The sequence below is a fragment of the Gilliamella sp. Choc4-2 genome, from assembly GCF_001690355.1.
Taxonomy (GTDB): domain Bacteria; phylum Pseudomonadota; class Gammaproteobacteria; order Enterobacterales; family Orbaceae; genus Gilliamella; species Gilliamella apicola_A.
This window is the reverse complement of record NZ_LZHG01000059.1, coordinates 1-57,491: the sequence shown is the minus strand read 5'-3', so window position 1 is coordinate 57,491 and position 57,491 is coordinate 1. Positions and strand designations below refer to the sequence as shown.

56 protein-coding genes, 1 pseudogene and 1 CRISPR repeat array are annotated in these 57,491 nt (G+C 33.9%); of the genes and pseudogenes, 29 read left to right on the top strand and 28 right to left on the bottom strand.

All coding sequences use genetic code 11. The annotated features are described in order from the left end of the window. From A9G34_RS10805 to A9G34_RS07670, 6 genes are all read left to right on the top strand, one after another. A partial coding sequence (locus A9G34_RS10805; RefSeq protein ID WP_176701469.1) for a hypothetical protein occupies positions 1-405 on the top strand: 405 nt, incomplete at its 5' end. A gap of 747 nt (positions 406-1,152) precedes the next feature. After that, complete coding sequence (gene prfA / locus A9G34_RS07690) at positions 1,153-2,238, top strand: peptide chain release factor 1 (RefSeq protein ID WP_065569369.1); 1,086 nt, start codon at positions 1,153-1,155, stop codon at positions 2,236-2,238. Continuing rightward, positions 2,235-3,071 (top strand): peptide chain release factor N(5)-glutamine methyltransferase, encoded by an 837-nt coding sequence (gene prmC / locus A9G34_RS07685; RefSeq protein WP_065569368.1) that lies wholly within the window; start codon positions 2,235-2,237, stop codon positions 3,069-3,071. Before prfA ends, prmC begins: the two co-directional genes overlap by 4 nt. Before the next feature lie 16 nt (positions 3,072-3,087). Further along, entirely contained in the window at positions 3,088-3,942 is an 855-nt protein-coding gene (gene kdsA, locus A9G34_RS07680) for a 3-deoxy-8-phosphooctulonate synthase (RefSeq protein WP_034946047.1), read from the top strand. A 418-nt stretch (positions 3,943-4,360) separates the two neighbouring features. Then, positions 4,361-5,776, top strand: a complete 1,416-nt coding sequence (locus A9G34_RS07675; protein ID WP_218055702.1) for an OprD family outer membrane porin — start codon at positions 4,361-4,363, stop codon at positions 5,774-5,776. Between the two features lie 11 nt (positions 5,777-5,787). Next, positions 5,788-8,460: a beta-N-acetylhexosaminidase gene (locus A9G34_RS07670; protein ID WP_065569367.1), complete on the top strand. Its 2,673-nt coding sequence runs from the start codon at positions 5,788-5,790 to the stop codon at positions 8,458-8,460. Between the two features lie 83 nt (positions 8,461-8,543). Here the strand turns inward: A9G34_RS07670 and rraB are convergent, their stop codons facing one another. Continuing rightward, positions 8,544-8,942, bottom strand: coding sequence for a ribonuclease E inhibitor RraB (rraB, locus tag A9G34_RS07665; RefSeq protein WP_034944952.1), 399 nt, complete (start codon positions 8,940-8,942; stop codon positions 8,544-8,546). A 70-nt stretch (positions 8,943-9,012) separates the two neighbouring features. Between rraB and rnm the strand changes: the two genes are divergently transcribed. The 3 genes from rnm to rluB all read left to right on the top strand — a co-directional run bounded on the left by rnm (position 9,013) and on the right by rluB (position 11,565). Beyond that, the gene (gene rnm / locus A9G34_RS07660) at positions 9,013-9,849 is read left to right on the top strand and encodes an RNase RNM (protein ID WP_218055701.1); all 837 of its coding nucleotides are present in this window, start codon (positions 9,013-9,015) and stop codon (positions 9,847-9,849) included. A 104-nt stretch (positions 9,850-9,953) separates the two neighbouring features. After that, positions 9,954-10,574 (top strand): L-threonylcarbamoyladenylate synthase, encoded by a 621-nt coding sequence (locus tag A9G34_RS07655; RefSeq protein ID WP_065569366.1) that lies wholly within the window; start codon positions 9,954-9,956, stop codon positions 10,572-10,574. Between the two features lie 115 nt (positions 10,575-10,689). Further along, the gene (gene rluB / locus A9G34_RS07650) at positions 10,690-11,565 is read left to right on the top strand and encodes a 23S rRNA pseudouridine(2605) synthase RluB (RefSeq protein WP_065569365.1); all 876 of its coding nucleotides are present in this window, start codon (positions 10,690-10,692) and stop codon (positions 11,563-11,565) included. A 956-nt stretch (positions 11,566-12,521) separates the two neighbouring features. Here the strand turns inward: rluB and pgm are convergent. From pgm to A9G34_RS10800, 3 genes are all read right to left on the bottom strand, one after another. Beyond that, on the bottom strand, positions 12,522-14,159 hold the full coding sequence (gene pgm, locus A9G34_RS07645) for a phosphoglucomutase (alpha-D-glucose-1,6-bisphosphate-dependent) (RefSeq protein WP_065569364.1): 1,638 nt from the start codon (positions 14,157-14,159) through the stop codon (positions 12,522-12,524). Between the two features lie 84 nt (positions 14,160-14,243). Continuing rightward, positions 14,244-14,756 (bottom strand): hypothetical protein, encoded by a 513-nt coding sequence (locus tag A9G34_RS07640; protein ID WP_034944961.1) that lies wholly within the window; start codon positions 14,754-14,756, stop codon positions 14,244-14,246. Positions 14,757-14,778: 22 nt separating this feature from the next. Further along, positions 14,779-14,931, bottom strand: coding sequence for a hypothetical protein (locus A9G34_RS10800; RefSeq protein WP_176701018.1), 153 nt, complete (start codon positions 14,929-14,931; stop codon positions 14,779-14,781). A 208-nt stretch (positions 14,932-15,139) separates the two neighbouring features. Here A9G34_RS10800 and A9G34_RS07630 point away from each other — a divergent pair, with 208 nt between their 5' ends. Further along, a complete protein-coding gene (locus A9G34_RS07630) occupies positions 15,140-15,637 on the top strand; it encodes a glycine zipper 2TM domain-containing protein (RefSeq protein ID WP_065569363.1) in 498 nt (165 codons plus the stop codon). 222 nt (positions 15,638-15,859) lie between these two features. Beyond that, a complete protein-coding gene (gloA, locus tag A9G34_RS07625) occupies positions 15,860-16,267 on the top strand; it encodes a lactoylglutathione lyase (RefSeq protein WP_034944973.1) in 408 nt (135 codons plus the stop codon). Positions 16,268-16,374: 107 nt separating this feature from the next. Here the strand turns inward: gloA and gmk are convergent, their stop codons facing one another. Beyond that, a complete protein-coding gene (gene gmk / locus A9G34_RS07620; RefSeq protein WP_034944976.1) occupies positions 16,375-17,007 on the bottom strand; it encodes a guanylate kinase in 633 nt (210 codons plus the stop codon). A 221-nt stretch (positions 17,008-17,228) separates the two neighbouring features. Here gmk and A9G34_RS07615 point away from each other — a divergent pair, with 221 nt between their 5' ends. Together A9G34_RS07615 and A9G34_RS07610 are read left to right on the top strand one after the other, a co-directional pair. Further along, positions 17,229-17,924 (top strand): AzlC family ABC transporter permease, encoded by a 696-nt coding sequence (locus A9G34_RS07615; protein ID WP_034944979.1) that lies wholly within the window; start codon positions 17,229-17,231, stop codon positions 17,922-17,924. Beyond that, complete coding sequence (locus A9G34_RS07610) at positions 17,921-18,250, top strand: AzlD domain-containing protein (protein WP_034944982.1); 330 nt, start codon at positions 17,921-17,923, stop codon at positions 18,248-18,250. Before A9G34_RS07615 ends, A9G34_RS07610 begins: the two co-directional genes overlap by 4 nt. Before the next feature lie 48 nt (positions 18,251-18,298). Here the strand turns inward: A9G34_RS07610 and A9G34_RS07605 are convergent, their stop codons facing one another. The 8 genes from A9G34_RS07605 to A9G34_RS07570 form a co-directional block, all read right to left on the bottom strand. Beyond that, complete coding sequence (locus A9G34_RS07605) at positions 18,299-19,177, bottom strand: heme biosynthesis HemY N-terminal domain-containing protein (protein WP_065569362.1); 879 nt, start codon at positions 19,175-19,177, stop codon at positions 18,299-18,301. Positions 19,178-19,187: 10 nt separating this feature from the next. Continuing rightward, on the bottom strand, positions 19,188-20,639 hold the full coding sequence (locus tag A9G34_RS07600; protein WP_065569361.1) for a uroporphyrinogen-III C-methyltransferase: 1,452 nt from the start codon (positions 20,637-20,639) through the stop codon (positions 19,188-19,190). Between the two features lie 11 nt (positions 20,640-20,650). Beyond that, entirely contained in the window at positions 20,651-21,397 is a 747-nt protein-coding gene (locus A9G34_RS07595; RefSeq protein ID WP_034944987.1) for a uroporphyrinogen-III synthase, read from the bottom strand. Then, positions 21,394-22,314 (bottom strand): hydroxymethylbilane synthase, encoded by a 921-nt coding sequence (hemC, locus tag A9G34_RS07590; RefSeq protein ID WP_065569360.1) that lies wholly within the window; start codon positions 22,312-22,314, stop codon positions 21,394-21,396. Before hemC ends, A9G34_RS07595 begins: the two co-directional genes overlap by 4 nt. A gap of 81 nt (positions 22,315-22,395) precedes the next feature. After that, positions 22,396-23,763 carry an adenylosuccinate lyase gene (gene purB, locus A9G34_RS07585; RefSeq protein WP_065569359.1) on the bottom strand — a complete coding sequence of 456 codons (1,368 nt, stop codon included), beginning with the start codon at positions 23,761-23,763 and terminating at the stop codon, positions 22,396-22,398. Between the two features lie 49 nt (positions 23,764-23,812). Beyond that, positions 23,813-24,460, bottom strand: a complete 648-nt coding sequence (hflD, locus tag A9G34_RS07580) for a high frequency lysogenization protein HflD (RefSeq protein WP_065569358.1) — start codon at positions 24,458-24,460, stop codon at positions 23,813-23,815. Further along, positions 24,453-25,580, bottom strand: a complete 1,128-nt coding sequence (gene mnmA, locus A9G34_RS07575; RefSeq protein ID WP_034944999.1) for a tRNA 2-thiouridine(34) synthase MnmA — start codon at positions 25,578-25,580, stop codon at positions 24,453-24,455. The genes hflD and mnmA overlap by 8 nt, the downstream gene beginning before the upstream one ends. 291 nt (positions 25,581-25,871) lie before the next feature. Next, positions 25,872-26,561 carry a LexA family transcriptional regulator gene (locus A9G34_RS07570; RefSeq protein ID WP_065569357.1) on the bottom strand — a complete coding sequence of 230 codons (690 nt, stop codon included), beginning with the start codon at positions 26,559-26,561 and terminating at the stop codon, positions 25,872-25,874. 149 nt (positions 26,562-26,710) lie between these two features. On the opposite strand from A9G34_RS07570, the gene A9G34_RS07565 reads away from it, so the two are divergent. Beyond that, positions 26,711-26,947: a helix-turn-helix domain-containing protein gene (locus A9G34_RS07565; protein WP_034945004.1), complete on the top strand. Its 237-nt coding sequence runs from the start codon at positions 26,711-26,713 to the stop codon at positions 26,945-26,947. Between the two features lie 63 nt (positions 26,948-27,010). On the opposite strand, the gene tpiA is transcribed toward A9G34_RS07565, so the two are convergent. Next, positions 27,011-27,778 carry a triose-phosphate isomerase gene (gene tpiA, locus A9G34_RS07560; RefSeq protein ID WP_065569356.1) on the bottom strand — a complete coding sequence of 256 codons (768 nt, stop codon included), beginning with the start codon at positions 27,776-27,778 and terminating at the stop codon, positions 27,011-27,013. A 100-nt stretch (positions 27,779-27,878) separates the two neighbouring features. Between tpiA and zapB the strand changes: the two genes are divergently transcribed. The 4 genes from zapB (at position 27,879) to A9G34_RS07540 (ending at position 31,351) form a co-directional block, all read left to right on the top strand. Beyond that, entirely contained in the window at positions 27,879-28,124 is a 246-nt protein-coding gene (zapB, locus tag A9G34_RS07555) for a cell division protein ZapB (protein WP_034945009.1), read from the top strand. A gap of 80 nt (positions 28,125-28,204) precedes the next feature. Next, complete coding sequence (locus A9G34_RS07550; RefSeq protein ID WP_141670379.1) at positions 28,205-29,506, top strand: DUF2868 domain-containing protein; 1,302 nt, start codon at positions 28,205-28,207, stop codon at positions 29,504-29,506. Between the two features lie 5 nt (positions 29,507-29,511). Further along, on the top strand, positions 29,512-30,870 hold the full coding sequence (locus A9G34_RS07545; protein ID WP_065569354.1) for a GTPase/DUF3482 domain-containing protein: 1,359 nt from the start codon (positions 29,512-29,514) through the stop codon (positions 30,868-30,870). Beyond that, positions 30,818-31,351: a C40 family peptidase gene (locus A9G34_RS07540; protein ID WP_051825136.1), complete on the top strand. Its 534-nt coding sequence runs from the start codon at positions 30,818-30,820 to the stop codon at positions 31,349-31,351. The genes A9G34_RS07545 and A9G34_RS07540 overlap by 53 nt, the downstream gene beginning before the upstream one ends. Before the next feature lie 83 nt (positions 31,352-31,434). Here the strand turns inward: A9G34_RS07540 and A9G34_RS07535 are convergent, their stop codons facing one another. The 3 genes and pseudogenes from A9G34_RS07535 to A9G34_RS07525 all read right to left on the bottom strand — a co-directional run bounded on the left by A9G34_RS07535 (position 31,435) and on the right by A9G34_RS07525 (position 37,665). Continuing rightward, entirely contained in the window at positions 31,435-32,616 is a 1,182-nt protein-coding gene (locus A9G34_RS07535) for a pyridoxal phosphate-dependent aminotransferase (protein ID WP_081295300.1), read from the bottom strand. A gap of 279 nt (positions 32,617-32,895) precedes the next feature. Then, positions 32,896-36,438: a pyruvate:ferredoxin (flavodoxin) oxidoreductase gene (nifJ, locus tag A9G34_RS07530; RefSeq protein ID WP_065569353.1), complete on the bottom strand. Its 3,543-nt coding sequence runs from the start codon at positions 36,436-36,438 to the stop codon at positions 32,896-32,898. 244 nt (positions 36,439-36,682) lie between these two features. Continuing rightward, positions 36,683-37,665, bottom strand: a pseudogene (locus tag A9G34_RS07525) (integrase core domain-containing protein). Positions 37,666-37,835: 170 nt separating this feature from the next. Between A9G34_RS07525 and A9G34_RS10995 the strand changes: the two are divergent. Continuing rightward, entirely contained in the window at positions 37,836-37,967 is a 132-nt protein-coding gene (locus A9G34_RS10995) for a hypothetical protein (protein ID WP_255305672.1), read from the top strand. A 217-nt stretch (positions 37,968-38,184) separates the two neighbouring features. Here A9G34_RS10995 and A9G34_RS07515 read toward each other — a convergent pair whose 3' ends face one another. From A9G34_RS07515 to rsmE, 7 genes are all read right to left on the bottom strand, one after another. Further along, complete coding sequence (locus A9G34_RS07515; protein WP_034945021.1) at positions 38,185-39,486, bottom strand: tetratricopeptide repeat protein; 1,302 nt, start codon at positions 39,484-39,486, stop codon at positions 38,185-38,187. A gap of 430 nt (positions 39,487-39,916) precedes the next feature. Continuing rightward, complete coding sequence (gene purM / locus A9G34_RS07510; RefSeq protein ID WP_065569351.1) at positions 39,917-40,954, bottom strand: phosphoribosylformylglycinamidine cyclo-ligase; 1,038 nt, start codon at positions 40,952-40,954, stop codon at positions 39,917-39,919. Between the two features lie 95 nt (positions 40,955-41,049). Continuing rightward, positions 41,050-41,460 carry a Holliday junction resolvase RuvX gene (gene ruvX, locus A9G34_RS07505; protein ID WP_065569350.1) on the bottom strand — a complete coding sequence of 137 codons (411 nt, stop codon included), beginning with the start codon at positions 41,458-41,460 and terminating at the stop codon, positions 41,050-41,052. Between the two features lie 3 nt (positions 41,461-41,463). Beyond that, a complete protein-coding gene (locus A9G34_RS07500; protein WP_034945031.1) occupies positions 41,464-42,021 on the bottom strand; it encodes a YqgE/AlgH family protein in 558 nt (185 codons plus the stop codon). Positions 42,022-42,042: 21 nt separating this feature from the next. Beyond that, positions 42,043-42,495, bottom strand: a complete 453-nt coding sequence (locus tag A9G34_RS07495; protein ID WP_065569349.1) for a GNAT family N-acetyltransferase — start codon at positions 42,493-42,495, stop codon at positions 42,043-42,045. Position 42,496: 1 nt separating this feature from the next. Next, entirely contained in the window at positions 42,497-43,453 is a 957-nt protein-coding gene (gene gshB, locus A9G34_RS07490; protein ID WP_034945037.1) for a glutathione synthase, read from the bottom strand. 194 nt (positions 43,454-43,647) lie between these two features. Then, positions 43,648-44,373 carry a 16S rRNA (uracil(1498)-N(3))-methyltransferase gene (gene rsmE, locus A9G34_RS07485; protein WP_065569348.1) on the bottom strand — a complete coding sequence of 242 codons (726 nt, stop codon included), beginning with the start codon at positions 44,371-44,373 and terminating at the stop codon, positions 43,648-43,650. A 103-nt stretch (positions 44,374-44,476) separates the two neighbouring features. On the opposite strand from rsmE, the gene folB reads away from it, so the two are divergent. From folB to A9G34_RS07470, 3 genes are all read left to right on the top strand, one after another. Beyond that, positions 44,477-44,842, top strand: coding sequence for a dihydroneopterin aldolase (folB, locus tag A9G34_RS07480; protein ID WP_034945043.1), 366 nt, complete (start codon positions 44,477-44,479; stop codon positions 44,840-44,842). Positions 44,843-45,101: 259 nt separating this feature from the next. Next, positions 45,102-45,305, top strand: coding sequence for a hypothetical protein (locus A9G34_RS07475; protein ID WP_034945046.1), 204 nt, complete (start codon positions 45,102-45,104; stop codon positions 45,303-45,305). A gap of 1 nt (position 45,306) precedes the next feature. Continuing rightward, complete coding sequence (locus A9G34_RS07470; RefSeq protein WP_034945049.1) at positions 45,307-45,735, top strand: EamA family transporter; 429 nt, start codon at positions 45,307-45,309, stop codon at positions 45,733-45,735. Here A9G34_RS07470 and moeA read toward each other — a convergent pair. The 3 genes from moeA to rsmI form a co-directional block, all read right to left on the bottom strand. After that, a complete protein-coding gene (moeA, locus tag A9G34_RS07465) occupies positions 45,727-46,953 on the bottom strand; it encodes a molybdopterin molybdotransferase MoeA (RefSeq protein ID WP_065569347.1) in 1,227 nt (408 codons plus the stop codon). The two genes, A9G34_RS07470 and moeA, sit on opposite strands and share 9 nt — an antisense overlap. 155 nt (positions 46,954-47,108) lie before the next feature. Further along, a complete protein-coding gene (gene ychF / locus A9G34_RS07460; protein WP_034945056.1) occupies positions 47,109-48,200 on the bottom strand; it encodes a redox-regulated ATPase YchF in 1,092 nt (363 codons plus the stop codon). 188 nt (positions 48,201-48,388) lie between these two features. After that, the gene (gene rsmI, locus A9G34_RS07455; protein ID WP_034945059.1) at positions 48,389-49,216 is read right to left on the bottom strand and encodes a 16S rRNA (cytidine(1402)-2'-O)-methyltransferase; all 828 of its coding nucleotides are present in this window, start codon (positions 49,214-49,216) and stop codon (positions 48,389-48,391) included. Between the two features lie 362 nt (positions 49,217-49,578). On the opposite strand from rsmI, the gene nlpD reads away from it, so the two are divergent. The 6 genes from nlpD (at position 49,579) to A9G34_RS07425 (ending at position 55,213) form a co-directional block, all read left to right on the top strand. Then, positions 49,579-50,643 (top strand): murein hydrolase activator NlpD, encoded by a 1,065-nt coding sequence (gene nlpD / locus A9G34_RS07450; protein WP_065569346.1) that lies wholly within the window; start codon positions 49,579-49,581, stop codon positions 50,641-50,643. 117 nt (positions 50,644-50,760) lie between these two features. Next, positions 50,761-51,513 carry a 2,3-diphosphoglycerate-dependent phosphoglycerate mutase gene (gpmA, locus tag A9G34_RS07445; RefSeq protein ID WP_034945065.1) on the top strand — a complete coding sequence of 251 codons (753 nt, stop codon included), beginning with the start codon at positions 50,761-50,763 and terminating at the stop codon, positions 51,511-51,513. A 113-nt stretch (positions 51,514-51,626) separates the two neighbouring features. After that, positions 51,627-52,205, top strand: coding sequence for a thymidine kinase (locus A9G34_RS07440; RefSeq protein ID WP_034945068.1), 579 nt, complete (start codon positions 51,627-51,629; stop codon positions 52,203-52,205). Positions 52,206-52,388: 183 nt separating this feature from the next. Continuing rightward, positions 52,389-53,597 carry an aldose 1-epimerase family protein gene (locus A9G34_RS07435; RefSeq protein ID WP_034945071.1) on the top strand — a complete coding sequence of 403 codons (1,209 nt, stop codon included), beginning with the start codon at positions 52,389-52,391 and terminating at the stop codon, positions 53,595-53,597. 558 nt (positions 53,598-54,155) lie between these two features. Then, positions 54,156-54,749 carry a UbiX family flavin prenyltransferase gene (locus A9G34_RS07430; RefSeq protein ID WP_065569345.1) on the top strand — a complete coding sequence of 198 codons (594 nt, stop codon included), beginning with the start codon at positions 54,156-54,158 and terminating at the stop codon, positions 54,747-54,749. Positions 54,750-54,772: 23 nt separating this feature from the next. Beyond that, positions 54,773-55,213, top strand: a complete 441-nt coding sequence (locus tag A9G34_RS07425) for a hypothetical protein (RefSeq protein WP_034945078.1) — start codon at positions 54,773-54,775, stop codon at positions 55,211-55,213. Between the two features lie 260 nt (positions 55,214-55,473). On the opposite strand, the gene A9G34_RS07415 is transcribed toward A9G34_RS07425, so the two are convergent. Beyond that, positions 55,474-55,752, bottom strand: a complete 279-nt coding sequence (locus A9G34_RS07415; RefSeq protein ID WP_065569343.1) for a hypothetical protein — start codon at positions 55,750-55,752, stop codon at positions 55,474-55,476. A gap of 739 nt (positions 55,753-56,491) precedes the next feature. Next, positions 56,492-56,765: direct repeats of the CRISPR family, unit length 29 nt; unit sequence GTGTTCCCTGTATACACAGGGATAAACCG. Positions 56,766-57,032: 267 nt separating this feature from the next. Between A9G34_RS07415 and A9G34_RS07410 the strand changes: the two genes are divergently transcribed. Beyond that, the coding region (locus A9G34_RS07410; RefSeq protein ID WP_176701487.1) for a contractile injection system protein, VgrG/Pvc8 family at positions 57,033-57,491 on the top strand (459 nt) is incomplete at its 3' end.

The window sequence follows — 57,491 nt, the reverse complement described above, 5'->3', positions numbered from 1 at the left end:
GGCACACTAATATATTCAACCCAACGAAAAAAAGACCTACCGCCACCGACTTTTACGGATAGGGATTTAAAGGAAGGATTACGCAGAAGTTGGACAGCGGAGCAGATAGGGCATTTACTGGTGAAATATGAAAGTGAATGGTATGCTGATGAAGGGTTAAGCAAATGGAACGAAGTTGATGAGCTATTTGAAGAAGAAAAGCAACAACAAAAAGCGCTTATTGAAGCGGGATTAGATAAACTTGGCATCACCGAGCCTTATCAGCGAGATTTTGCCATGAAAAAAGTGGACGAAGCGCACGAACATGTCAAAAGCAACTGGCAACTAGAAAAAGAAGAGCGCATTAACCCGTTATTCTGTATTAAACAATCGATAATAATTCAGAGGATAATAAACCTTGTATGATCGTAATTGTGTAAAAAACACACCATAAATAAGTAGGGCAAAGCTCACGCTAATACGAAAGTAAAAGACAATATTTTTTGTTTAGGTACATTCGAATATTTATATCTTTTTGAATTTAAATTAAAAATTGGTGTTTCTTGGTGGAACGATAGAAATTGGAAAAAGCCTACTTACGACTTATTAAAAATCAATAAGTTAAAAATCTTTAAAAATTTAAAAAATCTGGTAGAATTTGTTGGTCGCTATAACTGTAAATAAAACAGATAGCTACAATTAGAGTGTTCCCTGTATACACAGGGATAAACCGGGCTTCTGGCAACTCTTTGCTAGCATCACGCCGTGTTCCCTGTATACACAGGGATAAACCGCGAATCATTTAAAAATGCTAACATGAACGCGTGTGTTCCCTGTATACACAGCGATAAACTGAATATGTAACTTGTTCTCCTAAACTAACATTGCTAAAAAAATAGGCATTGATTCTACAGTCAAAAAACTTCGCCATAAATATGGAATCGGTACCTCAATTTTTCTATAAATGGCGAGAAAATACAGTGAAATGAAAACATCAGAAATCAAACTTTTAAAAGAGTAAGAAACAAAATCGAAAGTTTAATATGTTTATATTTTTCAGCTGATTATTGATATGTAAACTATTGACATAGTGACGAAACTGTATTTCCAAGGCAATTAAGTATATAATACCTTGCAAATTCAATTAATGATTATTACTAAACTTATACTTTTATGAAATCTTCAATTATCAGTAAGTTAGAAGCTCTACAAGAGCGTTATGAAGAGGTTCAAGCATTATTGTCTGACGCATCAGTTATCGCCGATCAAAATCGTTTTCGTTCTCTTTCTAAAGAATATTCACAATTAACCGATGTCGTTAAATGTTTTACTGACTGGAAACGGACGCAAGAAGATATTGAAACAGCTAAAATGATGCTGTCGGATCCTGAAATGAGTGATATGGCTCAAGAGGAATTAAACGAAGCCTTAAACCGCGTTGAAAGTTTAGAAAAACAACTTCAAGTTTTATTATTACCTAAAGATCCTAATGATGACTATAATTGCTTTGTTGAAGTTAGAGCTGGAACAGGAGGTGATGAAGCCGCTATTTTTGCAGGTGACTTAGCCAGAATGTATACTCGCTACGCTGAATCACGCAATTGGCGCGTTGAGATCATGAGTTCAAATGATGGTGAACATGGGGGATACAAAGAAGTCATTATGCTGGTTAGCGGTGACGGTGTTTATGGTAATTTAAAATTTGAGTCAGGTGGGCATCGAGTGCAGCGTGTGCCAGAAACTGAATCACAAGGTCGTATCCATACTTCTGCTTGTACTGTGGCTGTTTTACCCGAGATCCCTGAAGCAGAAATGCCAGAAATTAATCCAGCCGATTTAAAAATTGATACTTATCGCTCCTCGGGCGCAGGTGGTCAACATGTTAATACTACTGATTCAGCAATTCGTATTACTCATATTCCAACTGGAATTGTGGTTGAATGTCAAGATGAGCGTTCGCAACATAAAAATAAAGCTAAAGCGATGTCAGTTTTAGCTGCGCGTATTCAAGATGCTGAAATGCGAAAACGTCAACAAGAAGAAGCTTCAACAAGGCGTAATTTATTAGGTACAGGCGATCGTTCAGATCGAATTAGGACGTATAATTACCCACAAGGGCGAGTTACCGATCATCGTATTAATTTAACTATTTATCGTTTAGATGAAGTCATGGAAGGTAAGTTGGATATGTTGGTTGAGCCGATTATTCAAGAATATCAAGCAGATCAACTTGCTGCTTTATCGGAACAAGATGAATGAACTACCTAGAATGGCTTAAATATGCTTCTCAAACACTAATTGAAAGTGAAAGCCCAAAGCGTGATGCTGAAATTCTATTGAGTTTTGTTACTCATAAAACGCGAACATTTTTAATGGCTTTTAGTGAAACATTACTAACAAGTGATGAATTAACCGCTTTAGAAGCAAATTTAAGACGCCGCCAAAAAGGTGAACCTATTGCCTATATTACTGGTGAAAAAGAGTTTTGGTCTTTAAAATTTAAGGTTTCTAACTCAACGTTGATTCCAAGACCAGATACCGAAAAGTTGGTTGAATTAGGGTTAGAATTCTTGCCTAAAGTGCCTTGTGAAGTATTAGATTTAGGTACAGGAACTGGTGCTATTGCGATTGCTATGGCAACAGAGCGACCAGACAGCTTATTTACGGCAGTAGAAAAAAATCGAGATGCGTTAATACTTGCACAACAAAATGCAACCCAAATTGGGGTTGATAATGTTTATTTTTTGCAAGGTGATTGGTATAAACCGATTAAAAGCCGTAAATTCTCGATGATTATCAGCAATCCACCTTATATCGAACCTTCAGATATACATTTATCTCAAGGTGATGTACGTTTTGAGCCAAAAAGTGCTTTGGTTTCAGAAGATAAAGGATTGGCTGATATTAGATTAATCGTACAAGGTGCAACCAGACATTTAACTCAATATGGTTGGTTACTGATTGAACATGGTTGGAAACAAGGTGAAGATGTTCAAACGATTTTTAAACAACACGGATTTCAGTTAGTTGAAACCTTTCAAGACTATAGTGGTAATGATAGAGTAACCCTTGGTCGTTGGTTTAAACCTTAATTAGGAAAATTTTATGATGCAGCAAAAAAGAGTAAAAGTAGGTGATATCACTGTAGCTAATGATTTACCATTTGTTTTATTTGGTGGCATGAACGTGCTTGAGTCGCGCGATTTAGCGATGAAAATATGTGAACATTATGTCACAGTGACTAATAAACTTAATGTTCCTTATATTTTTAAAGCTTCTTTTGATAAAGCTAATCGTTCATCAGTACATTCTTATCGAGGTCCTGGTTTAGAAGAAGGAATGAAAATTTTCCAAGAACTTAAGCAACAATTTGGTGTTAAAATCATTACCGATGTCCATACTGAGCAGCAGTGTAAGCCTGTAGCTGAAATTGTTGATGTTATTCAACTCCCTGCTTTTTTAGCAAGACAAACCGACTTAGTTGTTGCTATGGCAAAAACTGGTGCCGTGATTAATGTCAAAAAGCCACAATTTGTTAGTCCTGGGCAAATGGGGAATATTGTCGAAAAGTTTGAAGAAGCAGGTAATGATAAAGTGATCCTTTGCGATAGAGGTAGTTGCTTTGGATATGATAACTTAGTTGTTGATATGCTTGGTTTCAATATTATGAAAAAAGCTAGTCATGGCTCGCCTGTCATTTTTGATGTAACACATGCGCTTCAGTGCCGTGATCCTATGGGTGTTTCTTCGGGGGGGCGTAGAGGTCAAGTTACTGAGCTTGCTCGTGCCGGTATGGCTGTTGGTATTGCTGGACTATTTTTAGAATCACACCCAGATCCAAACAATGCAAAATGTGATGGTCCATCGGCCTTACCATTAGCTAAACTTGAACCTTTCTTAAAACAGGTGAAAGCGATTGACGAATTAGTTAAAAGTTTTGAAGAACTTGATACTGAAAAATAGTTTGAATGAGTATGTTTTCCTAGTTAAAAGAAATATCAATTTTAAGGTAGTTTAAAAGTATATTTATTAAAGTTTTAAAAGAGAAGTTTAAGAAATTTCTCTTTTAAATTTCTATTTATCCCCTATTATACTCTTCATTTTTACAACATCTTATTATTTTTTATAATTTAATTGGTTATATAAAAATTTACACAATATTATTATTAAAACTTAATACTATACTTTTTAAAAGTAAAAGAAGTTGTGATATTTATCGAAAAAATCACACAAAAAAATACTATTTTGGTGATTAGGATCACGATTATAGGTTATCTAATTTGATAATCTAAATATATATAGTTATTCTAACTAATTAAGATAAGTTAGATGCTGACTTATCTTACTGTAGATTAAACAAAGTTGTTTTAAGGAAGCAGATATGAATTTATGTAATGCATTAATAGTGCCTCAGTCATTAAATCATTTAACCAAATTGATTTTATTTTTATCGCTGCTAACAAGTATTGTACCTGTCCATGCTATTTATTACAGTAATTTTGTTAAAGATTCTGAATTGACAGGAAATGTATTTTTCTGGAATCGTGATAGAGAAAGAAAAAATGTTGAAGAACATAAGTATGAAAAAAATCTTAGACATACGTCATTTAATACCAATTTGGATTTTAAATCAGGGTATATTGCCAATATGTTTGCTATTAACCTAGGAGGTTATGGCGCTTGGGAAGTTAGTAATGGTGGTAATGGGCATCCGAATGAAATAGGATTTAGTGGGGCAAATACTCGTTGGAAAGAAGATTACAAAAAAGACGTGAGTGGGCTTAGTTTTTATAAAGCTCAGGTCAATTTTAAAATTGGTGAAGCTTTTTGGATGAATATAGGTTATATACAACCTTCAGGTCAAACCTTATTAGCTACGCATTTGAGTTTTTTACCTGGTACTTATCGTGGATTAGAATTGGGTACCACATTGAGTTTTGAAGATGCTGGTGAATTGTCAATGTCCTATATGTGGGCGGATCGATATAAAGCACCATGGTATAAGAGACTTTATGAATTTCGTGAGTGGGGTGCAGGAAAGGAGATTAGCTACTTGCATTCAGTTGGTTTTAAGTATGATTTTAAAAATAGTTTAGTTCTAGAAGGTGCTTTTGGTCAATCTCATAATTATATGAATCAATACTTTGGTAAGGTTTCTTATGAAACCAAATTGTTTGATAACCCTTTGGCGATGAGTTATCAGTTCTATGGTGCAAAGGATCAGTCACATGTTGGAATGAATGTGTATGACGGTTTAGCTTGGTTACAGTCTGTGACTCTAGGTTATCAAATCGGAGCAGTAGGTTTAAGGCTTGAGGGTGTAGCCGTAAAAGCTAGAGGAGAGCAGGGCTTTTTTTTACAACGTATGACGCCTGATTATGCATCTTCAAATGGTCGTTTGGATGTTTGGTGGAATTCTCGTTCTGATTTTAATGCCAATGGTGAAAAAGCCGTATTTGCTGAAGCAACTTATGATTTTAGCTATCTATCACATTATCTTACTGGTTGGAAAACTGGAATATCTTATGCTTATGGTTGGAATGCAAAGCCAAGCACTAATCCTGATTTTAACCAAAAGCAACGCTTAATAGAATCAGCATATAATTTTGATCTGGGTTATACAGTTCCAAATGGATGGGTTAAGAATACTTCCTTCCAATTACATTATACCAAATATAACAATCATACTAATATACCAAGTTGGGATGGTGGATATGGCAATATTTTTCAAGATGAACACGATATAAAGTTCATCATAACTATTCCATTTACCGTTTTTAATGCTAAACAGAAATAGGTAATCACATTATGAAAAAGTTCAAAATTGCAGTTCTTGCAACATCGATTGCATCTTTATTAAGTATCGGGATGATACAAACTGCTTTTGCATCTCAACCGATTGTGGACTCAATCAGTTCCCAACTTAGTGTAAAATACACTGTTAACGATAATCAAGCAGGTGAACATGGTATTAATTGTGCTGCTTTAGGAGCTGATTGGGCGGCTTGTAATAGGGCGACGATTTCCCTAACTAATCAAGGTGCTGCAATTAATGATAACAACTGGGCTATTTATTTCAGTAGTATCCGTATGATTTTATCTGTCAATAACGATCAGTTTAAAATCACGCACATTACTGGTGATTTACACAAAATTCAACCAACAGAAAAATTTACGGGTTTTCCAGCAAAATCAACGATTGATATTCCAATTGTTGGTGAATATTGGCAATTAAGTGAAACTGATGTTATTCCTCGTTGGTATGTAACATCAACGGACGCTAAACCGAAAGTCATAAAGAATACTGATACCGAAATGTTAGCTAATTTTGTGTCACCAATTGGTGACAATTGGAAGCGTACACCAAATGATCATAATATTTTAATGACGCCAATAACAAGGTTTGAGCGCAATACAGATGTGCAAATGCTTAATGCGGAAGCTTTGCGGGGGCAAATCCTTCCAACACCAACTAAATTGACTGTGGGTAAATCGGATATTACACTCGACAAAAAAGGTGTTAATCTACAATTGCAAGGGCTTAATCGAGCAAGCTTTTCAGTATTAAGTCAACAATTTAAACGGCTAGGTATACCATTAACCCTTCAGGGGTTTAAAATTGAAGCCAATATTGATTCTTCAAAGTTTAAAAATGCTTTACCTGGAGCTTATCAACTTAATATTATAGACAAAAAAGCGACCATTACAGCTGTTGATGAAAGTGGCATTTTTTATGCGGTACAATCAATTCTTTCATTGATTCCAGTAAACAATAAACCAACTATAGCTAGTATTAATGTTGAAGATTCACCACGTTTCGAATATCGGGGTATTATGCTTGATGCCGGGCGTAACTTTAAAAGTAAAGATGTGATTCTACGCTTGCTTGATCAAATGGCTACATACAAATTGAATAAATTCCATTTTCATTTAAGTGATGATGAAGGCTGGCGAATAGAAATTCCTGGCTTACCAGAATTGACAGATGTAGGTAGCCAACGATGCCATGACCTAAGTGAACAAAAATGTCTATTACCACAATTAGGTTCAGGTCCTAATAATGATAATTCAGGAAGTGGCTATTTTAGTCGAGAAGATTATATTGAGATTGTTAAATATGCTAAAGCTCGTTTTATTGAGGTGATACCAGAAATTGATATGCCTGCCCATGCCAGAGCGGCAATTGTTTCTATGGAAGCGCGGTACAGCCGATTAATGTCAGAGGGCAAAGAACAGCAAGCGAACGAGTTTCGTTTAGTTGATCCAACCGACAAATCTAACACCACAACCGTTCAATTTTATGATCGCAAAAGTTATCTTAATCCATGTTTGGATTCGTCTAAACGCTTTGTCGATAAAGTGATTACTGAAATTGCGAAAATGCATAATGAAGCAGGTCAGCCTATTTCAGTTTGGCATTTTGGTGGTGATGAAGCCAAAAATATTCGTTTGGGGGCCGGATATCAAGATATTAATGTATCACCTAAAGTAGATGGTAAAGGATTGATTGATCAGAGCATTGAGGATCACCCTTGGGCTAAATCACAAGCATGCCAAACCTTGATTAAAAAAGGAGCGATTAAAGATATTGAGCATCTACCAAGTTATTTTGCAATTGAAGTGAGTAAAATTATCAAAAATCACGGTATTAATCATATGCAAGCATGGCAAGACGGCGTGAAATATGCAAAAAATGCTAAGGCGTTTGCCGTTGATAAAGTTACCGTTAACTTTTGGGATGCACTCTATTGGGGCGGTTATGACTCAGCAAGCGAATGGATCAATAAAGGTTATCAAATGGTTATCTCTAATCCAGATTATGTATATCTCGATTTTCCATATGAAGTAAATCCTAAAGAGAGTGGTTATTATTGGGGAACTCGATTTAATGATGAACGTAAAATTTTTAGTTTTGCGCCTAATAATTTACCGCAGAATGCTGAAACTTCAACTGATCGCGACGGGAATGCATTTAGTGCCAAAGGTACCATGAATTGGTTTGACAGTTATGGTTTGTCGGCTCAATTATGGAGCGAAATTGTTCGTACCGATGTTCAAATGGAATACATGATGTACCCAAGATTATTGGCAGTAGCAGAAAGAGCATGGCATCAAGCTGATTGGGAAAAACCTTACTTTAAAGATCGTGAATATAAACAAGGTGAAACACATTATGTAAATCAGAAATTGTTATTAAAAGATTGGACACGGTTTGCTAATTTGGTTGGACAACGTGAATTAGCGAAATTAGATTTAGCTGGGGTTGATTATCGATTACCTATTCCTGGAGCTAAAATTGAAAACAATAAACTTATTGCCAATATTATATTTCCTAGTTTAATTATTGAATATTCCGTCGATAATGGTAAAAATTGGCATCGCTATACTGATCCGGTTGCAATCTCAAAAGGGGATGTAGTATTTGTACGAAGTACTTTTGCTGATCATAAAAAAATAAGTCGAGTTGAACAAGTAAAATAATTATAAAGTATTAGTAATGGCATTTACCATTTTTATCTGTTAACGGAATAAAATGGTAAATATTTTTAAAATTTATTATAAAATTAATGCAGTGTTTCGTTTTCGACATCACTTTCATCAAGCATATCATCACTGCCGTCTTCGAAGTAAGTACCCCATCCATCATAATTTACACCAAATTTTTGGGTTAATGTTATAATTTGAGCTATCTGAGCATTAATTAATTCTGCATTAAGAGGGGTTTCGGCGATAATGTCAAAACCAATAACAAGATTACCAAAATCATCTACATCTTCATCTGGATCGGTTGCTTCATAACCCAATTTATAGGCTTCGATGGCAACTTTTTCAAGCTTATCAAAGTTCTCGGATGAAATATGATGCTCAATTAAATAAAGTGCATGGGGATCACTGCCATCTTCTAAAAGTTCTTCGATAATCGATTGAGTATCTTGTTGGGTAAGGAGAATTTGATCTTTCATAATATACCTTTTAGTGGTCGTACAAATTGTGTGGTATATTACACGTTTCAAAATAATTTTCGAGAAAAAAGTGATCGTTGATTTACATTCTCATACTACAGCATCAGATGGTGTTCTAACACCAAGCGCCCTGGTTAAAAGAGCAGTGGAAAACCAAATTAATGTTTTGGCTATTACAGACCATGACACTGTTAAAGGATTGGCTGAAGCGAAAAAAACTATTGAACATGAGAATTTACCAATTAAGCTAATTTGTGGTGTTGAAATATCAACTAATTGGAAAAATAATGAGATTCACATTGTCGGGTTGAATATTAATATTGATCATGCTCAATTATTAGATCTTTTACTATCCCAAGAACAAGCTCGAATTCAACGCGCGCAAACAATTAGTGCAAAATTAGCTAAATTAAATATTGATAATGCTTATGAACAAGCTAAGCAGTTTGCTAAAGGTGATATTGTTTCTCGAGCTCATTTTGCCCGATTTTTAGTTGCTGGCGGGTTTGTTAAAGATGTGAAGCGAGCATTTAAAAAATATTTAGGTAAAAGTGGATATGCTTATGTTCCGCCTAATTGGTGTAGTATTGCAGATGCTATTAATGCTATACATTCAGCAGGAGGTCAAGCAGTATTAGCACACCCAACACGTTATGATTTAACGGCGACGAAATTAAAATTATTAATTAGTGAGTTTAAATCTGAGGGAGGAGATGCGATTGAAGTCTCACAAAGCAGGCAAATGCAAGATGATTTGCAAAGATTAGCAAAGTTAGCAAATGAATTTGGATTGCTTGCTTCACAAGGATCCGATTTTCATGACCTTGTTAATTATTTAGATTTGGGAAAAACAAAGCCTTTACCTGATAGTGTGATACCCATTTGGCATAATTGGATGCTAAATTAATATGGAATAAAATTGCTTTAAGTTAGTGTGCCATTAAAATGTATTTGGTGGAAATTTTACATTGTAAAAGTGTTTTAAATCAAATATTGATATAGAAGAATATTATGAGCCAAATTTTTTATATACATCCTGATAATCCACAAAGTCGATTATTGGAGCAAGTTGTTAAGATCTTAAAAGATAGTGGCGTTGTTGCTTTTCCAACTGATTCTGGTTATTCACTTGGGTGTTTAATGGACAATAAAAATGGTGTTGATCGTATTTGTAAAATACGTCAGCTCGATAGGTGTCATAATTTTACCCTTATGTGTCGTGATTTATCAGAATTATCTTCTTATGCTTATGTGGATAATATTATTTTCCGTCTATTGAAAAATAATACTCCAGGTAAATACGTTTTTATTTTGCAAGCAAGTAAAGAAGTTCCACGTCGTTTAATAAATGAAAAAAGAAAAACCATTGGTTTACGTATTCCTAATAATAAAATTGATTTAGCTCTACTAGAATTATTAGGTGAACCTTTAATGACAACAACACTGATTTTACCAAATGAATATGAAGCGCAGTCTGATCCTGATGAAATTGAATATAAAATAGGGCAACAGCTTGATGCAATTGTTCATGGTGGTTATATCAGTCAACAACCTACAACGGTTATTGATTTAACCAATGATTATCCTGATGTGATTCGTTATGGTAGTGGTGATATAAAACCTTTTAAATAGTTGCTGGCAGTTGCATTAAGATATCCAAAATATGAATTAAACCTAAGCCAGTCTTAGTTTTTTACGCAAAATAGATAGTGATTAATTTGATACCTGTGAAGGTAACGAGGAAAAAATGAAAAAAGTAACTGACAATACTGAAAAGTTGCAAAAAGTTTTAGCTAATTTAGGTAATGGCTCACGTCGTGAAATTGAAGCGATGATTGCTGCAGGAAAAATCAGCGTTGATGGTAAGATTGCAACGTTAGGGGACAGGGTTGATATAAATGCCAACCCAAGAATTCGGATTAATGGTCATTTGGTCCAATTAAGAAGTAAACAGAAAGAAGTTTGTCGAGTTTTAGCCTATTATAAACCGGAAGGTGAAATTTGTTCGCGCAACGATCCTCAAGGGCGCGCAACAGTATTTGAACGGTTACCACGCTTAAAAAATGCTCGTTGGATAAATATTGGACGTTTAGATATTAATACCTCTGGACTATTGTTATTTACCACCGATGGTGAACTCGCTAATCGCTTAATGCATCCTCGCCATGAGATAGAACGTGAATATGCAGTGCGAGTATTTGGTAATGTTACTGATCAACAAATTAATCAGCTACGCAAAGGTGTGCAATTAGAAGATGGACCAGCATCGTTTAAATCGATTAAACCGCAAGGTGGAGATGGACTAAACCAATGGTTTAACGTAGTTATTACTGAAGGGCGTAATCGTGAAGTTCGCAGAATGTGGGAAGCTATTGAGGTACAAGTTAGTCGGTTATTACGTACCCGTTATGGTAATATCAAGTTACCTAAAGAGTTATCACGTGGGACATGGATGGAATTAGATATCAATGCGGTTAATTATCTACGTGAAATAGTTAGTTTGCCTCCAGAAGTAAAATCTCTTATATCAACTAAAACAGATAAGAGAATGCTAAGGTTTAAGCGTACAAAATTAAATAGAATACCAAGAAAATTTACTGCTAAAAAAACAACAAAGATGTAAATTTTTGCTACTCCAATAAGTATAAATAAAATTATTGGGATTATTATTTTATTTTTCTAACTTTTCTTTCACAGCCCATTAAAAATTTTTAATAAATTTGCTGTATATTTAGTAATCTAAAATTTACCACAACTTGAAGAGATTTATGAAAAAAACATGAATCTCATTTATTATCTATCCTTTTGTTTAAACTGATCAGAAAAAATTATGATAAATGTTGGTAAAGCCTATAAAATTATTTTCAATAGCATTGGCAATTTTTTAAATCCTATTATTTAAGAAGTAATAAGTATACTTGCTCAAGTGTAGTACAGTTACTTGTGAATAAATTCAAAATTAAGCCAACCCTCTGAAAATGTTAAAATACATTTAATAGATGAATTTATTAAGTTAGGTTTAATCTTGTCTGATTTTTGTATTGTAGTTTATCTGTTTGCTAGTGAAGCCGAAAAAACACCCTAAAAATGCTTATAAGAAAAGCGTTTCTGATTTTTAAAAGGTCGATAGCGATGATATATAGTAAGTTAATAAAATTAAAACAATTATTAAATATTAGGGACATTACTTAAGCACAGTATGATGCAAGAAAAAAGTATGTTGATAAGCGTTAATTAAGGAATAGCAGAATGAAAACATTTTAGCCAATCTTTTTATGGCTTTTATTTTAATGTTGTCACTACGGATAATATTATTTATATTGAATATAATTGTATTTCAATATGTTGATATAACTAAAATCATTTTAACAATTGTAACTATTTTTGTTAGTAGTTATGTCTTGTTTATGTTTTATTTTTTAATAAGAGAGAAAATCGTTATGAAAAAAAGATAATGTAGCTCAAATCTTAAAAAATAATAATTTTTGAATTTTAGTGCTGTAGGTTAAATTTGCAATTAAATAGTTATATTCATACTAGGTTAAAAAGCCAACTTGATAATAGTCGGCTTTTTAAATTTTATTTTATTGCTTTAGCGACAATTTCTTGTGCTTCTTTTTGAAGAGTGGATAAATGCTGCTTGCTAACAAAGCTTTCTGCATATATTTTGTAAGCATCTTCGGTACCTGAAGGTCGTGCTGCAAACCAACCATTTTCAGCTATCACTTTTAACCCGCCAATTGATGCATTATTCGCCGGAGCAGTGGTTAGGCATTGAGTGATCTTTTCACCAGCAAGTTGATCTGTAGTGAGCTGACTTGCATCAAGTTTTGCGAGCTTTTGTTTTTCGGTGAAAGACGCAGCAGCTTGTAATCTACCATAGTAAGATACCCCAAACTTGGCTTCAAGTTCTTGATATTGTTCTTGTGGATTTTTACCAATTTTAGCAGTCATTTCAGCAGCAAGTAGACATAAAATAATGCCATCTTTATCAGTTGACCAAACTTTTCCATTTGTTCTTAAAAACGATGCGCCAGCACTTTCTTCACCAGCAAAGCCTAATTGCCCATTATAGAGTCCATTTGCATACCATTTAAAACCAACGGGGAACTCTAAATATTTTTTGTTTAAACTATTTGCTACACGGTCAATCATTGAACTTGTCACCAATGTTTTACCAATAGCAACATCATTATGCCATTTAGGACGATATTGAAATAGATAATTAACACATGCAGAAAGATAGGAATTTGGATTCATTAAACCTTTTGGGGTAACAATTCCATGCCGGTCAAAGTCGGTATCATTGCCAAAAGCTAAATCAAATTTGTCTTTTAAATTTAATAATCCTTCCATTGCCCAACGACTTGAACAATCCATTCTAATGATTTCATCATGATCAAGATGCATAAAACTAAATGTTGGATCAATTTTGTTGTTAACAATATCAAGGTTCAATCCATATTTTTCAGCAATTCGTGGCCAATAAGTAATACCTGCGCCACCTAAAGGATCAACGCCAATTTTAAGTGAAGAAGATTTAATTAGGGAAAGATCTAAAATGTTTTCAAGATCGTTGATATAATCGGTTTCATATTCTTTTGTATGAATATAATCTGAATGAATGGCTTTTTCTAATGTTATTCGTTTGACTTCATTCAAATTATTTTTGAGTAATTCATTTGCTCTGTTTTCGATCTGTTTCGTTATGTCAGTGTCTGCTGGACCACCATTGGTTGGATTATACTTAATTCCACCGTCTTCTGGTGGATTATGTGATGGTGTAATAACGATACCGTCAGCAAGTTGTGACTTTTTGTTTTGATTGTAAGTTATAATTGCATGTGAGATAACTGGTGTGGGGGTGTATCCAAAATCATGGGCAATTATAACATGTTGTTGATTAGCAACAAATACTTCAAGCACGGTTTTTAAAGCTAATTCTGATAAAGCATGCGTATCTTGACCAATAAAGCATGGACCTGTGATGTTATTTGTTTGGCGGTATTCAGCGATAGCTTGAGCAATGGCTAAAATATGTGCTTCATTAAAGCTACCTTTATTTGAACTACCTCGATGCCCTGAAGTACCAAAAATAACTAATTCACTTGCATTATCAGTATCAGGTATGGTTTGGTAATAATTATTTTGTAATGTTTTGACATTGATTAGATCAGAAGGTTCGGCTAATAATCCCGCTCGGCTATGATTTGCCATTTCTTGTTCCTCTTTCATAGATTGCACTTTTAGTCGTTTGCTAACAGTTACATTTCTTCTCTAATTAGTATGTAATATGCTATTTTACTTAGATGGTGGCGAAAAAACTTTTATAACTTGGTTAATCATGTTGTCTGATATGCCCATGTCACTCATAATTGATTCAATAATATAAATTTTTCTTGCGGTATTGGTATTACTTATCACCCAATATGGCGTGCCCACTATTTCACGAGGTTTAGTATTTTTACCGGATATTTCTAAAGATTGTTTGTCTTTGGCTAAATATTGTCTTTTGCTGCCATGCAGTGAAGTTGCTGCAATTGAAAAAAGTGCAGGATTGTAATTATAAAGTGTTTCAAGCAATAATAAAAAGCGACCGATGATTGATTTTTCGCCGTTAAAGGTGTCACTAGTTAGTAAATCATTAAACATTGAATAACGACTTTCAGCATTAACTTTTCCTACTGAACTAACTCGAGTAGCATGCTCCATCTTTAATAAACGTCTAATGATACTTGATGCATCTTCACCAATATGTTTAGTTTGTGCTGCGATAAATGTATATAACTCTTCGTCGATTTCGATAGTTTTCATTATGTTACTTATGCCTATTAATTTAATTTACTGGACATGCTTGTACTGTAATATTGCCTAGTTGATGTAAATTGTTTGTTGCATTATCTTTTAAACAATCATTAGTTTGTTGTTCAATGATCGTTGCATTTTCAATTTTATGTTGTAGATTAGCATCATGACAGCTCGATATCATAACTGATATTACTAATTGAAAAAATAACCGTTTCATATACTTATTGTATACCATGTAAACTATTGGGATGAGTATACCCTAACTTGATATTAAATTGTATTATCTATTGATAAAATAATGAAAAAAATATTGTTGTAATTGCAAAATAGGTTTATGCTAAAAAAATTTAAAAAAAACCGATCTTTCAAAATCATATGAGGAATCTACTATGAAAAAAATCGTCAAATTAACTATACTAGCAGCAATCCTTTCTGGATGTAGTAATGGTAATATTTATTCTGGCGATGTTTATACGACAGAACAAGCAAAACAAGTACAGCAAGTGAGTTATGGTACAGTAGTTTCGGTACGCCCAGTTAAAATCCAAACTAATGCTTCAAATGGTCAAAGTGAAAATATTGTAGGTTCTTTAGGTGGTGCTGTTATTGGTGGTGTATTAGGTAATACGATTGGTAATGGGTCAGGGAGAGCATTAGCCATTGCAACAGGTGCTATTGGTGGTGCCTTATTAGGTAATAAAATTGAAGATAGTGCAAGTCAAACTAATGCAGTTGAATTAGAGATTAAACAAGAGGATGGTTCTAATATTGTTATTGTACAAAAAGGTACAATTAAGGAATTTTTTATTGGTCAACCTGTTCGATTAGTTAGTAATGGAAAACAAATTAGTGCTTCACCTCGTTATAGCCATGTAACAAAAGAATAAACAATTATTTTCATAGTTCAAATGAATAAATTAAGGCTTTTACTTCATATTATATTGAGTAGAAGTCTTATTTATAACTCACGATTTAATTATTTTAATGTTGTTAATTTTCGTTTTTTCGTCTTATTGAACTAGAAATTTGCTCAACAAAAAGTTAACAGCTAAACTTAGCACTATTTTTATTTGTTAACGGCTTTATTTGTTTAAGAAGGAATATTGGCGATGCGTATTTTACATACCATGTTACGTGTTGGGAATTTACAACGTTCAATTGATTTTTATACTCGCATCATGGGTATGAAAGTGCTAAGGACTAGTGAAAATACTGAATATAAATACTCTTTGGTTTTTGTTGGTTATAGCGATGAAACAGTTAGCTCAGTAATTGAGTTAACTTATAATTGGGGAACTGAAAAATATGAACATGGCAATGCATTTGGTCATATTGCGATCGGTGTTGATGATGTGGCAAAAATGTGTGATGATGTTAAAAAAGCTGGTGGTAAGGTAACTCGCGAAGCAGGTCCCGTTAAAGGTGGTACGACCATTATTGCTTTTATCGAAGATCCTGATGGTTATAAGCTAGAATTAATTCAGAATGATCAGGCAGATAAAGCTTTAGGAAATTAATATAAAGTTTTACTCAATTATGACATTGAATAGTTAAATAAATATCGCCCTTTGTGTGGGCGATATTTATTTATACCTAAAAGGTATTTTATTTGAATATTATTTAATTATGCCTTGTTTTTTTCCAAAAGGCTTGTAAGTAGTTTTTTATTAAGTGCTTCTTGTTTATTGCATTCTAAACTAGCGGTGGTAATAATTGAATTTAATGCCGTTAATGAAGTATTGAAATCATCATTAATAATCACGTAATCATATTCGTTATAATGGGAAATTTCAGCTTGTGCTTTTGCCATTCTTTTACGAATAACTTGATCATTATCTTGTCCTCGTTTTACTAAACGATTTTCTAGTTCGGTTAATGACGGCGGTAATATAAAAATGCTTTTTGACTGAGGCATTTTTTTTCTTACTTGTTGAGCACCTTGCCAATCAATATCTAAAAATACGTTAATTCCTTGTTGTAGGCTGTGTTGGATCTCAGATTTTGATGTACCATAATAGTGATCAAAAACATGAGCATATTCCACAAAGGCTTGATCATTAATTAATGATTCAAAATAATTATGATCGACAAAATAATAATGTTCCCCATGACGTTCACCTGGTCTTGGGTTACGAGTTGTATGCGAAATTGAGACTTTAGCAGGGTGATGATTTTTTTGCGCTAAATATGCCCGAATAAGGCTTGACTTCCCAGCCCCACTTGGTGCTGAAATAATAAATAGGGTAGCTGTGTACATGGGGTTATTTTCACTTATCATAAAAAAATTTGTGATTTTACTTAATAAAATTTATATCATCATTATAACAAATTCAAAAATAGATTGCGGCTTATTCTATCTATTAGTTAAGTTATTGAACTAATTATTAGCGCTATTTATTATTATAATTGTTATCTATTGATTGACAGTAATATGTTACGTACTAAAATAAAGCATATTTTTTATCATTAGAAATTACAATGGCATTAACATTTAGAGATGGCGTTTATGCTTGTATTCCAACTTTATTGGGTTATATAGGTATAGGTATTGCTGCTGGGGTTGTTGGTAATTCGGCTAATTTGTCCGTTTTAGAAATAACATTACTTGCAGCAATTGTTTATGCAGGTGCTGCGCAATTTATTATTGCTGGATTAATGTTGGTTGCAACACCGATTTCAGCGATTATCTTTGCTGTTTTTTTGGTTAATTCCCGTCATTTTTTAATGAGCATGGCAATTGCGCCAACTTTTCGTCGATACTCTTTTATTCAAAATATTAACATAGGTAGCTTATTGACCGATGAAACTTTTGCTGTTGCCATAAATGCTATTACAAATAAAATTCCTGTTAATGCGGTTTGGATGCAAGGACTTAATATAACGGCTTATATTGCTTGGATTCTCTCCTGTTTCATAGGCGCTTTAATTGGTCAATGGTTGCCTAACCCAGCTATGTTTGGGTTGGATTATGCTTTGGTTGCTATGTTTATTGGTCTAGTTTATTTGCAATTCATTGGTGATAAAAGTAAAAGTATGAAAAATCGTATTATTGTAATGTTAACAGTGGCAATTATGCTAATTTTTTTAATGCGTTTTGTTTCCCCTGAATTGTCGATTTTAATAAGTACTTTTTCTGGTTGCTTTATGGGACTTGCCATGGAGCGTGATGCATGAGTAATTATAGTCTATTTATTATTTTGGGGTGTGGTATTGTTACTTGGTTACCAAGAGTAATCCCTTTTATGTTAATAAGAAAGTTACAATTACCAAATATTGTGATTCGATTTTTATCCTATGTCCCTTTATGTATCTTAACTGCATTGTTTGTTCAAAATCTTTTTATTGCCAAAGAAGGGCAGTTTCCTGATTTTAATATTGAATATTGTTTAGCTGCTATTCCAACAATAATCATCGCTTTTTTGACAAAAAATTTAATGTGTGTTGTGGTTGGAGGAATGTGCTTTATAGCTTTAATTCGTTATTTTCTGGTATTGGTATAATAGTTTAAATTAAAGCAGGGCAAAAGCCCCGCATTTTTAAGTTTGCTTTTATGTTCTAATAGAAGTTAATATTTTTTCAGCTTCAGCAATTTGTCCTAACTGTTTAAGATAATTAGCCATCGCTTTTTGGTAAGAAATATTATTAAGAATAGCTCTTGGTTGTGATTTCCACCATTTTATCAATGCAAGGGGATCGCTATCAGTTGATAATTGTTTAATACGTCCAATGTAAGCCGTTTGGGAAAGCTGTTCTAATTGTGATTCACTATAAGCTTTCACTTTGTACATAATGGGTAACAGCTCAATAACAGCTTGATAATCCCCTATTTGATAATAAAGTTCATCTGCAAGCCTTAAAACTTCAGCATTACGAGGTTTTTCATTTAAAAGTGATTCAACGGATGTTTTTGCTGTATCATATTCTTTGTTTTTGATTTGTAGACGTAATTGAACTAATTTAAAAGCAAATTTTTCTCTAGGCTGACAGTTTTTTGCTGCTTGTTCAAGTAATTGATTGGCAGAAATGAATTGATCATTATCAATTTGGGCCTGTGCTGCAAGTAAATAGGATAATGTAGTATTTGTTGCACCTTTAGCACTTTTCATAAAAAGTTTGGCTGCTTGTTGATAGTCGCCTTCAAGAAGTAAAATTTGTGCTTGTTCAATTCGTTTTACTGATTTACGTGGTGAATTAAAGCGTAACCAATTGCCTAACATTGTTTTGGAATTAAAGATTTTTTTTAATATTTTCGCAAGGAGATAAAGGCACAATATAGCCAATAATTCCAATATAACAAAAGAATTAAATGACATGCTGATTTTATAATTAGCAATAATAAATACTGCTGAACCTTGATTAAATTGCAATAATGGACCTAAGAAGAATCCACCTACTAAAACTAAGAAAATAATCAATATTTTTATCATGATGATTCTCCTATTTAGCCAACATTGCACGAACACGAGTTTGCATTAACTTTTCAAGCTCACTTTGGCTTATCAGTTTTTCAGGTACTTTTTGATTGCTTATTGATTGATTTTGTAAATTATCAAGATCATGCAAAAATGCTTTAACACTTGGTGCGTGACCATCAAAATAAGCATTTACCCAGATAGATGCATCATTTAGTGCTCGTTGGTAAATAAGTTCTTGGTGTCTAGGTACAGCTTGTGCTGCAATTAATAGTCGAAAGCGGATATTTTCGCGCAAATATAATGATTGTTCTAAAGTGAGTGGTTTTTGCAATATTTGACACCGTACAATTTGTTTTTCATCTTTTCCTGCAAGAGAAATACAGGTTGAAAATTTATTGTCATCTTTATCAATTTTTTCAATGGTAATAAATTTTTTCATGAAGGTATCTGCATTTGAAAGCAAATTATCTGACCAATCCGATAACGATGTAGTTACTTCGCTTGATTTATTATTTGAACTATTGGTAATGAATTTGTCACTTGAATGATTTGTTCTCGTTGATGTATTATCTTCTGAAATTTCATCATTATATTGATTCATTCCGAGATCAACTTCTTTATAATTTCCTACCAAGGGTAATTCAATTAATGCATCTGATAGCCCAATTAAATTCATTATAATTCCGTCAGAGTCAATAAGACTGATTTCTGACAATGAATTAATATCTTTATTAATAGCTTGCCTAGCAGGTATTAAACTTGGATCATTTGTCTGTGCCAAGCTTTTATCGGCATTTTTTAACAATAAACGGGCTGTTGTATAATCTTGATCGTTCCAGATTTTTCTTCCAGCTAGATTGACCAGATAGTTAGCTTGCGAGATTAACCATGTATTTTGATCGGTTGAAGACATTGCAGATAATCGTTCATTAAGACTATGCAAGGCTTGTTCGTTTAATTTAGTGGAATCAGTAACCTGATTGGTTATTTGATGTTGTAGCTTTTGCTGTTCAGCTAATTGATTCACAACGCGTTGTTCAAGTGATGAAAATTGTTGGTTTTGTTGATTTAATGTTTCGGTGATAGTTGTTTGCAAATCTTTTAAAACACTTTGTTTTGTGCTTTGTTTTAAATTTGTTATTTCATTTTGAAGTGCTGCAATTGTTCGCTTTTGATTTTCAATATGTTGATGTCCATGGTAGAAAACAAAACTCCCCAGACCTAAAGTCAAAGCTATAGCAACAAGCGACAACTTAGAAATCGGTGTTTTATTTGAGCTGCTTTTACTTAATGGTGAAATATTCATTTTTTCTTCTGTGATTTTTTTTTGTAGGTTTATAGAACTTTGTTTATCTTCTTTTTCTTTCATCTCTTGTTTTGCTCCATTATAGCTATAAGTTGAGGAATATTGGCTATATGAAGTGGTGCTAATAGTTGAAAGTGTTGCATTTGCACCATAATATCGAATTAGCATAGCTTTCCTCATTAAAAATCTATTAAATTAAAAGTAACATTATGACATAGAGTAATCATTGTTTTAAATAGAATTTGATTATTAGCTCCTTTTACTTGTAACACTTTTTTCCATTTTAATTGTTTGGCTTTTTCAAAAATTCTCTCACTTGTCACAATCAAAGTGGCAAAGTTTTTATGTTGAGTTTTGCAATATAATTCAAGTTGCATTAGGTGTTGTACACTTGTAATAATGATTATCTGCTTTTTAATATTATTTGTGAGAATATCCGTTGAATAGGTAATGGGATGACGTTGGTAGCATTCTAATAATTTTACGTTTGCCTGCATTTCAGTCAGGGACTCCATTAATAGCGGCCTTCCAACGTTACCTCGTAGAATTAAAACTGTGCGATTTTTCACCGATTCATAAGTTAATAATGCTAATAATCCTTCACTATTTTCCTGGGCCGGATAGATCACTTGATTTGGTGTAAATTGATTCAATAATTTAGCTGTTTTTTTACCGATTGCAAAATAATTGATATTTGTAGGGAATAAAAAATTTGGCAGATTTGTTTTTATAGTATGTATTACTTGTGGCGAAACTATTATCACAATATCGTTAGGTAAAAGATTATTAAATTGATATTGTAAATTTTGAAGATCATCTCCTGCAGAAATCGAAAATAACGGAAGGTGTTTTGCTGATAAATTCGAGTTATTAAGCCATTCGGTTAATATTTCACCTTCAGGAGATGGTCTAGTTACAAAAATCATTGACCATTTAATTCCTGTAATATTTTGTTAGCACCTTGCTCCAATAGTTGGTTAGCCAATTTATAACCTAAATCTTGAGATTGAGTCACGCTACCAACAATTTCCCCTTTGATTATTTGAGAACCATCAACACGACCAACCAAACCTTGTAAATTTATTTGGTTGTTTCTTAAACAACAATAACTTGCAATGGGTACTTGGCAACCACCTTGTAATGCTTGATTCATTGCTCTTTCCGCTTGGATACAAATGCGAGTATTGAGATCATCAAGTGGAGCAAGTAAGTTAAGGATAGTAGTATCGTTAATTCTAGCTTCAATTCCAATTGCTCCTTGTCCAACTGCAGGCAAGATTAACTCTGTATCAATATACTGTTTAATGCGTTCTGTTAATTCTAAACGTTTCAAACCAACTGAAGCCAAAATAATTGCATCATATTCTTGGTTATCTAATTTTGCTAAACGTGTTCCAACATTTCCTCTCAAAGCTTGAACACTTAAATGTGGGTATTTAGCTTTTAGCTGACACTGGCGCCGTAAACTTGATGTGCCAATAACAGCACCATTGGGTAATTCATCTAACCTATTATATTGATTTGAAATAAAAGCATCACGTACATCGTCACGTTGACAAATAGTTGCTAACATCAATCCCGCTGGAAACTCAACAGGAATATCTTTTATTGAATGAACAGCAATATCAGCTTCATTATTTAATATAGCTTGTTCAAGCTGTTTGACAAATAAACCTTTGCCCCCAATTTTGGAGAGAGGGCTATCAAGTAAAATATCACCACGGGTTACCATAGGCATTAATTCTACTGTTAAACCTTGATGCACCGATAGCAATTGTTGTTTAACATAATTTGCTTGCCATAGTGCTAAAGGGCTTTTTCGTGTTGCAATACGGATTTTCAATCGGGTTTCCTATTTGATACTGAAAATATATAGTTTGCTCTAACTATAATTTTTTTAGTGCTAAATCTTATTAGTCTTTCTTTACAAATTATCGACAAAGTTAGCAGCATAACCTATATAGTTCGCTGGCATTAACTGTTTTAATCGAGTTTTTTCGATTTCAGGTAAATCTAATGAATCTATAAACTGTTTTATTTCTTTTGCATTAACGCGTTTACCTCGAGTAAATTCTTTTAATTTTTCATAGGGCTTTTCAATACTGTAACGACGCATCACCGTTTGAATTGGTTCTGCTAGTACTTCCCAGTTACAGTTTAGTTCTTCAAGTAAATGATCGTAGTTTACTTCAAGCTTATTTAAGCCTTTTAATGTTGATTGATAAGCAATAATGGCATAGCCAATACCCACACCAAGATTACGTAATACTGTTGAATCACTTAAATCACGTTGCCAACGAGATATCGGTAGTTTACTTCCTAAATGTCCCATAATTGCATTGGCAATCCCTAAATTACCTTCAGAATTTTCAAAGTCTATAGGATTAACCTTATGTGGCATTGTTGAGGAACCTATTTCACCTGCGATGGTTTTTTGTTTGAAATGATTTAATGCAATATAACCCCAAACATCACGATTGAAGTCGATCATAATAGTATTAAAGCGAGCAACACAATCAAAAAATTCGGCGATATAATCATGCGGTTCAATTTGTGTTGTATAAGGATTCCATTTTAAACCCAAAGAATTGACAAACTCTTTACTAAACTTATGCCAATTTACTTCTGGATAGGCAGCAATATGTGCATTGTAATTACCTGTTGCGCCATTTGCTTTACCTAGAATTTCAATTGACTCAAGTTGGTTTAATTGACGCTGTAAACGATAGGCAACATTGGCAAATTCTTTACCAACGGTTGACGGAGTAGCTGGTTGTCCATGTGTTCTTGAAAGCAATGGTATATCTCGATGGACTTTAGCTTGCGATACAATTTTATCAATCACCTTTTTCCAATAAGGGACTAAAATTGTATCTTTTGCTGTTTTTAACATTAATGCATAAGATAAATTATTGATATCTTCTGATGTGCAGGCAAAATGGATAAACTCATTAATAGCACGTAGCTCTTCGTTAGTGCTAACTTTTTCTTTTAAAAAGTACTCAACAGCTTTTACATCATGATTTGTCGTTTTTTCTATCTCTTTAATTCTCAAAGCATCTTTTTTATTAAATTGTTCAATGATTTTATTAAGGTGATCTAATGCTAATTGGCTTAATGCTGGAACTTCAAGAATCTCTGCTTGCGAAGCTAATTTTTGTAACCAACGGATCTCAACTTGAACTCGATATTTCAATAAGCCATATTCGCTAAAAATAGTGCGTAATTCTATTGTTTTATCACCATAACGACCATCAATAGGTGAAAGGGCGGTGAGGGAAGATAATTCCATAGGTTTAACTCCGTTGATAATTTTGAAATATCACTTAGAAAAATATAAATTAATTTACTTGGTTTATTTCATCGAGTAATTCGTTTATTGCATTATAGATGCCTTTACGCCCAAAAAGAAGCTGTAACCGGCTTCCACCAACCTGATACCATAAGATGGATGAACGAACACTACCAAAAAGGGATGTTCTTATTTTAGCTTGAGCTAATGAATTTTGTAAAAATTGTGCTTTTCCTATCACCTTAATCTTATTTGTTAAAGGACTGACGATATCCGAATAAATGTTAGCTAGCGAGTATGAAAGTTCATCTATATTGATGTTAATCGTTTCGTCATTCACAACCGGATAAAGTGCGGAAATTTGTTTTAATCGTTGATCAATTTTGTTGAGTACATCATTATTTCTTAATAGCTTATTGGTAATACTTAGTGTCCCAAAAAGATAACGTATTAATTCAACCTGATCTTTTTGATTTGAAGATAATAATTGCTTTAAAGCAAGTAAGCCTGTTTTAATATTTTTAATACCATCATAAACATCAGCGGTGGTTTGGGGGGAGGTTTTAAATACGCTTTTTATTGATTGTTCATAAATAGTGGGATTACAAATGCCGGTATTTGCAAGCTGCGGAATAAGCATAGTACTTTGTACAACACCTGCAAGTGCAATGGCAATATGATAATATTTATTACTCACTCAAAAACTCCTTAGCATCAATAATTCTTTCTTCAATAATTCCACCGCCTAAACACACATCATTTTGATAAAAAACTGCTGATTGCCCTGGAGTTACAGCTGCAACAGGCTGTTCAAAAATGACTTCTATCTTATCTTCTGAAAGTGGGTTAATTCGGCAGGCAATATCTTGTTGCCGATAACGAGTTTTAACCGTGCAGTTAAATGACTTAGTAACTATTTGTCGATCAACCCAATGTAACTGTTGTGCAATTAGGCCATTTGAAAATAGTGCTGGGTGATCATGCCCTTGGGCTACAACCAATTCATTATTTTTTATATCTTTATCTACAACATACCAAGGAGTATCATTGGCTTGTTTAAGTCCTCCAATACCAAGTCCTTTACGTTGCCCTAGTGTGTGGTACATAAGACCTTGATGTTTACCAATTGCTTTACCCTCAACGGTGCGAATAATACCAGTTTGAGCGGGTAAATAACGGGCCAAAAATTCATTAAATTTGCGTTCACCAATAAAACAAATACCGGTTGAATCTTTTTTGGAAGCTGTAGCTAATCCTAGCTGTTTTGCAATTTTACGAACTTCTGTTTTTTCAAGTTCACCAACCGGAAATAAGCTTTGACTTATCTGTGCTTCACTAAGGGTATACAGAAAATAACTTTGATCTTTATTATTATCAATACCTCTCAACAATTCTATTTTGTTATTGATTTCTCGTTTGCGAACATAATGGCCAGTTGCTATATAGTCGGCACCTAAATCTTCGGCTGCATAGTCTAAGAAAGCTTTAAATTTGATTTCTTTATTGCATAAAATATCAGGATTCGGTGTTCTACCAGCTTTATATTCAGATAGGAAATGTTCAAATACATTATCCCAATATTCAGTAGCAAAGTTAATCGTATGTAATTTGATATTTAATTTGTCACATACTTTTTGAGCATCCGCTAAGTCAATTGCGGCTGAACAGTATTCGTCTGTATCATCTTCTTCCCAATTTTTCATAAATAATCCAATGACATCGTATCCTTGTTGTTGTAACAAATAAGCTGAAACAGAAGAATCAACGCCACCAGACATGCCGACAACAACTTTTGGAGAAGCATTTATTTTTTGCATAATAACTAAATAATAGATTAAAAATGATGGGTGATTTTATCATAGATGCCCAAAAAAGCATAAAGTAATGCTAATAAGAATTCCAATTGCCTACAATTTTTTTATTGGAATATAGACTTAAAGTTAAACATTTCCACGTTTTTTTCTTTATAAATCTTTACAATCGTTAAAGAAAAAAAACGAACAATTAAATATCTATGCAAAGCAACTCCAGCGATAATTATCGATGGAGTTACTTATATAAGTCAGATAAATAATTATTTATATTTATCAATATATTAATTAAAGTTCTTAATAAAGATCTTTTAATAAATACACCACATGACCAATAATTTTAAAATCCTGAGGGGCATTTTTATCAATAATGATAGTGGGATATTTTGGATTATCACACAATAATGCTATGTTGGCCCCTTGATTTTGAACACGCTTAATACTGATTTGATCATCATATTGAACAGCATACAGATAACCGTCAATCAATTTACAATGAGAAGTATTGACAATAATAATATCATGATTAGATATAGTAGGCTCCATACTATCACCTTTTGCCCATACTGCGCTTAAATCATCATTATTACACTCTTGATGTTTAATTAGCATGATATTAAATGGTATTGATTCAATTTGTAAATGAGAATTTCCTACTTCATTTAAATGATGAAAAGGAATATCTACAAAGCTTTTATGTTCTGTATCTGGAAGTAATCTACATTCCCCCTTACCCGTAACTAGCCATTCAATTGGAACATCACATTTTTGAGCAATAATTGCCAGCCTATTGAGTGAGGGATAGGTTTTACCTGATAAGTAGTCCCGAATTACTGCTTCTGACATTCCCACTTTTTTGGCAAATGCATTTCCCGATAAGCCTTCCAATACCAGTGTAAGTCGATTTTTAAAATTGATAACACCAGTTTCAGTTAGTGTTCGTGTTTTTTCTTGGTTTTCGGTTGTTTTTATGCTGCTTTCTTTCATTTTTATAATCCATTCTGTATTGCTTTTTTATATTTTTTGTTTTAATTCGTTTTTTTATGTGTTATTCTCTGCTTGGAATTTACATCAACTGATGTTGTATACCGATAATCTTTACGATAGCAGTAAATAAACTTATAGAGGATCTCATAATGAGCGAACAAGATCAAGACTGGACTCCATCAAGAGTAGTAGGAGAAATTAAAATTAGAGGTGGAAATTTAAGAGGTCTATCTCGTGCAAGCGGTTTGCAAGCTGATACTCTAAGAAATGCACTTTACCGTCATTGCCCTAAATATGAACGAATTATTTCTGATTATTTAAAAGTCCCAGCTGAAAAAATTTGGCCTACTCGTTATAAGCTTAAAGCTAACAAAGTGAAATATTAATTATTGAACAATAATTTAGACAAGCTTAAGGCAAAGGACGCCTAATAAGGCGTCTTTTACATATTATTGTGCTTTAGCTTTTTCCGCAGCTTTAATTATCATAGCAAATGTACTAGCTTTTAATGATGCTCCGCCAACTAATGCTCCATCAATATCTGGTTGAGTAAATAGTTCAGCCGCATTTTTATCGTTAACTGATCCCCCATATTGAATAATTACTTGTTCTGCAACTTTTGCATCCTGTTTAGCAAGGTGCTCTCTAATAAATTTATGGACAGCTTGTGCTTGCTCAGGTGTTGCTGATTTACCAGTACCAATAGCCCAAACTGGCTCATAAGCGATAACAGCGTGATTAAATGCTTCAATCCCCAGGGTTTCAATTACAGCATCAATTTGGCGCGCACATACTGCATGAGTTTGACCAGCTTCATTCTCGGCTTCAGTTTCACCAATACAAAGAACTGGCACTAGACCTGCTTCTTTAATTATAGCGAATTTTTTTGCAATAAATTCATCTGATTCTTTATGGTAGGTACGACGTTCTGAATGGCCAATAATAATATGCGTTACGCCAATTTCTTTTAGCATATTGACAGAGACTTCACCTGTGTAAGCACCAGACAAGTTGATTCCAACATCTTGAGCACCTAAAATAATATTTGATTTATCTAATTGGTGTTTAATAAAGTCTAAATAAACGACGGGTGGTGCAATAGCAACATCACATGCGACATCTGTTGATAGCTCTTTTTTTAGTTCTACAACTATATTTTTAGCCATATCAAGACTGCCATTGAGTTTCCAATTACCCATCACGAGAGGTTTACGCATAATTTTCTCCAACTTAAGATTTAAAAAGGTGTTGATTTTAGAATGAATTCGTTATAATAGTAAGTATTATACACCAAATAAATAAAGCCTGAGGAAAAATATGTCATTAGAAATATTGAATCAATTAGAAAGTAAAATTCAACATACTATTAATACAATCAATACACTACAACAGGAAATTACAACCTTAAAACAAGGTAATCAAGAGTTAGAACAATTAATTAATGACAGTTCTGATGAGATGAAAGCTTTACGTGATGAAAACGAAAAGTTAAAACAAGATCTGCAATTATGGCAACAACGTATTCAAACTTTATTAAGTAAAATTGGTGAAATTGCGCAATAGTTTATTTAACTTATTTGCAACCGCGACTAAAGGCGCGGTTGATTTATACTTTACAAAAATTTTTTAAAGATTTAAGTATAATGCGAGAAAAGTTAATATCATTATGGCTAACCGAAACGATACGATTGATTGAAAATGAATCTGGACGGTTTGCAGATCAAGATATCAATCGAGAATTACGCGCTTCGAAAACACCACTTGCTCATCGTATTGTTACGCGGGCTGTTATGTTATCCAAGCAGAGTGAGCTTTACGCTGCATTAATTACTTTATTACATGCCTTAAAATTTTCATTTATTTTATTATTATTCTTTTCTTTTTTTATTGGTATAAGTTTAGCTTTCGGTGCATTAAGCCAAAATCCAGTTAATCTTTATTGGGCACTTTTTAGTTTATTGGGTGTTCATTTTATTACTCTATTTATTTGGCTTTGCTCTTTTTTCTTTTTTTCGAGCTTTGGTGGTAGTGTTTTAATTCATTGCTGGTTATGGCTAACTAGAAAACTTTCACAAAGAAAAACTGTACAACAGCTTATACCAGCATTTGTACAGCTTTTGGGTGGAAAAATCCGCTGGTTAATTGGTTTTATTCTCAATCTTTTTTGGACTATTATACTAAGTTCAGCATTGTTAGTTCTAATCGTTTTATTTTCTACGCAGCATTATAGTTTTGAATGGAAAACAACTTTATTAAGTTCTGATACTATTATTCAACTAACTCATTATTTGGGCTTAATTCCATCCATATTTGGATTTTCTATACCTCAAGATAATGTTATCCGCATTAGCGACCAAGCATTAAATGCCGGTTATGTTCGTTCTTCTTGGGCTATTTGGTTGCTTGGCGTGTTTATTGTTTATGGTTTAACTATACGCTTTTTTTGCATGATTATTTGTGGAATTAGTTGGCTAATAAGCTGTCGTGGAATTAAACTGCAATTAGCTTTACCTGAGTATCAATTGCTAGCTAACGATTTACAACCTGCTTTAATTGATATAGTGGATAACGATTTGCAGGGAAAAAAGATGCATTTTCATTCAGCTATGAATTTATTAGAAAATAGCCAAGGAGCTTATTTAGTGGCAATTGATATTCCTGAAGATTGGCCTGTTCCTGATTCTGTCTCATTTTTAGGTTTTCTTAATACTCGGCAGCAAAGACGTGACATTTTAGATTATTTACAATTAAAACCGGCTAAAAAATTATTGGTTGCTATAGATGCAAATAGAGCGCCAGATCGTGGCATTTTAAACTTACTCAATCAACTAGCTACTAAGTCCCAACAATATCGTATTTGGTTTATCAACGAAGGCAAGCAATATCATAATTGGCAATCACTATCCTTAAAATCATCTATACCTACATGGTTAAATGAGGAATAGAAAATATGCTTACAACCTTAAAATTAGCAGTGGTTGGTCATTCAAATGTTGGTAAAACCTCCTTGCTACGGGCACTAATTCGTAATAGCCATTTTGGTGATGTTTCGGATAAACCGGGGACAACAAGACATGTGGAGTCAATTAAGTTAACACTGGAAAAACAGAAGTCGATCATTTTTTATGATACACCTGGATTAGAAGACAGCATTGCATTATATGATTATATTAATCAACTAACTCCTATAGACTCAAGGCTTGATGGCGTCGATAAATTAACGACTTTTTTAAAAAGCCCTGAGGCTGAAAACTTATTTTATCAAGAAGCAAAAGTAATTCGACAGCTATTGAATAGTGATGCAGCTATCTATGTTATAGATGTGCGAGAACCAGTTCTTGCTAAGTTTCGCGATGAATTAGCGATTTTATCTCAAAGTGATAAACCTATTTTGGCTGTATTAAATTTTACTTCATCAGAAGAACAAAATGAAAATGAATGGAAAAAATTAATTTCTAGAATAGGGATTCATGTTACTATAAGCTTCGATGCTGTATTCCCTCCATTGGATGGTGAAGAACGATTATATCAAAGTCTTGCTTTATTGGTTGAGCCAGCAAAAGGAATATTAGCTGAATGGTTAGATAAAATCACTCAAAAACGTGACTCTCGTAATCAGGCAGCTAATTTAATTATTGCTGAAACATTGGTTGATGTTACCGCTTGTTATGAAATGGTCAAATCAAATGACAAGCAAGCTGTTATTGATATGCAAAACAAGGTTAGAAATCGTGAGCAAAAAGCAATAGATGAGTTGCTAAAGCTTTATCAATTTGATGTATATCACGAAAGTGAACAAAATTTACCTTTAATTAAAGGACGTTATAAAGCAGATCTTTTTAATATAGATGCTTTAACGATGATGGGTATTCATTTGACTAAAGGATTTGTTTCCGGCGCGACTGTAGGAGCAAGTATTGATTTGGCAACAGGTGGATTAACACTTGGATCAGCAACGCTTGTTGGCGCAGCGGTTGGTAGTTTAATGCAAACAGCGAAGCATTATGGATCTAGAATACGTTATCAGTTAACTGGATACAACAAATTAAGTGTTGATGATGTTATTATATGTTTTCTATCATTACGCTTAATACGTCTAAAAGAAAATTTAAATAATCGTAGCCATGCGAATACTAATCCAATCAAATTGTCTAAATTAGATGAAAGCGATTGGGAAAAAGGTGTATTACCCAAAAGCTTAAAAATAGCAAGACGCTATTCGCATTGGTCGACTTTAAATAAGGGAACGAAAAGACATGACAAAAGAAGACAATCAACTATCATGGAAGTTGCTAACCAATTGTGTTAGCGAAAAGAAATGCTCTTTTATTATCACGTTACTTCTTTCACTTCTTATATTATTTGGTAGCACATCTTGTCAAAGTCAGATTTTGACAAGTCATTCTAAATCTGATCTGTTAATGCTAGCAAAAATAGAATCACATTATAAAAAATGGCAAAATACACCTTACCGTTATGGTGGAACTACTTTAGCTGGCAGTGATTGCTCAGCGCTAGTAATGAATTTTTTCAAGAATAAACTTTCTAAAACTCTTCCAAGAAGTGCCGCAGAACAAGCACAATTAGGCTATAAAGTTAGTAAACCTAAAGCCGGCGATTTAGTGTTTTTCAAAACAGGTCGTAGTAACGGAGGTTTACATGTAGGAATATATTATGCAGATGGTAAATTCTTACATGCTTCATCATCTAAGGGTGTTATTTATTCTAGTTTAAAAGAAGATTATTGGAAAAAACGTTATTGGATGGCAAGACGTATAACTGATATTTAGATACAATAAAAATTGCTCTCTAATTGTATTTAATTAGAGAGTCTAAAAAACATTCATTTTTCTACAGAAATCATTCTTTTAACTTATTGATTTTTTCTTAAATTATACATAATATTCGCTACATATAACATTTCACCTGGCGTACCCAATGATATTCGACACCAATTGGTTGCAGGTGCAAAATCTCTTCCAATTAAAACAAAATTTTGTTTCATGAGTTCACGATAATCCTTTAAATTAATCGGACTTTGATGAAATATAAAATTAGTTTGTGATTTTAGATAGTGTAAACCTAAATTTGATAATACTTTTTCCATGATTTGACGTGATACATCAACCGCTTTTTTGGAATAAGTTAAAAATGGTTGATCATCGATAGAAGCAAGCGCTGCACAAACACCACAATAGTTGAGTTTCTCGCCAGCTACATATTGAGCCATATTTTGAATATTTTCAACTGAACTGACTGCATAACCGACTCGTAATCCGGCCATAGCATGGATTTTTGAGAAAGTTTTAAGTAATATAATATTGTCATAACCTTTTGCAATAAATTCATCAACTGACTTAAAGTCAGGATCATTAACAAATTCAGCATAAGCTTCGTCAATAATAAAGATCGTATTTTTAGGTTTGCTTTTTATCCAAGGTTCTATTTCATTTGTTGCAAAAACTGTTGAAGTAGGATTATTTGGATTAACCAAATATACAATTGAAAATCCATTATAATTTTCAGCAGCTTTTTGTATGCCTTTTATATCTATCTGCCAATCTGGCAAATTTGGTACTTTAGTAATTTTTAGATTAAAGATCTTTGCAAAATGTTCTCCATCACCATAAGTAAGCTCTGGAATGACTAATTGAGCATCTGACTTAACAAAGGCAGCAATAGCACTGCGAATACCTTCTGAAGATCCTGCAGTTAATAAAATTTGAGTATCATCGACTTTATGATGTTTAGCTAATCGTTTATTAAGCAATGGCATTTCGGCTTTGGCATAGCGATTCGCTTTTGGTACAGCATCAATTGCAGCTTGTTTTGCACGTGGCGACATACCAAGCGCATTTTCGTTAAAGTTGAGTCTTATTGGATTGTTAATATTAGGTGTTGCTACATTTTCAAGCATAGGTATAGAGAATGAAACCGAGTTTTGTATTTCTATTGCATGAGCTTTAGATAATAATTGATTAATAGATAGCCCTGCAATTGCCGCACTGGAAAATGTGATTAATTTTCTTCTACTGACATTTAAATTAGATATCATGATTTACCTCTTACTTAATTAATATTTATATGGTCAATTATTAATTAAGCAAAAATAATACCAAGTTTTTAAAGATTACTAAGATTATAGACTTGTACTATATTAAATAATCAAAGATTAATGAGGAGATGGTTGTTATTTAGATTATATTAATCTAAATACGCACCTGTTGGGTGCTTTATTGCTCAAAAATGGCATATAAAAAGGACTGCATTAATACAGTCCTTATAGTGATTAGTCAATTACCATGGGTGATTTTTTTACCATAGGTGATCATTGTTAACTATCTGCCGGTGTCTCGATAGTCGAAATGGTTGCCAGCATCTGCAAAAACTTATATTTTGAATCCACCATGTTAGTTGAACGCTCATGTAAGGTATTGGCAATAATAGGTTCAAGTGTTTCTAAACGGCGGAAACGCTGTTCTTTTAGTAATATACCAGTTAATAACTCACTGTTTGGTGCTTTTGAATCTAATACTAAAGCTGGCTTGCCTTCTGCCATACGGCGTGGGTCATAACGATATAAAGGCCAGAAGCCAGATTTAACTAAATCTTTCATCTGCTCATGTGATTTAGCAAGGTCATAACCATGTTCTTCACAAGGGCTATAAGCAATAACTAAAGATGGTCCATTATACGCTTCGGCTTCTTGTAAAGCCTTAAGGGTTTGGTTAAGTTGTGAACCCAATGCAATTTGCGCAACATAGACATGGCCATACATCATTACACTAACACCAAGATCTTTACGTGCTTTATGCTTACCTAAATCAGCAAATTTTGATACAGCGCCCATAGGGGTGGCTTTTGATTGCTGGCCTCCAGTATTAGAATAACACTGGGTGTCTAACACCAATATATTCACATTATCAGTTAAGCTCATTACATGATCGAGCCCACCAAACCCAATATCGTAAGCCCAACCATCGCCACCAATTGCCCAGACTGATTTATCAACCAGGTAATCTGCATTTTGAATTAATTCTTTAGCTTCAGTTGAATCCAAATGAGCAAGTTGTTCGCGTAATTTTGCAATTTGTTGCCGTTTTTCATCAATAGTGATATTTGTGGATTGTAAAGCTATGGCAATTTCTGGAGAAATTTCACCGCCCATTTTTTCTAGTAATCGTAACGCACGCTTTTTATGTTGGTTATAAGATATGCGATAACCTAAAGCAAACTCAGCATTATCTTCAAATAATGAATTTGCCCAAGCTGGTCCACGACCATGGCGATCGATCGTATAGGGTGATGATGGCAGGTTACCACCATAAATTGATGAACAGCCAGTGGCATTTGCAATGGCTAAATGGTCGCCATAAAGTTGGGTTAACAATTTGATGTATGGTGTTTCACCACAACCTGCGCAAGCACCGGAATATTCAAATAGAGGTGTAAGTAGTTGCGATGTACGCACATCAATGCGTTCAAGTGTGCTGATATCACGATCAGGCAATGCAGTAAAGTACTCAAAGTTAGTGCGTTGAGTCTCAATATTATCGATACGTGATTGCATGTTAATTGCTTTAATTTCAAAATTATTACGATCGCGGGCAGGGCACACTTCGACACATAAGTTACAGCCAGTACAATCTTCTGGGGCAACTTGCAATACATAACGTTGACCTTTCATATCACGAGCTTTAACTTCAAGCGAGTTTAATGAATTAGGAGCATTGATCATTTCATCAGGATCAACAACTTTAGCTCGAATAGCTGCATGAGGGCAAGCAACAGCACAATGATTACACTGGGTACAAAGTTCTGCTTTCCAAATTGGGATCTGTTCTGCAATGTTTCGTTTTTCCCATTTTGTTGTACCAATTGGCCATGTGCCGTCAGGCGGAAAAGCGGATACTGGCAAATTATCACCTAAACCAGCTAACATAGTAGCTGTCACAGTTTTAACAAAATTAGGCGCATTATAAGGTACTACTGGTGGCATTGATGGGCTGCTTTGATCAACGCAGCTAAGTGGAACTTGTTCAAGTGATTCAATAGATAAATCAAGTGCTTTCCAGTTGTTTTCAACCAAATCTTGCCCTTTACTACTATAACTTTTAGCAATGACTTCTTTTAATTGGGTAATACTAAAATCATTCTTAAAGATTTCAGAAAGATGAAAAAATGCTGCTTGCATAACAGTATTAATTCTTGCGCCTAAATTACATTCACGAGCTATTTTTGCTGCATTTACAATGTAAAAGTGTGCTCGTTTTTGTATTAATTGTGCTTGCACTTCTTTAGGTAGACGATGCCAAACTTCATCTTTGCTATACGGCGTGTTAAGCAAAAAGATACCATCGTCCTTTAACTTATCAACAATTTGATATTTATCGATAAACTGATCTTGATGACAGCCAATAAAATGCGCGCTTGTTATCAAATAAGGCGAATCAATAGGATCTAAGCTGACTCTTAAGTGAGAAGTGGTTAAGCCACCGGCCTTTTTAGAGTCATAGACAAAATACCCTTGCACATAAAAAGGCGAGCTATTGCCAATAATTTTAATATTATTTTTAGTTGCTGACACAGTGCCATCACTACCAAGCCCATAAAATAGCGCTTCGAGTGAAGATTTTTGAGGAATAGATTGATCAGGCAATGGTAAAGATAGTCCTGTAATATCATCATAAATACCAACAGTAAAGCGTGGTTTTGGTTTTGCTAAATTGAGCTCAGCAAAAATGGCAAGTACACACTTAGGATCAAACTCTTTAGATGATAACCCATAACGTCCACCTATAATAAGTGGAATAGTTGTGCGTTCCCCACGAGATAAACTTTCAGCGAATGCGGTTATAATATCTAAATAAAGCGGCTCGGCTTGAGCTCCCGGCTCTTTGGTTCTATCAAGAACGGCTATTTTGTTAACAGTACTAGGTATAACACTTAGTAAATGGTTAGCCGAAAAAGGGCGGAATAATCGAACGATTACAACCCCGACTTTTTCGTTTTGTTTAAGTAAAACATCCACAACTTCTTTGGTAGTGTTTGCTCCTGAGCCCATAATAACAATAATACGTTCGGCATCACAAGCTCCATAATATTCAAAAGGTTGATACTTTCTGCCTGTTTCTGCAGCAAAGGCATCCATAGCATCAACAACATGTTGATAGGTACTATCATAATAGCTATTTATCGCTTCTCGACACTGGAAGTATGTATCTGGATTGGCTGATGTGCCTCGAGTCACTGGTTTGTCGGGTGTTAAAGCACGTGAGCGATAAGTTTTAATAGCTTCATGTGGTAATAAATTACGGATTTGGTCATCGCTTAATGGATAGATTTTATTGACTTCGTGCGATGTTCTAAATCCATCAAAAAAATGAACGAAAGGAACTCGGCTATTTAAGGTTGCCATTTGTGAAATTAACGCAAAATCCTGAGCTTCTTGCACTGAACTTGAACAAAGCATTGCAAAACCCGTTTGCCTAATTGCCATCACATCAGAATGATCACCAAAAATAGAAAGTGCATGAGTTGCAATAGTGCGAGCGGCAACATGCAAAACAAAAGGAGTCAGTTCGCCCGCTATTTTGTACAGCGATGGGATCATTAAAAGCAAACCTTGTGATGAAGTAAACGAAGTTGCTAGTGCACCAGTCATTAATGAACCATGAACGGTTGCAATTGCACCTGCTTCCGACTGCATTTCAATGACTCTAGGGGTATCACCAAATACATTTGGCTTATTAAACTCTGCCCAAGTACTGGCTTGCTCAGCCATGGTTGAGCTTGGTGTGATTGGGTAAATAGCAATGACTTCGTTTGCTCGATAAGCGACGGATGCCACCGCACTATTAGCGTCTGATATTATCATTAAAAAAACCTTGTATTTTATAGTGTTATGACATTACTAACTTAGTATAAATTTGTATTATTGTATCAGAAACTAACATAGCTTTTCGTTATTTTTATGCTAAATTTTTTATCATCACCACTTTAGAAAAAAGTATTAATAAAAGTTGGGTTGTTTATGAAGTCAACTGATTTTACTGTATTCCATTTTTAGTGCTCCAACAGCTGTAAATACCCCAAATTTAGTACACAACTCACGTAGAAAATTAAGCTGCTTGTTTTAGTGTTTTATACTCAATCGGTGTCATGTTATTTAATGCCTCATGCGGTCTTTCGGTATTATAAATGGTGAGCCATTCTCCGGTTATTCTCCTTGCTTGTGCTAAGTTGTTAAAAAGATATAAATAGAGTACTTTAGTGCGATAGGTACAATTAAATCGTTCAATATAGCCATTTTGATAAGGGCTACCGGGCTTTATATAATCAATGGCTATATCATGTGATTTAGCCCAGTTTATCTAAGTAACGGGGAATCCTTCCTGTTGGTAAGCTTACTGTAATATCAATACCTAACGCCTCACGATTAAAGTCATCGATGACATTGAATGTTCTAAAGCGACGTTGATTACGGCTACTGTCACTCATAAAATCCATTGACCAATATTCACCTTGTTTATTAGGCACCAATAGCTTTTCTGGGCATCGTGGAGGAATGCGTTTTTTTCGTTTTACTCTGAGATTAAGCTTTAATTCACAATACACCCGATAAACACGCTTATGGTTCTATTGATAGCCGAGCTTTCTGATACGATTAAAACATTTAGGAAAGCCCCAGCGTAAATACCGGTCTGTGATAGCATTCAACACCGAAATAATCACCGAATCATCCGATAACTTAGGTTTATAATAGTAAGCACAACGGCTTAAGCCAACAATGGTACAACTCATGAATGATTTTGTTGTCGTTGCTGTGCCCCCGTTTTACGTGCCTTTGTGGGCACTAAAGCTTTTTTATGATTTCTTCCTGAAGCTGGGATTTTAAGCTCAGTTCGGCAAACATCTGCTTAAGCTTACGGTTTTCAGCCTCCAGCTCCTTTAAGCGTTTGATATCCGAAGTTTCCATTCCGCCGTATTTTTCTCGCCATTTATAGAAAGTTGAATTACCCATGCCATATTTACGGCACAGCTCTTTAACGGGAATACCAGCTTCAGCTTCTTTTAAAATAACACTGAATATTCTATCTAATATACATTCAAAAAAGAAAAGCTAAAATTTAACAGCACAAACCAATTATGCGAACCTTTTAAAAAAATCTTTTATGACAGTTTCAGGGACAGATATTAAAGCGATTTTAGTCGAGCAATACTGCATACATTATACAAAAATATACAAAATTATAGTGCTATGATGACACGCCAATGATCCTAGAAATAGAAGATGCATTAGGTGTTGCTCAAGATTTAAATAATTATTATAACGATATTTATGACCACTTAACTCAATTTAAAAAAGAAAAACAATCAACACAGTTTGATTTTAATGGCGACTAATCAATTTTTAGGCAATTTTTTATTTCATATTTTGTAATTTTTTTCAAAATACAATTTCATTATTTTCTTGTTTATTTTGTTATATCACATTTATCTTATCATTCCGTTATTATTTGTCATGTTATATTTTATTTAAGGTTAATAAGGTGATAAATAAGAGGTATGTAAGCTATTTCAATAACATTAGCAAATAGAGAAAATGGGATTAAAAACCCCATTATTCCGTAATATCAGGATAACCCGGCCAAAAGTTTTTATAAGTTACTTCTCCCATTTTTATTGCATATTGGCGCCATTGCTGTGCTAATTCAATATTTTGCTCTTCATCTTTATAATAATGACTGAGTGAAGTCATTGCACTGTAATAACCTTGAATGGCCTTTTTAAGTAAGAAACGATTCTTTAACGAAGTAACTTCCCCCACAGTCTCTCCTAGAATTATGGAAAATGTTTTTCTATTTCTTAAATAAAAATTTTTGATTCCATCGCCTTTTATCACATTTAATTGATAGAATGATTTAAGATAGTTCAATTGCCCAAAAATAAAATCCTCATCGCTCAAAGTTGTATATTCGGATTTGCCATAATGAGCTTCTGGTTGATATTTAAGGGTCGTTTTTAATGAATATTTTCTATAATTCTTATCATTTTCAATGCGTGATATAATTTTCCATAACTCATCATCAGGTAAAAGGCGATAAGCTTTTTCTAAGGTAGTAAAGGCTTTATGTATATCTTCTTTAGTACCTAAGCCTTGCATATGCATAAAAGCTAATGATTTTAATGCTGGTACACAGTTTTGTTTAGCTGCTTTTTGATAAAGTTCAAAAGCTTGTTTTTCGTCTTTTTTAACTCCAATCCCTGTTAAGTAAAAATAAGCTAAATTAGTTTGGGCAAGAGCATGGCCTTTATCGGCAGCCTTTCTATACCATTCGATAGCTTTAGCCATATCGGGTTCTACACCTTGTCCATATTCACTTAGTGGAAAGATAGTTCTAGGATAAGACTGGATTGGAAACGAGGATTCATATGGTACAAATTTATCTGATAAATCAGTAAGTTCTGGCGCATCATTTTCACCATTTTCATCAAAAAAATAAAATCTAGGTGCTTTACCGCCAGAACCATTTTCATAAATATAACCAATACTATTTTGAGCATCAAGATTTCCTTGTGCAGCAGCTTTTTCGAACCAACTTAAGGCTACTGGGAAGTTATTAAATTCATCGCGATACATGGAGCCTAAGTTGTATTGGGCTTGAGCAAGACCTTGATTAGCAGCTTTCTCAAACAGCATTCTTGCTTTAGTATGATAGCCTTTGTTTTCCAACGCAGTCTGATAATAAATTTCACCGAGGGTATTTTGTGCTTTTACATCGCCTTGTTCGGCAAGGCTTGCGCAGGCAGAAATATTTTCCTTATTGCTTTTTGTGGGTAAACATTTGGGTTTTGCCTGTGCAATCGTTAAATAGGGTATAGTAAAGACAACTAATAATAAAAATTTATGACGAATTAACATAGTACTACATTATCTTATATTTCAGTGTAAGCAGTTTAACATTAATTATTAATGAGTTAAATGTTTGTTTATCAAATTTATAAAACAAATTAAAAATTGAAGCATTTATTTAGTAAAAAAATGTAAATATCACTTGGTTATTGACAAAACGGCTTGGTTAAAAAACAATATTAAACAATGAATTGCATGATTTATTGCTAGCTTCATGGATTAAAAACTGGATGTCTGTGAGATAGTAAGTAAACAGTTCTCACTTTTAAATTAGCAGTTAAATACAGAAGTTTTAACTCTGATTTATTCATTAAATCTATAGCTGCATATCAATTCATTCAGCTTTTTAGATAAAAGTGGAGATAATATTTTCTGTTAGGATTAAAAATTATACTATTCATCTGATTTAGGATTAAAATGGTAATATAAAAAACTAGGTTTATTTAATCACTACTCGCTCATCTGATATTGTATGTTTAATTTCACCTATAAGCCAAGCTTTTTCCCCATTACTATTTAAGAGTGAAATAGCTTTATCTACAAACTGGTTAGGTAATATAATGATTAAGCCAACCCCACAATTAAAAGTACGATACATTTCGTGGCGGCTGACATTACCTGCATGTTGTAACCAATTAAATATGGTAGGCCATTGCCAACTTGCTTCATTAAGTATTGCTTTTGTATTATCTGGTAGCACACGAGGTATATTTTCCCAAAATCCTCCCCCAGTAATATGGGCTATGGCATGCACGCTAGTTTGTGAGATTAAATCCAACACTGATTTAACATAGATTTTTGTTGGTGCAAGTAAGTGTTCAACAAGCGATTTACCTTCTAATTGCTCGTTTTGAGGCTTAATACCATTGTTTTCAATAATTTTACGTATCAAGGAATAACCATTAGAGTGAGCACCACTAGATGCTAGCGCTATTAATGCATCACCATCTTTAACTTTACTGCCATCAATCATGTTTGATTTTTCAACTACACCCACACAAAATCCTGCTAAATCATAGTCATTGCCCTGATACATACCAGGCATTTCGGCAGTCTCACCGCCGATTAAGGCACACCCTGATTGTTTACAGCCTTCAGCAATGCCGGTGATAACGGTTGTAGCAATATCGACATTGAGTTTGCCTGTTGCATAATAATCAAGGAAAAAAAGTGGTTCAGCACCTTGGACGATCAGATCATTAACGCACATGGCGACTAAATCGATACCAATTGAGTCATGTCGGTTTAAATCCATTGCTAAACGCAGTTTTGTGCCAACGCCATCAGTTCCTGACACTAAAATTGGTTCTTTATACCTTTGGGGAATAGAGCATAAAGCACCAAATCCACCTAATCCCCCCATAACTTCTGGTCGTTTGGTCTCTTTTACAACAGATTTAATTCGATTTACAAGCTCATTACCAGCATCGATATCGACACCAGCATCTTTATAGCTAAGAGAATTCTTATTTGACACAGGCGCAGTCCTTACATTAGAAAATTGGCTATATTTTAGCAAGGAAGAAATTTGTTTGCTAACAATTATTTAAAAACTTACGAAAATTAACATAGTTAATTTTTTTCGAACCAACTTTCTAAAATAATCATTGCTGAAGTTGAATCAATATGTCCCTTTTCAAGAGCACGATACCCGCATGATGAAAAAATATGAGATTTTGCTTCAACCGTTGATAACCTTTCATCTTGTAAATGCACTTGGTATCCAAACATGCCATGTAGTCTATTTGCGAATTTTCTTGCTCTTACTGTGAGCGGCTGTTCGCTGCCATCCATATTTAATGGTAAACCAACTAGCAAAAAATCAGGTTGCCATTCTTTTAAAATTTTATCAATTTCTTGCCAGTTAGGAATGCCATCACGAGCTTTAAATGAACATAAAGGATTGGCCGTTTTGGTAATATCTTGTCCAATTGCCGCTCCAATACTTGCTGTACCAAAATCGAATGCAATAATGGTAGCCATTTGTTATGCATTTCCCAACTGGTGTGAAATGGTATTAATATTAATACCTAAGGATTCTGCTGCTTTTTTCCAGCGATCTTTAATAGCTACTTCAAAAATAATTTGCGGATTAGCTTCAGCAACAAGCCAGTCATTACGAGCAACTTCGGTTTCAAGTTGTAGAGATCGCCAGCTTGAATAACCTAATGACAGCAGCAGATCTTTCGGCTGTTGAGGTGAACCTATTGATTTCAAGGCGTCAAGAGAAGTAGTGATCATTACATCATCTGATATTTGAATACTAGAGGAAAATCCTAGTTGTGGTGTATGCAAAATAAATCCTTGCTCATCAGCTAAAGGACCACCACAAAAAACAGGATACTCTAGTTCAGCACAATTTTTAGACGAGGTAATCTCAAGCCGAGTAAGTACTGATCCAACATTTAGTTCTTCTATAGGTTTATTTATAATAATACCCATAGCGCCATCACGATTATGTTCACAAATATACACAACTGAACGACAAAATATAGAGTCACTCATTGTTGGCATAGCGATAATAAAATGATTTTTTAAATTCATATGCTCACATTTTTGTATAGTTTATAATGCACATAGACCGATTTTCACTTTACGCTCTACGTGGCAACACATTAGAACTTCATCTTCATTTGTTTCTTCATTAATAGATTCTGAAACAATATTAAAATTTTGAGAAAGGTAAAAATTAATTGCATCTGTATTTTTTCTATAAACATGAACAAACAGCTCATTGTGTCGTTGTTTTGCTTTTTCAATCAAAGCTTTTCCCGATCCTTTGTGGCGAAATTTATGATCAACAAACAATCCAGAGATATAATTTTCTGTTAAACCAATAAATCCTTTAACACCATTAAGGTCTTGAACATATAAGGTGGACATAGGGATCAACATTTTAACTAATTCATAATTTTTTTTAAAAAATTCCGGATTAATAAAATTATGTGCTTGCTGGTTAGCTTGCAACCATATTTCCATGATCTTGTCTAAATCCGCAGGTTGGTATTCTCTAATCATTTCAGCTCTTTTTATTTAGTCTGTGTTCTATTGCATCCATTAACAACCCTGTAATTGAAAGGCTAGGGTTGGCAGCTTCAATTTCTCGGACACAAGTTGGGCTAGTGACGTTAATTTCGGTTAATTTATCTCCAATAATATCTAACCCTACAAATAGCAATCCCTTTTCTTTTAAAATAGGTGCAACACTGTGAGCGATATGCCAATCTGTATCACTTAACGCCCTTACTTCTCCGTGTCCACCTGCAGCAAGATTACCACGGGTTTCTCCTTTTTGTGGGATCCTAGCTAAACAATATGGTACGGGCTCACCATCCACAACCAAGATACGTTTATCACCATCTTTTATTGCAGGAATAAAATTTTGCGCCATACAAAAACGGGTGTTATGATCTGTTAATGTTTCAATAATGACCGATATATTGGGATCATCTTGTTTGATTCTAAAAATTGATGCTCCTCCCATACCATCTAAAGGCTTTAAAATAATGTCACCAAATTCTTGATGAAAAGCTTTAATCAGTTGTGTTTGGCGTGTGACAATTGTTTCTGGTGTAAACTGAGCAAACCATGCTGTGAATAATTTTTCATTACAATCGCGCAAACTCTGCGGTTTATTCACGACCAATACACCGCTATCTTCTGCACGTTCTAAAATATAAGTTGCATAAATATATTCAGCATCAAAAGGGGGATCTTTACGCATTAAAATAACATCGAGATCATTAAGTGATATTATTTGCTCATTGTCCATATCGAACCAATGATCTTTATCGTTATAAACAGTTAAATTTCGTGAGGTTGCATAAGCTTGTCCATTACGCAAGAACAAATCATTCATTTCCATATAAAATAATTGATATCCACGTTTTTGTGCTTCAAGTAACATGGCAAAACTCGTATCTTTTTTTAATTTAATATGACTAATTGGATCCATAACAATACCAAGTTTAATCATAGTAACTCCTTTCTGGTTTTTATTGTTTTATTAAGTATACGTTGTGGTAACACGTAATATTCTATCTTTTTGTTTATCGTTTTTCATGAAACGTTGTAATAGATAGTGTTTTAATTACTACAAATGAAAACTATCATACTCGTTACAGTTTAAGATGCAATGTAAACCTTATGCAATTGTCATGATTCTATTTATCAACTTAAATCACCAAAATAGGCTTGTAAAGCGGATAAAGCAGTAAGTGCTGCTGTTTCAGTCCGTAATATCCTTGGTCCTAATAAAATATCTGTAAATTGATATTTATGTGTTTTGTTGATTTCAGTATCTGATAGTCCGCCTTCAGGACCAATTAACAAACTGATATTCTGTTTATCATTTGGTAAATGCTTAATGCCATGTTTAGCTTTAGGATGAACATTTAATCTTAAATCACTTGTTAAACTTTCGCACCAGTTTTCTAATTTCATCACAGGATTAATAACGGGTACAATGTTTCGTCCACATTGCTCACAAGCCGAAATTACGATTTTTTGCCATTGTTGGACTTTTTTATCTAATCTTGCGACATCAAGTTTAACTCCACAACGTTCAGAAAGCAGGGGAGTAATGCACGTAACACCTAGTTCCACCGATTTTTGAATCGTAAACTCCATTTTTTCACCACGCGATATTACTTGACCTAAATGGATATTTAGTGGGGATTCTTTATTATCTAAAACCGTTATTGCTGTTTTTACGGTAACAGATTTTTTAGTAATTTCATGTATTACTGCAGGAGTAATGTTATTTGAGCCGTCAAATAAGACAATATTTTCGCCTATTTTCATACGTAATACACGAATAAGATGATTAAATGCATTATCATCAAGGGTAAAAATACTATTTTGAACAATGGGAATAGGTTGATAGATTCGGGTCATAAAGAATAAATATTATTTCATCATAATTAAAATAAATTATAGCGTAATTTATTTATATTCGGTAATCTTCTATTTAATATAAATAAAGCATTGGAATTAAAATATGACAAAAAATAATACCGATCGAGTTTTAATTGAAGGTCTTACCGTTTATACAACTATTGGTGTATATGAATGGGAAAAAACGATTAAACAAAAATTAATCATCGATCTTGAAATGGCATGGGATAATCAGCCAGCAGGGCAGACTGATGATGTCACTTTATGTCTAGATTATTTTTTGGTAAGCCAATTAATAACTAATTTTATTCAATCAACCCAATTTGAATTAATTGAATGTGTAGCTGAACAAATAGCGAAATTAATTATAGAAAAATTTGCTGTTCAATGGTTAAAAGTCAAAATATCAAAACCACGAGCGATCGCTAATGCCAATAATGTTGCCGTAGTAATTGAACGTTTTGCTTAGTTAATTAAATAAACCTTACCTCTTTTTGAAGGGATAAAATGCAATGCTACAGTGGCTATTCATTGATGGGAATTTGAATTGGTCAATAAACTGGCAGATCAAATACTGCGATTACTATGCGGTTATCGAGTAAAAAGTGTCTTTTATTTATTAAAAATAAGTGCTAGCCTATACATCATTAAATTCCGAATTAGAATGATTTTTAGTAGTTCAAGATAAAATTGAGTCATACATTCCTTTAATCAGATGGGAGAAAAGCATGAAAGTAAAAATTATTCCATTATCTTGTGTAGTACTAAGCATGGCATTAATTGGTTGTGGTGGTAATAGCAAAGGTAAAGAATCTCATTGGTCAAAGCCTCATGGTGTTCTTGAAGATTGTAGTGGTGTAATGAGTAATTCACAGCAATGCCAAAAAAATTCATCTAACCAACAATTTATGATTCAAATCGATAGAAACTAATATGAGTGCATGGCTTATTTATGCTTTACTTTCAGCAATAACTGCTGCATTAGTAGCTATTTTAGGTAAGATTGGTTTACAACATCTTGATGTGAACACAGCAACGGCTATTCGAGCGATTGTAATGGCAGTTTTTTTAGTCGGTGTTGTTATTGTTCAAGGAAAACTTAATCTTATTAATACGTTTATTAATGACAAAAAGGCGTTATTTATTATTGCATTAAGCGGTATTGCCGGTGCCTTGTCTTGGTTATTTTACTTTATGGCAATTAAAGAAGGTAAAGTATCGCAAGTTGCGCCTATTGATAAGCTAAGCGTTGTCATTGCTGTTATCTTTGCCACTATTTTATTTGGTGAAAAAATATCGTTGTTAGCGGGCATTGGTGTGGTGATGATTTCTGCTGGTGCGATATTAGTTGCACTATTTTAGTAGTTCATTAAAAAGCTCAACAGAAACTAGTTCCCCTTTATTAACATTACCACGATTTTGCTCAAGTATGATAAAACAGTTAGCTTGATTGAACGACTGTGTGATATGAGAACCTTGCTGACCTGTTGTGATAACTTCTAACTCACCTTGAGCATTGATTTGCAGTATTCCTCTTTGAAAATCGGTTCGACCTATGCTTTTCTTAAGATTTGTTGCAGTTTTAACACGTAATGTTGAATCACTTGATAAGTTTTCTATTCCTGAAAGAGCCAAAATCAATGGTTGAACCAATTGATAAAAAGTGACTAATGTCGAAACAGGGTTACCCGGTAAACCACAAAATAATGCATTATTTATTTGACCAAATGCAAAAGGTTTACCTGGTTTCATGGCAATTTTCCAAAAATTAATGTTACCTAATTGTTCAAGCGCTGTTTTGGTAAAATCTGCATCACCAACAGAAACGCCACCACTAGTTATTACCAAATCAGCTTGTTGTGAAGCTGTCTCTAATGCTTGCTTAATTTTTGTAGGGTCGTCAGCAATGATTCCTAAATCAATAATTTCACAATTGAGCTTGGTCAATAATAAATTAAGGGTAAAGCGGTTACTGTCATAAATTGAAGCAAAACTAGATAATGGTTCGCCAATAGGTGTCAATTCATTGCCTGTGGAAAAAATGGCGACTTTTAATTTTTTAAACACAGCAAGTTTGCTAATGCCTAATGTCGCAAGTGTTGATAGAATAGGTATACTAAGACGTTCACCTTTAGGAACGGTTACAGTACCTTTTTTTACATCTTCGCCTGCACGACGAATATTATTACCCAACTTCACATCAGCTAAAAAAGCAATGCCTGCATCTGATTTTTCAGTATCTTCTTGCATGATAACAGCGTCTGCGCCATGTGGAACCGGTGCACCTGTCATGATACGTATACAGGTATGTTCTGGCCAGTAAAGATTGGTGATATCATCGCCTGCAAAAATAGTTTTTGATAGTGGTAATAGTTTTGATTGCTTGATATCAGATAATCGAACCACATAACCATCCATTGCCGAATTATCAAATCCAGGTACATTAATTGGTGAAATAACAGGCTCTGCAGTGATTCTTTCTAATGCATCGAATAATTGCACGGTTTCACTTTCAAGTGGTTTAGTTAATAATGCAGCTTGTAGAATTTTGCATTTTGCTTGTTCGAAAGTCAGTAACATATATATTTTCTTTATAGTTAATTGCTCATTATGGTTTATTGATAATTTAGGTATTAAATTAAATGATTTTCTATCTACATAAGATTAAAACTATTAATTGATTATTATTAATGCTTTACATTATTACGTCGCCATAAAGCGACGTAAGCATATCACTAAACATTAAATAAAAAGTTCATAATATCACCGTCTTGAACAATATAATCTTTACCTTCAGAACGCATCTTGCCGGCCTCTTTTGCACCTTGTTCACCACCATATTTAATAAAATCATCAAAAGCGATAGTTTGTGCGCGAATAAAGCCTTTTTCAAAATCGGTATGAATTTTCCCTGCTGCTTGAGGGGCTGTATCGCCCACTGAAATTGTCCATGCGCGGACTTCTTTCACTCCAGCAGTAAAATAAGTTTGTAAATTTAGTAAACTGTATCCTGCACGGATAACACGATTTAATCCTGGCTCAGTTAAGCCTAAATCTTGCATAAACTCATCACGATCTGCATCATCAAGCTCGGCAAGTTCTGCTTCGATAGCTGCACATACTGGTACAACTATTGCTTTTTCTTGTGCTGCAATGGTTTTAACTTTATCTAAATAAGGGTTATTTTCAAAACCATCCTCATTCACATTAGCAATATACATGGTTGGCTTCAATGTTAGAAAACTTAGGTATTTAATGGCATTAAGTTCTTCTTTACTCAACTCTAATAACAATAATTTTTTACCTTGTTCAAGGTGCGGTAAACATTTTTCCAGAATTTCAAGTTCAAATTTAGCTTCTTTATCTCCTCCTTTGGCTCGTTTTTGCAAACGTGTCATAGCTCGTTCACAAGCTTCAAGGTCTGACAATGCAAGTTCAGTATTGATGATTTCGATATCTTCAGCAGGATCGATTTTACCTGCCACGTGGATAATATTCTCATTTTCAAAGCAACGTACAACATGACCGATTGCTTCTGTTTCACGTATATTAGCTAAAAATTGATTGCCTAAACCTTCACCTTTTGATGCGCCTTTTACTAAACCAGCAATATCGACAAACTCCATTGTAGTTGGCAAAGTGCGTTGTGGTTTGACAATTTCCGCAAGTTGATCTAAACGTGGATCGGGCATAGGTACCACGCCCGTATTTGGTTCAATAGTACAAAATGGAAAGTTAGCTGCTTCAATTCCTGCCTTGGTTAGTGCATTAAAAAGCGTTGATTTACCTACATTCGGTAGTCCTACGATGCCACATTTGAATCCCATATTGTTTGTTACCTTTTGTCATAAAATATCTAAAAAATAAGGGATGATTATATACTAGTTCGTACTATTTGTGCCAATGTTCTTATTAATGAGTTTGTGATTGACTGAACAAAGTAATCATATTTTTCTTATATGTAGCAAATGTATTGCAAAGCGCAACTTGCGGTAAATTAGGTCTTAATAAAAGTTTATTGTTCAATATGTAAACCAATTTGATAAAGCTGGTTTTTTTTAAGACCGTAAATTTCAGCTGTTATTGCTGCGGCTTTTTTTAATGGAAGTTCTTTTTGTAATAACTTTAGTGTATGAATCACATTAGGATCAATATTATTATCACGTTTAAAATTACCTTCAACGATTAAAACAAATTCACCTTTTTGACGAGCTGCATCTTCATTTAACCAATTGATTAATTCATTTATAGGATAGCTAACAATCGTTTCCCATGTTTTGGTTAATTCTTTCGCTAATACAATTTGTTTATTTTCGCCAAAAATGGATAACATATCATTGAGTGTATCTAATAATCGATGTGTTGATTCATAAAAAATCATTGTACGTGGCTCATTAATTAATTTAGCTAAACTATCTTGTCGAGCCTTGCTTTTTGCGGGTAAAAAACCTTCATAAATGAACTTGTCAGAGGGTAATCCCGCAACAGATAATGCAGCAATTGCAGCACAAGCTCCCGGAATTGGTACAACGTTGATATTATTTTCTCGGCAAGTTTTAACCAGATGATATCCTGGATCATTAATTAATGGTGTGCCAGCATCTGAAATCAAAGCAATGGATAATCCAGATTGAAGCTTTTCGATTAAAATTTTTGATTTTTCTTGCTCATTATGATCGTGCAAAGCAAAAAGCTTAGCTTTAATGCCTAGATGCTGTAACAGCAAGCCACTATGACGAGTATCTTCCGCAGCTATAAGATCGACATTTTTGAGTATTTCAATTGCTCTAAGAGAGATATCATCCAAATTACCAATTGGTGTTGCAACAATATATAAAGTCATTATTTTAAATCACATTAAATTTTTGTAGAAAATAGATAAAGAGACTGTACGAAAGCCTATTTTATTGTATATACTCACCGCTTTCAAAATAAATCCGAATAATCTTTATTTCAGTAGTTGTAAAAATGCATAAATGATTAGAATTTATATACAAAAGGGTTTATTTCAACAGTGAATGACACATAATATAGAACTTAACTAACAGTTAGTTCATTTAATTAATTTTAATGCTATTTCGATTAATGCTTTAAAGCAGGATGGCTTATTTTTAACCCCATTTTATTGAATTAGCATAAAGAGGATTAATATAATAGCTTTTTGTTGTAAAAGCGATAAAATGTGTAAATTAAAAATAGCTATGAATGAAAGGTGTTGCTTTGAAAAAAATTCTTGTATTAAGTTGTTTAAGTTTGACAATTGCTGCATGTACTCAAACTAACCCAGCTAAAATTGAAAATATAACCACATCTTCCGTTGGTTCAACATCAACCACTTATGCTAAACCACCTAAAAATATTTCAACAAATAGCAAGGTCACAAAATCACCAGACACAAAAACAACTTCATCCAATACTACAGTGGATACAAATACATACAGTAATAATGGTACGGTTATTACTAATCAACGTATTGTTTATAATCGTAATTATGACGATATTCCTAAAGGGGGATATCAAGGCGATACTTATACGGTTAAACGAGGTGATACACTATTTTATATTGCTTGGGTGACAGGTAACGACTATCGTTCATTGGCCGCTAAAAATAATATTAAAGAACCTTATGCTGTTAATGTAGGTCAAGTATTAGATGTAAGTGGTGGAACTACAGTAGTTGTTACCCAAAAAACGACGACCTCGAAAAATAATTCTATTGCTGTCCCTACTACAGTTGGGGCTTCTAATGCTAAGCCTGTAGTGACAACGACAACCACCACAACGACAACAACGAATAATAAATCTCATCCACCTAAAACAACGCAAACTACTGAGACAGTAACGCAATCGGTTAATGCCTCAAATAGCGAATCGATGAGTCCAGGTATGCCAGCTTCGAATATCGCTAATATTTCATGGAAATGGCCAACGAAAGGTAAAATAATCGAGAAATTTTCAAATGCAAGTAAAGGTATAGATATTGCAGGATCTTTAGGTGATAAAGTTGTTGCAGCGGCAGATGGTCGTGTTGTGTATTCTGGTAATGCTTTACCAGGATATGGTAATTTAATTATCGTTAAGCATAATGATGATTATTTAACCGCATATGCACATAACCAATCGATTTTAGTGAAAGAGCAGCAAGTTGTGCGTGCAGGAGAACAAATTGCAACTATGGGAGCAACAGGCACTACATCAGTAAGATTACACTTTGAAATCCGATACAAAGCACAGTCTGTTGATCCTATAAAATACTTACCAAAATTATAAGTATCGAGTTAAACATGATTAACTCAATACTATGGGTATGCAAGAATGTTTATGTGTATACCAATAAATACAAGATATATAATAAAATTTATTCTACGTAACAAAGGAGTTATATTCATGGCAGTTAAAAAATTAGTATTAATTCGACATGGAGAAAGTGTTTGGAACCAAGAAAACCGTTTTTGCGGTTGGACTGATGTTGACTTATCTGACAAAGGCAGTAAAGAAGCAGCCGAAGCAGGCAAGCTACTTAAACAAGAGGGCTTCCAATTTGATTATGCTTATACGTCAGTATTAAAGCGCGCTATTCACACTTTATGGCATGTGCTTGATGAAGTTGACCAAGCTTGGTTACCTGTTGAAAAATCTTGGAAATTAAACGAACGTCATTATGGTGCATTACAAGGTTTAAACAAAGCCGAAACCGCAGCGAAATATGGTGATGAACAAGTGAAATTATGGCGTCGTGGTTTTGCAATCACACCTCCTGCGCTTGAAAAATCAGATGAACGTTTTCCTGGTCACGATTCGCGTTACAGCAAATTACCTGAATCAGAATTACCATTAACCGAAAGCTTAGCATTAACCATTAAACGTGTACTACCTTACTGGGAATCAACAATAGCCCCACGTGTAGCTAAAGGTGAACGTGTTATTATTGCTGCTCATGGCAACTCACTTCGTGCATTGGTAAAACATTTAGACAACATCAGCGATGATGATATTATCGAACTAAACATCCCAACTGGTGTGCCATTAGTGTATGAATTTGACGACAATATGAAAGTCATTAAACATTACTACCTAGGCAATGCTGACGAAATCGCTGCAAAACAAGCTGCTGTTGCCAACCAAGGTAAAGCAAAATAATTATTCAATAAGCTATTAAAGAGGTAGGTTATTTAACTTACCTTTTTTATTATCTAAATTATCATTTTATTTAACCACTTTTATTGATTTAATCTAATTTTGAGAACTTAATTTTGTCTAAAATCTATTATATATATGGCGTAATGAATGCCGGAAAATCTACAGAACTTTTACAAATTGATCATAATTATTTAAGTAATAATATGAAGACGTTATTACTTAAATCATCAGTCGATACCCGTGATTCGGCTATTGAAATTGTTTCTCGTTTAGGATTACGTAAAAAAGCATTGCTTCTTGACGACAACACGGTTGATGCCATCATTGAACACATTAAACAAAATGATTACGCTTGTATTCTTATTGATGAAAGCCAGTTTTTATCTAAAAATACAATATGGAAATTATCCGATGTTTGTGATGATTATGGTGTGCCAATCATGTTTTTTGGCATAAAAACGGATTACATGGGGCATTTATTTGAAGGTTCTAAAACTCTTTTAGAAATTGCAGATAATTTTAGAGAGTTAAAAACGGTTTGTTGGTGTGGTAAAAAGGCAACTATGATCTTATTAGAAGGACAAGACGGTCAAATTGTTAAATTTGGTAATTCCATACATTTAGGAGACAGTGAATACCACTCAGTATGCCGAAAACACTGGAAGGTAGGACAAATAAGACCGAGCCTTTAATAATTTAATATTTTATTCTTATCTAAAGATGTGAGTTACCATTCTTGTTATGATTTATCATGATAAAAAGTGTGAATAAGTTCGCATTTTTAATATTTTCTTTTTGTTGATTTTGTCTGCTTTATGTCATATTGCCTGAAACGATATAGTTTCGGGTATATTAATAAATCTTGAGGAATCAACATGAAATTTAAAACTATTTCATTAGCAGTATTGTTGAGTTTAACTGCGTACACAGCCAATGCGAAAGAGTTTGTATTAATTGATAATGAAAAAGGCATCGCTAAAGGCAATTGGTCTATAGCAAGCAAAGATTTGGGTATAAAAGAACAGCGCTTTGCTATTCAAAATACGGTTCTTAAAGGTGGCAAACAAGAAGGCAGTGAATTACTGACTATAGACAGCAATGATTTTACAATTAAATTAAGCCCAACGCGTGGATTAGGTATTATTTCTGTTATCGGTGATGGTGTTCGCATGGGGTGGGATTCACCCGTTGATGAAATTGTCAATCCAAAATTTATTAATTTAGAAAGTCGTGGTGGATTAGGTTGGCTAGATGGTTTTAATGAAACAATGGTGCGTTGTGGTTTTGAATGGACAGGGCATGCAGTAAAAACGGATGGCATGATGTATACGCTTCATGGGCGTGCGCAAAACACCCCTGTATCAAAATTAATTATTGATGTCTCTGAAAAAAAACCATATACCATAACCATTAAAGGCTTGATTAAGGAAAACACCTTCAAAAAAAGTCATCTAGAAACTTGGGTATCACTAAGTTATGTTCCTGGTAGCAAGCAATTTACAGTGCATGATGTAGTCACCAATAAAAGTGATTATGCCCGAGACTACCAAATCATCTATCATAGTAACTTTGGCACACCAATTCTTGAAGAAGGCGCTAAATTTATTGCACCAGTTAAAGAAATTTCACCATTTAATGATTATGCCAAAACTGGTTTGAAAACATGGCAAACTTATTTAGGTCCAACGAAAGGCTTTGATGAAATGGTGTTTAATGTTTATCCTTTTGCTGATACAAACGGTCAAACTCAAGTTATGATAACCAATAAAGCAGGGGATAAAGCAGCAGGAATTGCTTTCAACATTAAAGAACTCCCTGTATTGTCATTATGGAAAAATACCGATACGTTAAAACAAGGTTATGTGACAGGATTAGAACCTGGAACAAGTTTTGCTTATCCTGTCACAATTGAACGAGAACAAAAACGCGTTCGCCAATTAGGACCAGGGCAAAGTGCGCAGTTTACCTTAACATATAGTTTACTAACAGATAAAAATGCAGTAGCCAAATATGCAAATCAAATCGAAGCGATTCAAGGTGATCAAGAAACAAAAATTATTGAACAACCCATGGCTAAAGAATAAGATTGAATCTTACAACTAACAAGGAAGTTAGCTGTAGGTTGACATTATGTACACAAATTATGAACACACCATACTAGTAAAAATCATATTTATATTTGCCTATCAATTATTTTTATACCAGGATAAAAATTAATTTATCCTCTATAAATTGATTTGAAAGAGCCTGATAGACTAAAGCTTTTACTTAAAAGTATCATGAATTACCCAATTTTCTCTATTGCTAGCAAACAAGGGCAATTTTCGTTTTTCTGCATTTTCTGAATTAAAACAGATAATATTGGTTGATGAATATATAAATATTTATGATACATAGCAATGTATTATAGATAATAAACACGGCGTTACAGTGATATAGATATTTCCATAATTTCAAGTATAAGATGTCATCCACTTAATCTTTAATAACGACCTGAATATAGGCTTTTTTTACTAAGCAGTAAGCTTAGAATGATTTTTAATTGGACAATATTTTATACTCTAAAAAAATTAATTTAAACGAGCATATTTTAAAGAAGTCGATGTAAAATGGCTTGTTATATTTTAAATAAAGGAACTAAAATGACAACTAGGCGAATGATAATTGGTATCAGTGGTGCAACAGGTTTTGCTTATGGCATAAAAGCGTTAGAACTATTAAAACCGTTGGATATTGAAACTCATTTAGTGATTTCAAAAGCGGCACAACTTACACATTCTCACGAAGTACCAAATATAAGCCTAGCTCAGGTAAAATCACTGGCAGATAAAGTTTACTCTATCAACAATATTGGTGTAGCGATTGCCAGTGGTTCATTTAAAACTATGGGAATGCTCATTGCACCTTGCTCAATGCGTTCTCTTGCTGCAATTGCACATGGTTTATCGGATAATTTGCTCACTCGAGCGGCTGATGTAGTGTTAAAAGAGCGTCGTCGGTTGGTATTAATGACAAGAGAGTCGCCATTGCATTTAGGGCATATTAAAAATATGGAAGCAGTTACACTTATGGGAGGGGTTATATTTCCTCCAGTGCCAGCATTATATCAGCATATTGAAAGTCTTGATGATATGATTACGCATAGTGTAGCTAGAGCGCTTGATCTATTTGATCTTAATATTTCTTCGTTACCTCGCTGGGGTGAAGATATACCTTTAAACACTAAACAGCCTTAATAGCGTTATTACTATAATTTAATATGAAAGCAGATAAAAAAATCATCACCTTTATACAAAAACATCATGTGTTGTCACTCAGTGTTATCTTACCTGATGCTAACCTTTGGGCATGTAATGCTTTTTATGTGTTTAATGAAGATTTGATGTGTTTATATATTCTTACTGAATTAACAACTGATCATGGTAATGCTATGTTAAATCATGCGCAAGTAGCAGGTACAATAAGCCTTACCCCGAAAACGGTGGCAAAAATACAAGGAATACAATTTCAAGCAATAGCATTGCAACTAATAGGCAATAAGGCAAAGCAAGCCTACTCACTTTATTATCAAAAATTCCCTTTTGCCAGAATAATAAAAGCACCTATTTGGTCGCTTGAATTACAGCGAATAAAAATGACAGATAATCTTATGGGATTTGCTCACAAAATTCATTGGGTGAAAAGAAATTTATATAAATGATTGGTTTTTGGTTTTTTTGCCTGTTTCAACAAAAGTTTTACTTTTTTAAAACCCACATTAATGTTATGAATTCCCATAATCAACCTGTTTTCCTGTTTTCCTGTTTTCCTGTTTTCCTGTTTTCCTGCTTTACGTCTCGTACGATTCATGCTAAATAGCTATCTAATAGAGCTTGTTGTATCTTAGGGAATAGTCCGCTAAGGTGTTTTCTTTCGAAATAGGCTTGCTCACTTTACTTGCATAGCGAATGACTTTCGGCCCTAGATGTTGCCAGCACAGGCACCCAAAAATAAAGTAATCCATGCAATTGGGGCATTTTTTGAAGCATAAATTATGGGGTTGATATGACCGCCAAAGCCATGAAAGGACATGGGTAATGGAGGCAAGCTTTTAGGTCCGTGCTCCATATAACAGCGGATAAATTCCCGTTCATATTTATCGTCTTGATCCTTATAATTATTTTTGCCAATGCCGACTGATTGAACAATGGGAAATCCAATTTTATAAGCCAAGGGATAAGTTGACCATATTGGTATCACCCATGTTTGAGCCTATTTCGCCAAAGTTGGTCGGCATAATATGTTCCCACTTAAATACCACAGTGCCACTGCAATATTTAGAGCGTTGAATATATACTTGCTTTGTGATTCGATTAAACCGTATCCGAAAATGGTGGATGGTAAATAGTTCAAAGCGATAAATATAGCGGAAATAACAGATACATAAATCTAATATACTACCTTAATTCAAATAGCCTGCACTGTAAGGAATCAAAAATATAAGTAAACTAATACAAGTTAGAATATTCCTAAAATTTGCAAACATACCACTACTAATCTCTAAATATCGATCGTTATAGGCATAGGAAGATTTTATTGGTTTGAAGTTATTATTGACGGATTCTTGAGTATAGTCTTTGGGCTTCTTTTGGCGTCATATTATCGCTAGTATAGCCCATTTTCAATTTTTTGTGGGGTTTGGGTTTTTTAAGCCTTGAGAGTACAAAGACTATTTATCCGCATAATGTTAAAAATATCGAAAATTATAACATAAAACTGGGTAAAATTAATATTTGTTTTTATTTAGGGAGATGTAATTTTCGTATCTTGATGAATTTATATTAAAAATAGAGTCATTTTGGTAGGGCGACATAAATTGAATTGAGCTTGTTTTTTTATTTTTTAAAATCAATAAGTTAAAAATCTTTAAAAATTTAAAAAATCTGGTAGAATTTGTTGGTCGCTATAACTGTAAATAAAACAGATATCTACAATTAGAGTGTTCCCTGTATACACAGGGATAAACCGATGCGCAGAAAGATTATTTTCAGACAAAGCACGTGTTCCCTGTATACACAGGGATAAACCGTATTAATTTAGTTGACGGGTTTTATATTAAATCGTGTTCCCTGTATACACAGGGATAAACCGGTTTTTTGCTCCTCGTCCCACTCGATCCGCCCGTGTTCCCTGTATACACAGGGATAAACCGCCTGAACGTTGGCGGGATAGTATGGTTATTGCGTGTTCCCTGTATACACAGGGATCCCCCTCTTTATCTTAATGCTAAAACCCTAACCCCAGTTAATTGATAAAATTTTAAGTGGGCTTAAAAGCAGCAACCTAAAAAAACATGACTCACTAAGCTTATCTTAAATTTCAATAAATTAACTTCAGTTAAATATTGCAAATTATGTAAAAATCGTGTAATTTTATGCGTGATTTTAGTTATCATTACTGATTATTAAAATTACCGATAAAAATAGATAAATATGACAAAACTAAATAAAAATAAGTAGCAAGGTAGTAAAGGAAAAAAAATGGTAAAACATTTAGACAAAATCATCGAACAAGCAGGGAAAGACTTGCTTAGCCAATTAACAAATAAAGTTAGTCACAACCGTTACACACTAACCATTGATGAACTCAGCACTCCTATATCGGTGTTAAACGTCAAAGGCGAAGATGCCTTAAACCAGCTGTGGCATTACACCATTACTTTTACCAGCGCCAATAAAACCCTATCTACCGATGCTTTTTTAAACCAACCGGCTACTTTCTCATTTAATTCTGTTGTAAGCGATGCGCTCAGTTCTGCAATCCGTGCCTTGGGTGATTTTACCAATGATAAAAGCACCCGCAAGGTTTATGGCATTATCACCGAGTTTAGCCAATTATCGGTGAATAAAGAGGAAGCGCATTATCAAGTGGTCTTATCGCCACGACTGGCTAGACTAACGTTAAACCGCAACTGTGCCATATTCCAGAACCAAAGCGTA

What these genes read in the sequence shown, in the direction of transcription:
- prfA (WP_065569369.1), top strand. Translation starts at nt 1,153, where the DNA reads ATGAAATCTTCAATTATCAGTAAGTTAGAAGCTCTACAAGAGCGTTAT.
- prmC (WP_065569368.1), top strand. Translation starts at nt 2,235, where the DNA reads ATGAACTACCTAGAATGGCTTAAATATGCTTCTCAAACACTAATTGAA.
- kdsA (WP_034946047.1), top strand. Translation starts at nt 3,088, where the DNA reads ATGCAGCAAAAAAGAGTAAAAGTAGGTGATATCACTGTAGCTAATGAT.
- A9G34_RS07675 (WP_218055702.1), top strand. Translation starts at nt 4,361, where the DNA reads ATGAATTTATGTAATGCATTAATAGTGCCTCAGTCATTAAATCATTTA.
- A9G34_RS07670 (WP_065569367.1), top strand. Translation starts at nt 5,788, where the DNA reads ATGAAAAAGTTCAAAATTGCAGTTCTTGCAACATCGATTGCATCTTTA.
- rraB (WP_034944952.1), bottom strand. Translation starts at nt 8,942, where the DNA reads ATGAAAGATCAAATTCTCCTTACCCAACAAGATACTCAATCGATTATC.
- A9G34_RS07655 (WP_065569366.1), top strand. Translation starts at nt 9,954, where the DNA reads ATGAGCCAAATTTTTTATATACATCCTGATAATCCACAAAGTCGATTA.
- rluB (WP_065569365.1), top strand. Translation starts at nt 10,690, where the DNA reads ATGAAAAAAGTAACTGACAATACTGAAAAGTTGCAAAAAGTTTTAGCT.
- pgm (WP_065569364.1), bottom strand. Translation starts at nt 14,159, where the DNA reads ATGGCAAATCATAGCCGAGCGGGATTATTAGCCGAACCTTCTGATCTA.
- A9G34_RS07640 (WP_034944961.1), bottom strand. Translation starts at nt 14,756, where the DNA reads ATGAAAACTATCGAAATCGACGAAGAGTTATATACATTTATCGCAGCA.
- A9G34_RS10800 (WP_176701018.1), bottom strand. Translation starts at nt 14,931, where the DNA reads ATGATATCGAGCTGTCATGATGCTAATCTACAACATAAAATTGAAAAT.
- A9G34_RS07630 (WP_065569363.1), top strand. Translation starts at nt 15,140, where the DNA reads ATGAAAAAAATCGTCAAATTAACTATACTAGCAGCAATCCTTTCTGGA.
- gloA (WP_034944973.1), top strand. Translation starts at nt 15,860, where the DNA reads ATGCGTATTTTACATACCATGTTACGTGTTGGGAATTTACAACGTTCA.
- gmk (WP_034944976.1), bottom strand. Translation starts at nt 17,007, where the DNA reads ATGTACACAGCTACCCTATTTATTATTTCAGCACCAAGTGGGGCTGGG.
- A9G34_RS07615 (WP_034944979.1), top strand. Translation starts at nt 17,229, where the DNA reads ATGGCATTAACATTTAGAGATGGCGTTTATGCTTGTATTCCAACTTTA.
- A9G34_RS07610 (WP_034944982.1), top strand. Translation starts at nt 17,921, where the DNA reads ATGAGTAATTATAGTCTATTTATTATTTTGGGGTGTGGTATTGTTACT.
- A9G34_RS07605 (WP_065569362.1), bottom strand. Translation starts at nt 19,177, where the DNA reads ATGATAAAAATATTGATTATTTTCTTAGTTTTAGTAGGTGGATTCTTC.
- A9G34_RS07600 (WP_065569361.1), bottom strand. Translation starts at nt 20,639, where the DNA reads ATGCTAATTCGATATTATGGTGCAAATGCAACACTTTCAACTATTAGC.
- A9G34_RS07595 (WP_034944987.1), bottom strand. Translation starts at nt 21,397, where the DNA reads ATGATTTTTGTAACTAGACCATCTCCTGAAGGTGAAATATTAACCGAA.
- purB (WP_065569359.1), bottom strand. Translation starts at nt 23,763, where the DNA reads ATGGAATTATCTTCCCTCACCGCCCTTTCACCTATTGATGGTCGTTAT.
- mnmA (WP_034944999.1), bottom strand. Translation starts at nt 25,580, where the DNA reads ATGCAAAAAATAAATGCTTCTCCAAAAGTTGTTGTCGGCATGTCTGGT.
- A9G34_RS07570 (WP_065569357.1), bottom strand. Translation starts at nt 26,561, where the DNA reads ATGAAAGAAAGCAGCATAAAAACAACCGAAAACCAAGAAAAAACACGA.
- A9G34_RS07565 (WP_034945004.1), top strand. Translation starts at nt 26,711, where the DNA reads ATGAGCGAACAAGATCAAGACTGGACTCCATCAAGAGTAGTAGGAGAA.
- tpiA (WP_065569356.1), bottom strand. Translation starts at nt 27,778, where the DNA reads ATGCGTAAACCTCTCGTGATGGGTAATTGGAAACTCAATGGCAGTCTT.
- zapB (WP_034945009.1), top strand. Translation starts at nt 27,879, where the DNA reads ATGTCATTAGAAATATTGAATCAATTAGAAAGTAAAATTCAACATACT.
- A9G34_RS07550 (WP_141670379.1), top strand. Translation starts at nt 28,205, where the DNA reads ATGCGAGAAAAGTTAATATCATTATGGCTAACCGAAACGATACGATTG.
- A9G34_RS07545 (WP_065569354.1), top strand. Translation starts at nt 29,512, where the DNA reads ATGCTTACAACCTTAAAATTAGCAGTGGTTGGTCATTCAAATGTTGGT.
- A9G34_RS07540 (WP_051825136.1), top strand. Translation starts at nt 30,818, where the DNA reads ATGACAAAAGAAGACAATCAACTATCATGGAAGTTGCTAACCAATTGT.
- A9G34_RS07535 (WP_081295300.1), bottom strand. Translation starts at nt 32,616, where the DNA reads ATGATATCTAATTTAAATGTCAGTAGAAGAAAATTAATCACATTTTCC.
- nifJ (WP_065569353.1), bottom strand. Translation starts at nt 36,438, where the DNA reads ATGATAATATCAGACGCTAATAGTGCGGTGGCATCCGTCGCTTATCGA.
- A9G34_RS10995 (WP_255305672.1), top strand. Translation starts at nt 37,836, where the DNA reads ATGATCCTAGAAATAGAAGATGCATTAGGTGTTGCTCAAGATTTAAAT.
- A9G34_RS07515 (WP_034945021.1), bottom strand. Translation starts at nt 39,486, where the DNA reads ATGTTAATTCGTCATAAATTTTTATTATTAGTTGTCTTTACTATACCC.
- ruvX (WP_065569350.1), bottom strand. Translation starts at nt 41,460, where the DNA reads ATGGCTACCATTATTGCATTCGATTTTGGTACAGCAAGTATTGGAGCG.
- A9G34_RS07500 (WP_034945031.1), bottom strand. Translation starts at nt 42,021, where the DNA reads ATGAATTTAAAAAATCATTTTATTATCGCTATGCCAACAATGAGTGAC.
- A9G34_RS07495 (WP_065569349.1), bottom strand. Translation starts at nt 42,495, where the DNA reads ATGATTAGAGAATACCAACCTGCGGATTTAGACAAGATCATGGAAATA.
- gshB (WP_034945037.1), bottom strand. Translation starts at nt 43,453, where the DNA reads ATGATTAAACTTGGTATTGTTATGGATCCAATTAGTCATATTAAATTA.
- rsmE (WP_065569348.1), bottom strand. Translation starts at nt 44,373, where the DNA reads ATGACCCGAATCTATCAACCTATTCCCATTGTTCAAAATAGTATTTTT.
- folB (WP_034945043.1), top strand. Translation starts at nt 44,477, where the DNA reads ATGACAAAAAATAATACCGATCGAGTTTTAATTGAAGGTCTTACCGTT.
- A9G34_RS07475 (WP_034945046.1), top strand. Translation starts at nt 45,102, where the DNA reads ATGAAAGTAAAAATTATTCCATTATCTTGTGTAGTACTAAGCATGGCA.
- A9G34_RS07470 (WP_034945049.1), top strand. Translation starts at nt 45,307, where the DNA reads ATGAGTGCATGGCTTATTTATGCTTTACTTTCAGCAATAACTGCTGCA.
- moeA (WP_065569347.1), bottom strand. Translation starts at nt 46,953, where the DNA reads ATGTTACTGACTTTCGAACAAGCAAAATGCAAAATTCTACAAGCTGCA.
- ychF (WP_034945056.1), bottom strand. Translation starts at nt 48,200, where the DNA reads ATGGGATTCAAATGTGGCATCGTAGGACTACCGAATGTAGGTAAATCA.
- rsmI (WP_034945059.1), bottom strand. Translation starts at nt 49,216, where the DNA reads ATGACTTTATATATTGTTGCAACACCAATTGGTAATTTGGATGATATC.
- nlpD (WP_065569346.1), top strand. Translation starts at nt 49,579, where the DNA reads ATGAAAGGTGTTGCTTTGAAAAAAATTCTTGTATTAAGTTGTTTAAGT.
- gpmA (WP_034945065.1), top strand. Translation starts at nt 50,761, where the DNA reads ATGGCAGTTAAAAAATTAGTATTAATTCGACATGGAGAAAGTGTTTGG.
- A9G34_RS07435 (WP_034945071.1), top strand. Translation starts at nt 52,389, where the DNA reads ATGAAATTTAAAACTATTTCATTAGCAGTATTGTTGAGTTTAACTGCG.
- A9G34_RS07430 (WP_065569345.1), top strand. Translation starts at nt 54,156, where the DNA reads ATGACAACTAGGCGAATGATAATTGGTATCAGTGGTGCAACAGGTTTT.
- A9G34_RS07425 (WP_034945078.1), top strand. Translation starts at nt 54,773, where the DNA reads ATGAAAGCAGATAAAAAAATCATCACCTTTATACAAAAACATCATGTG.